Genomic DNA, 57,671 nt, shown 5'->3' with positions numbered 1-57,671 from the left:
TCCGAATAAAACTGGCTCATTTTTTCTATGTTTGCTACTTTTAAAACGACTTTGCCAATTGCGGCTGCTGCATCGATTTGATAGGTGGATTGAATCATTTTCATCGCTATTTCCTCTTTTCTAAACAGTTAAATTCACTTGTACCTTTAAGTATAGCACTAACTTTTAGTAAGTAAATAAATCTGCTTGTTGAGGAAAGGATTCCGTGATCTCCCGTGATTCCTTGAAATAAAGCATTTCCGCATCAGTCACAATCAAAGACATCTGCCTCACTTTTTCAATGCTTCAATCAGTGAAATGGCTGGCTGCATCGCTTCTTCGGTCGTCCCTTCTAACACAACATAACAATAAGGCTTGTATTCAGCGGTGATGGCCAATAGTTGTTGATAATCAATCATTCCTTCTCCCAATGGGACTACCTTGATTTTCCCATCGATTACTTGATAGTCTTTCAAGTGCAAGCAAACGATGGCATCGCCAAAGCGAGAAAAAGCTTCCCTTGTCAAAGCGACTTGCTCTTGATAGTTCTTCGCAGTAATCAGATTGGTTGGATCAAAGATGATCCCTAAATAGTCAGAGGGTACCCGTTCCAGCAATTCTTCGATTCGGTCGATCGATGATAGTGGATGATTCAAGCCCGCTTCAATTCCTAGCATCACTTGATGTCTCTTAGCCACTTGGACCAAACGCTTGATCACCTGAACCAAATCATCGAAAACGACGTCACTAAAATTTTCCTCGGTATACCCCATATTTGGCAAAACCGAACCAGTTTCACTTGCGACCATAGCTGCATCAAAATATTTGGCATGTGCGAGATAGGTCTCGAATCTGGATAAAATCGCTTCCCGTTTTTCCAGATCAGGATGGATCAGATTACAATAACAACTTAATAAAGCGACCTGAACGTGAGATTGACCAAAAACTCGTTTGAAAAAGCGGCCTAAACCAGGGCTTAATTGCTCTGGCTCTGCCCATTGTGGGAAGGATTTATTTAATGCAAATTGAATGTTATGAATGTTTTGGGCGGCAATTTTTTGCGCTAATTCTTCTGGGGACCCATAATTCTTTAAATCATGCCCCCGAACAGTTAGTTGAAACATAGCTTCTCCTTTCTTCACTGCTTTTGAAGCAAAAAGAAGACCAAGCAGCGAATCACTTCAACTGGTCTTGGTCTTCAAATCATTCAGCAGTAGCGGCTCCTCACTTCATCTATTTCTTCTCAATAGATGATCAGAACCTTTTGTGACCTTTATTGTTGTGAACGATAGTCTTCCGTGAACTCGTCAATGATTTGCTGTCCACCATTTCTTAAGAAGGTTTCAATCGCTGTATCAAACCCATCGATCTCGATTTCCCCAGTCATATATTGGTAGTAAGCGTCTGAGATTCCTTCAATCAAGCTTGACCATGAACGATCATAGGTTTCAGAGGTCAGCGATTGTGCAGGATTGATCACCGCAAACTCTTCATTTTCGCGAATCTTTTCATTGGCTAAGTTGACATATGGGTTGCTTGAAGGGAAAACTGTTACTAATTCTGATGGACGAGACGAAGAAAATGGTTGTACTTCTTGTTGCCACTTCGTATCATCTAAACGGACATAGACACCCTCATCATCAATTTCATAATGAACACCTTCGATCCCTTGCGTCATCAACGTAAACGGCTCTTCGTCCATCAAATCATTGATAAATTTCAAAACAACACGTAAGTCTTCTTCGGTTTCAACATTGTTTTTCGGAATGGCTAACCAGCCGCCCATTCCGCCATTGGTATCAGAAAGGATACGACGTTCCACATTTTCATGGACGATATCATTGATCAAGACCCATTCCATATGCTCTTCATCAGTACCAGCTGCATCATCAATGTAGTTACGTACTTCTTGCAAACCACTCAATACGATCCCACCACGACCTTGAACGATATAGTTCTTCTGATCATTTTTCGCCATTACCGCAAAATCAGAATTCATCCAGCCGTTATCATAGATATTACGGAACCATTCCATTGCTTCTTTGTATTCTGGTTGCATAAAGGATGGCATCACTTCATCATCATCCGTGATCGTAAACCAATTGTCTGCACCAAAGTAACCTGAAAGTGAACGGAACCCAACGTTAAAGGACTCATCACGCTCTACGAAACCAACCGTATCATCCGCATCGTTTCCATCTGGATCATCTTCCGTAAAGGCTTGGGCGACAGCTGCTAATTCTTCTAATGTCGACGGCACGTCCAAGCCTAAATTATCCAACCAATCTTTTCTGACAAGGACGCCATAACGCGCGATCGGTTTTAAAAACGGAACGCCGTAGATTCGACCATCAATTCGAGAAGACTCTAACCGATCTTCGGAAATTTCTGCCAAATTCGGGAACTCTTCTAAATAGGGTTCCACATCCCAGAACATTCCAGATGCGAGTGAGCTGCGGACGGTTGTGTTATTGAGTTCTGTCAGACTAACGATATCTGCTAAAGAATTCGACGCCAATGCTGCATTCAAGCGTTCTGTTTTTGAAGCATCTGGCACCAACGTAAAGTCGATCTCGACCCCTGTGTATTCTTCTAGCTTTTGCGTGACATCTCCAGATGGTGGGGAAGCAGTATGTAGCATCGCCATCCAAGAAATACTTGATTTCCCTTCGCTTTCTGGTCCTTCAGGTGAACCTCCACCATCACCGCAGCCTGCTAAAAACAGTCCAGCACATAATAATAAACTTGCAACTTTCAACTTTTTCATTTGTTAACCTTCTTTCTCTATTTTTAGGGAGCCATCATCGAGCGGATCTTTCCCTTGATACGTAAAATATTCAAAATCGGCATAGCTTTTGCCAAAGTGATCTAAATCATGGGCACTGATTCCAATGAAATTCCCCGTAAAACCACCAGACAAGAACTGGATGTTTTGCTTTTTAAAGGGATGCCACGTTTGTGATTGCCGATAGAACCATTGGGCTTCTAGATAAGAACCGACTACTTTCAATCCAATCGGCTCACTTGCAGCAGCGAGGGGCAATTTATCTGGGAACAAGTGAAATTCTCCTTCACAACACCGCAGCAACCGAAGGACCTTGTCTTCTTTTTCATCATAGGTTACGTAGAAAAACAAATAGTTTTCTTCATTTAAGAAAAGCGACAATCCAGCCATCTGATTGAACGATTGGGGGTGGTATTCCATCACTGTTTCAGCTTCAAAACAAAAGTCTTGTTGACGAATCGCCAATAAGTGCTTATGAAAGTTCGATTGCATCGATTCTCCGCCGATCAATCGCAAATACCCTGGTCGCTCACTCAGATTGCACCACTCTTCATTGGGCAGCAATCGTCTACCGTTCCATGCTTTTTGCAACGATCCTTTAAAGTCATCAATAAAAACAGCAGGTGATGCCCTTTGCTTCTGAGCGTCGCTAGCGAGCCTGATGGTTTGATCTGGGATCGTATCGTTATTGCTAAGACGCAGCCATCCTTCGTGATCCCAATAGACAGTTTGGAGTGCTGTCTCTCGTCCAAGGATCGCTGCCCCTTCTACTGGCCGAGTCATCAAATAGCTCATGACCCATTCTCCTGATGGCGCAATCGTCAAACTGCCATGACCTGTACATTGAAAAGGGGAATCTTCGCGCTGATAGGCACGCATCATGGGAAAATGCGGATCTACTTCATAAGGTCCAGTGATGGTTTTACTACGACAAACTGTTACCGCATGACCTGCACCCGTTCCTCCTTCTGCCGTCAGTAAGTAATAACACTCATTGTGGTAATAAAGATGCGGTGCTTCAGTCTTCGCCAGCTGGGTTCCAGAAAAAATTGGCACTCTGTCACCGATCAAGCACCCTTGTGCTTCAGAGTATTCTTGGAGCACGATCCCCACCGATTTATTTGGTGTATCCTTACGATAATCCCAAAGCGCATTCAATAACCAGATACGCCCCTCTTGATCATGAAACAAGGACGGATCAAAGCCACTACCATTTAAGTAAATGGGCTCACACCATGGCCCATGAATCGTAGGAGCCGTGATGAGATAGTTTCGACAGTCTTTGAAGGGGCGTGTCGTGTTGCGAACATTTGTATAGACACAATAGTATTGTCCGTTTGCGTAGCTGATTTGCGGTGCCCAAATGCTGCAATTTGCTGCGTTGCCTAATAAATCCACTTGATTGGTCAGAATATCTGTTTCATGGGACCAATTGACTAGATCTTGAGAACAGTAGACCCGAATTCCTGGCAACCACTCAAAGGAAGAAACCGCTAAATAATAAGTATCCTCGACTTTTAAAATACTCGGATCAGGATGAAACCCTCTTAAAATCGGATTATTGATTATTGCCTTCATGCAACCCCTCCTTGTTTGCTGACTGCGTCCGTTGTTTTTTTCTTGTGTCTGTCATCGCGATGGAGAAAACAAAAACCCGCCGCTAAAAAGAAACAAAAGGCAATCGGAAAAGCGATCATTTGACTACCAATCAATGTCACGACACCAGTCAAAAAATAAATAGCACAAGATTGCTTTCGATAATTACGATAGCGAACAAGCATCGTCGCCACTGAAACCAATATCAGGAGTGCCAACAGCGTGAAGCCAAACCAAGCACCGAGTGTTTGAAATTGCGCCAATGCTGCTTCTGCCGTCATTTGATTCAGTATAGTGGGAAACGCACGTTGAAAGATCTCTTCGAACTGCTGGACAGTCATTTGATTGATCGCCAAGGAAAAGCCGCCCATAAACACCAGAGCGAGAACCATCCCGATCCAGCCAGACCATTTTGCCTTGCTCATTTTTCTATCACTCCTTCAAGAGTCACCCATTCAGGACGTTGGGGACTTCTTTGGTAACAACACATTCGCTCCGTGAATGTGACCGTTTGGTGGCTTGCTGTTTTTCCCCAATCAGACCATCCGCAAGGGGCGAGCTGTTGATCAAAGCAGCAGGATAAAAAGGTGACTTTGGCGTCATTACGCCAAGGACGGCCTAAATAATAGGCTTTGTCCCCTGTCACTCGGCACCGATCGAAGGTTAACCCGCTTGCTTGTTTGCTGGTTGAGGCAGCAGTAACGTAGTTCGTTTGTGGTGTATTTTTACAATGCAAGCGACACTCTTCAAAGGTGGCGGAACCACCGCCAAAAATAAAATCGACTGTTCCACTGATCCTGCAATGCAAAAACAAACTCTGTTGTTGGTCAAAGATTGTCTTTCGCCAAGGACTGATCATTGGTTCGCCTTCTTTGGTATATTTTGGCAATGGACCCAGGCACAAGGTATCTTGAAAAGCATCGAGATGACAGCGTTCGAAGCGAATGTCATCCCCTTCGATATAGACGGCAACTGCTTGCCCGACTGCTCGCCCATACCCTGCGTCATTGATGATAGTCAGGTTTTTTACAAAGACTTCTCGGCTATTGATAAAGAGCGTCGCTGTTTGAAACGTTCCTCTTTTTTGCCCATTTTCATCGGTTTGCTCGGCAGCCAAGTGGTAGCATAAGAACGTGTTAGGTTCCGCAATCAACGTAAGCTGGTTCTTATAGATTTTCACCTGTTCTTGATACACGCCAGAGGCGATCGTGATTTCACAAGGTGCTTTTAAGGCTTCAGCAGCCAGCACGGCTGCTTGGATACTCGTAAAATCACCCTTTTGCGGCTCTTTACTAACCTTTAGCTTGATAGGAGGTGCTGTTTTAGAAATTCGATCCACTGCGCTCTCATCTCCTTGGTTTCTTCATGACCGCCTGGCAAGCAACACGCCTGCCAATGCTCCTTGTAGCCTATTGCTTCATAATGCAGCCCGATCTGCTGATCCAAACGAGCGACGCCGCTTGAGGGGCAGCCACGATCCTCTTTGCCAACCAAACTCAAACGCGGGCGTGGTGCGATCTGTTTTTGGATCGCCACAGTCGTAAAGTCTTTCAACACATTAGGAACATAATAGTAAAACCCATGTTTGCTTAGACAGTCCTCTTCGATCAATGCTTGATAGTCCACTTGTGCTGCCATGTCCACCACCACTGATATCCGTTCATCAAGCGCTGCCAACCACCAGCTCATCAAACCGCCCATAGAAAGTCCCAATGTGGCGATAGCGGAATGTTTCACTTCTTTGCGGGAAGCAAGATAGGTCAAAAACTGTTGATTGTCATAGATTCGTTGTCCCCATAATGTTTTGCCATGCAACAGAAACCGCTTGTAGCTATCATTCTCACCGTTTTTTCGTTCGCCAAAGCCCCACATGTCGATCACCCCAACGGCGACGCCCAACTTCATAAATGTCGCGAATAGGCTTTCTTTTTGCATATAACACGGACTTTGTCGTAGTTCTTCTTTCCCCCTCGTGAAGTCGCCGCCATGAGAATGATTGAACAAAACGAGTGGAACAGGTTGCTGAGAGCTAGGATAAGCAAAGTATGCAGGGACATCCTCTTCTTGATTTAATCGTAGAAGTAAATGTTCCAAAGTATAATTTTGCACTTGCTCTTTTGTTTGCTGAACCACTTGTGGTGCAACTTTCATATCAGGACCTAGCAGCTGTAGTAACTGAGGATCCCTCACAAAAAATCTCCTTGAAATGCCAGAGGCTGACGATTCTCAAATGATTGTGTGACGGTGATTTCCCGACTATTCTCGATATGGAACGCTTCAGTTACGCCTTCCAAATTGATACGATCAAACTGAATATTCCGTCCACAGCCAATATAAAAGCCTTGTTTTGTCATCTCTTCGATACCTGTCATCATTGCAGGCTTTCCTGGAATTGGGTGTTCAGCCATAGAGACAGCAATATCTTGGAAAGTGATATCTGAAATAAATTGTTCAGCCAAGCCATAAACAAACCCAGCGGCCGCATGAACATTCCGAGCCGAGATATTTGCAAAATGGATTCTCCGAAAATGAGGGGTTTCCTCGGTGATCGGGTACGGATTTTTATCCCAAACATACTTTTCTTTGCCTTTCGGTCCACAGAAATAGTAAAGATTTAAAGTGAATGGACAGATAACATTATCCATCACAATGTTATTCACTCGAATATCTTCGATCGTTCCGCCACGTCCCCGACGGGATTTCAACCGAATCCCACGATCGGTATCTTGAAAAATACAATTACTGATGGTGACATTACGAATATCGCCGCTCATCTCACTACCTAGAACGACTGCCCCATGCCCATGAAGCATATGGCAATTTACGATCGTGATATTCTCACAAGCGACCCGTTCTTTGGTGTCCTCCGTTCCTGATTTGATGGCGATACAATCATCACCAACATCGATATGACAGTTACTGATGCGGACATTTTTACAAGATTCAGGATCGATCCCATCCGTATTTGGCGAATCCGCTGGATTTTTGATGCGAAGATTATCGATCGTTAGATCTTGGCAAAGAATCGGATTGACGGTCCAACTTGGTGAATCGACAAGACGGATATCTTTCAACGTAATTTGCTGGCAAGAGTCAAAACTGATTAATTTAGGTCGTGGATAAGCAAGTTGTTCACGGTTTTCCCGAAAGGTCTTCCACCATCTTTGCCCTTGTCCATCAAGCATTCCTAATCCTGTGACAGCGATATTTTCCGCATTCTCGGCATATAAACAAGAGGCATAAACTTCCCGTTTGACCCCTTCCCAGCGAGACGCAACGACGGGATAGTCTTTGGGATCATCAGAAAATACTAGGGTCGCCCCCAATAGTAGGTGCAGTTCAATGTTACTTTTTAAAAAGAGCGCACCTGTCGGATAGCGTCCTGCGGAAAAAGTGATTCTGCCTCCTCCTTGTTGATGCAATTCATCAATTTTTTCTTGAATCGCTTCTGTCAACAGACCTTCTTTTTCTTGTAAATCAGCTGTAGTCAATTGGATATTCATTTCTTGCTTCCTTCCTCCGTTAGTGGTTGTAGCAGTAAACTCGCTTGTAAAAAGGCACCGTATCCTTTGAAATCATTCGTGATAACGGGTTCACTGATATAGTAAACAAACGTACCATCCCGATCATCTGGGCCACCAAGACCAGCAACTTCACAGTTTCTGATCAGATTCAACCAGCCTTCTTTTGTTAAAAAGACAAACTCATCAAGCAATCCTTGATAGGTCTCTTGGGCAAACACTTGCCATTTTTGATCGATGATCCCTGCTTTGACTGCTTTCGCTGTTGCGTAACAAATCATTGAAGAAGCGGATGCTTCTAAATAATTCCCACGCTCACTGCCTTTATCTAAGACTTGATACCACACTTTTTTCTGGGGATCTCTTACTTTAGCAAGAGCTTCTAGACAGGAGACAAACATTTTTTCTAATGGATTCTTCTGCTCTGATTCCCCTAATAGCACCATCGTATCTGCGAGAGCCATCATGAACCATCCCATTGATCGTCCCCAGAAATTTTTTGAACAACCGGTCTCAGGATCTGCCCACGGCTGGACTTTTTGTTCATCCCACGCGTGATACAAAAGACCCGTTTTTGGATCTAGGGTATGAGTAAAGCATAAGGTGAATTGCTTGATTACATCTTCCAATGCTTCTTCTTTCTCAAATGTCAGTGCGTATTCTGTTAGAAATGGGGCCCCCATATATAAGCCATCTAACCACATTTGATAAGGATAGATTTTTTTATGCCAGAACCCGCCTTCGCTTGTTCTTGGCATCTGCTGTAATTGTTGATACAGCGTGTCCAAGGCGATCTTGTTTTTTGAAGCACCTGTTTCTTTGTATAGTAAGAATAAACATTTGCCATTATTGATGTAATCGATATTCATCGCATCCATCTGATAGTTTTTGATACAACCGTCTTCGTCAATATAAAAATCCATCGTGTTTTGGATATAGTCGAAATAGCGTTTGTCACCAGTTTGCTCATAGGCTTCTTTCACGCCTTGTAAAACGACCCCGATGTCATAGGACCATTTTCCGTGATAAATTTTTTCTTTGCATAAGTAGTCATAGCGCTCAAATAATGTGTTCAAAGCAATTTCCGAATAGTTCTTCATGTACGATACTTCCTTTTATTGTAGTCTCCTCAATTCATAGAGCTATTTGAATGAATCCGTTTTACCGGCTGTATTTCATGAGGGTTCAGCTTGTCTTGCTATTTTCAGGTGTTCTCTAGTAACCGTTTTGTTTGCGGACCAGTAAAAGTCTTTGAGCCGTTTTCTTTAGATAATGACCTCCTCTCCTTTGCTGGAAACGGTTTGTTCCGTAGTCGATGCCGTTATTGAAACCACCTGATCTGTTTCAACTGGGTGGATATCTTGAAGAATTTTTTTACTAGCAAGGGCAAAAACACCACCAACTAAGCTGCTACCCATCAAAAAGAGGCCGATCAAGAAATAACTGCCCAGGACTAAATAGCCAACGATCAAAATCGTCCAACTTATGATCGAATAATGCAGATAGCCTAAACCTAACAACGCACTCCCCCGCAGGATCTCAAACACGGTCACAAAGTTGGTGGCTGCCATGACGGTATACACGTGCATGAATAAAAAGAGAAACGCAATCAAAAAGAGGACATTCGCTACTTGGATAAACCATGGAAATGGCGCAAATATGTTGGTGATCACGATCGCTGCAATGATCAGAAACAACCAACTGATCAGCACCGATTGTCGGAACCGTTCTTTACTATAGTAGAAAAAACTTTTGATCAAAGGTGGTCGTTCATGAAGACGAAGCCAGCGATCATAATATTTCATCATGGCATACGACGCAGGGCCAATGCCAAAGAGGACCCCTCCCAGGAGAGTCACACTGAGCCAAAGAAAGTGAAGTGCGATCAGCGTCAAAAATGCGAGTAATCCTTCGTTGATTTTCGTGATCTTTTCGATCGTCATGTGATCCCTTCTTTCTTAATAAATCCCGTCTTCGCCAATTTTTTTCGCCAAACGATTCGCAAAGATAACGAGGATCAAGCCAACAAGTCCTTTAAACAGCCCAACAGCTGTCGAGTAACTCAATTGACCATTTTGAATCCCGGCGGTATAGACAAAGGTATCAAAGATTTGGGCAACTTCACGGTTCATTGAGTTCATCAACAAGAACATATGCTCAAAGCCCATATCTAAGATCGAACCGATCTTTAAAATCAATAAGGTTACGATCGTTGGACGAATACAAGGCAATGTGATATGCCACATTTTTCGTAGCTTGCCAGCCCCATCCATATCCGCAGCTTCATAAAGCTGTTCATCAACATTGGTAATAGCGGCTAGATAGACGATCGTCCCCCAACCGGCACCTTTCCAAAGATCTTGGAAAATGTACATTGGACGCAACCACGTGCGGCTTGTTAGAAACGGGATACGTTCGCCACCAAGACTTTCGATCATGTTATTGATTACACCACCTTCTGTCGTTAATAAAACATAGAAGATGGAAACAACGATGACCCACGACATAAAATGAGGCAAATAAATGATGGTTTGAATCCCTTTTTTCAAACGGCGATTGTTTACTTCATTTAGCATAAGTGCCAATAATATAGGAAAAGGGAAAGAAATCGTGATATTTAAGAAAAACATGATCAGTGTATTGCGCATCAACATCACGAAGGTATCTTCAGTAAAGAGCCGAATAAAATGAGTGAAGCCAACAAAGGGGCTTCCTAGGATCCCCAAGAATGGTTGGTAGTCTTGAAAAGCGATGACCAAACCGCCCATTGGTATGTAACGGAAAATAAGAAAATATAAAATCCCCGGCAATACCATAATATAGAGGGCACGATTTTTTCTGATTTGCGCCCATTTTTTCTTTTTCAGCCGCAGCCGCTGTTCTTCTTCATTAAGTGGTGAGAAGTAATTATCAACTTTTGTTTCCATACTTGTTCCTCCGAATTTTTTTGATTTGATAGTCCCATGGTAGCGTGAAAAAAAGATAACGTATATAATCATTTTCTCAGCTTTGAAAAGGCATACATTTTTTAGGATTATTTCTCAATCGAATTGGAAAACCCTTGATTTATCAACGTTTATCACTATTGTGAATTTTTTAACATGTAAAAGTGATTATATACGTTGTCCCCGCCTCATGATACGTTGGAAGTACCTATTTAAGTAAAAAAAGATGGAGGTTTTTTCTATGCAACAAACCCTGAAAAAAACGAACCGCCCGAAAAGTGAACGGGTCGTTCAAGGATTTATTATTGGCTTTCTACTACTCTTCACCTTAACGTGTCTCTTACCTTTTCTAAACATTCTCGGAAGCTCCTTTGCTTCTTCTTCTGAGATCGCGACACGAACATTTATCATTATCCCACGTGAATTTAGCTTAAATGCTTACCGGTATATTCTCTCGACACCCACGATTTTTACGAGTATTGGTGTTTCCCTTTTCGTGACCATCGTCGGAACGGTTCTTTCAATGATCTTGACCTCTTTTATGGCCTATGCTCTTTCGAGAAAATATTTGCATGGACGCGGCATCTTCAACTTTATTGTCGTATTTACCATGTTGTTTAGCGGTGGGATGATCCCAAGTTTTATTTTGGTACAAAGCCTCGGCTTGATCGATTCTCTCTGGGCATTGATCTTACCGAGCGCCATCAGTGCATATAATATGATCATTATGAGAAACTTTTTCCAAGGGATTCCTGATAGTTTAGAGGAATCCGCAAAAATGGATGGTTGCTCTGATTGGGGCGTCTTTTTCCGTATCATCTTACCCCTTTCCTTACCATCGATTGCGACGATCTCTTTGTTCTACGCTGTTAGTTATTGGAATACTTATCAATCAGCGATCTTGTACATCAATGATTCAGCGAAATGGCCGATCCAAGTGCTCCTTCGACAAATCGTGATCGTCTCCAGCGGGATGAACGCTGATGCCGCTAGTGTCGATGTTGTCCCCCCAGCACAATCCGTAAAAATGGCCGTGATCGTCGTTGCGACTCTGCCAATGTTGATCGCCTATCCATTTGTCCAGAAGTATTTCGTGAAAGGTGCAATGGTTGGTTCCGTCAAAGGGTAACCAACAGGTAGCAAAGAAAAAAAGCGCTTTTGATCAACGATCAAAAAGCGCTTTTTTTCTTTTAGTCTTTGGATCGTTTGCGATACTCTCCAGGGGTCATCTGTTCTTTCTTTTTGAAAAAGCGGATGAAGTTTTGAGAGTTGGTATATTGAAGGTTGGCTGCGATTTCCTTGATCGTCATATCCGTTTCCCGCAACCATTTTTTGGCGATTTGCAACCGATAGTTTTGTAAGTAATCGGCAAAATTGATGGATAATTCCTTTTTAAACACATTACTTAAGTAATTGGCATTATAATGCAGCTGTTCAGCAATGCTATCTAAGGAGAGATCTTGATCGTATTGTTGGTGTACGATCAAGACCATCTTTTCAGACAAGGAGCGAATTTCTCGATCTGTTTTGGCTTGTGTCGTTTCAACGATAGGTAAAACTAACTCATGATAGATGATTTGCTCAACTTTGAACAAACTAGTTTGGTTGAGCACGGATTGATAAACTTTACGACTATTCTGCAAGCTGGTATGATCCGCTCCTAAGAGTTGCCCTAGCTGAACGATACTGTTGATCAACTTAAACAAGGCACTTTCAATCGTCAACGGATTTTTGTTTTCATGAATGATTTCCCGTACGACTTCCGTGTAACTCGCTTTGATGGTCGCTAGTTCCCCACTACGCATCGCATCCAAAAAGGTGCTTTCTGCTTCTCTAGGGTATTGAACGATCGCATTATTGTCTAATTGTGCTGCAATGTCGTCAAAAAAGATAATGACTTCTTCCCCTAAATTCATTCGATAGTGCAAGGCTTCTTTGGCGTTATCAACCGCTAATTTGGTTTCTACGAGGCGGTCGTAGGATTGTGAGACCCCACAACTTATTTTGATTTTCAAGTAATCTTTTGCCGCTTGATGGATCTTTTGACAATAGGTTAATACTTGTTTTTGGTCAACTGATTCAGGAAGCTTTAAAATCGTTCCTTGGGTTTCTTGACTGGAGATGATTGGTTGAAAACGCAAATTTGCTGGAATGATCTCAGAAACGAGATTCTCGATGGCAAGCAAGAAAATATCAATAGTCGCTGTTTCTCGTCCACACAAATCATCGATTTGAATCAGTAATACGGCAAAGTGTTCTGTTTTGGATACTTCATACCCAAATTGTGACAGTTTTAAGTGAATATCTTCTTCTGAGATACAGCCGCGAAACAAGTTTAATAGAAACAAGGATTCTAATTCGGGCTTTTGATGCTCGACTTTGACGGAGAGATCGTGGTTTTGATGTAAGACCTGGTCGATATCGGAAATCAACTGATTGACTTCTAATTTCTGACCTTGTTTTTTGGGCTTTAAAAGCTCACCGATCCGATTGATGGGTGAGGTAGCCACGATCGCAATGCGATAGGATACTAATAAAAAGAGGATGATCAAAAGACTGCCAATCACGATCAAACCGCTTCTTAATTCACGGATTGCTTGTGAAACGCTAGCAGGCGCCAGGCGGATCACATGATACCACTGATTGTAATCCGATTGTGTGACCACATACTTATTGTTTTCTTTGTCAGTGAAGATGCCATCGCCGTGGGCAGCTGCAATCATTGTTTCTTGTAAGGCAGAATCGATCACTTCACCATTATCGAAAAGCAGTTGTCCGTCTGCATGAAAAATATTCAAAAAGGAATCTTCATGATCTGCCACCAACTGCGCAATGGTATGGTCTTGGATTTCAGCGATCCCCAAAGCAGTGGTTTCCTGTCGAAACACAGGCAGCGTCATCACCATTTTTAAATAGCCATCTTCTGGTAACCAATACAAGTAGCGTTGGTTGTCGATCAACGCTTGAAAAGCAGCAAGTTCAGTATCATCGATCTGTTTTAAGGAGCCTTCTTCGATTTTCCAATGCTGGTTCAAATTCACCAATTGGTAACTGGCGTTTTCGATCCCCATCACACCAATGTAAGCCAGTTGTGAATTGATCTCTCGTACTTGTCGATAATTCGTCACAGAAAACGGCTGTTCCATCGTATCGGAAAAGCTTTGTGTGCTACTGTATGTAGAAAAGGCATACTCCACCATCTGAATTTTTTGATCCAGATTTTCTTTGACTTGGTTGACCAAATTATGTTGACTTTGCAAAAATGTTTCTTGAATGTTTTGATACGTTCGATGATAAATGACCCCACTAAACCCAATGATTAGAGCGCTACCAATTAGAAAAATCAAAATAAATATTTTATAAAACAAGTTGGACGTTTGATGATAGCTTAAAAAGAATTTCATAGACTCCCTCCCATTACCTGACTATCTTCTTTTATACTAGCACATCCCAGAAAAAGTTCCTATGTTATTTTGAAAAATGTTTCACGTGTGCATCCTTGGTGTATTGACATTCTCGTGGGAACAAGCTATGCTTAAATCAAGCAAAAAGGAAGAAGGTTTTCTATGGTCACGATCAAAGATATCGCCAAAGTCGCTGGTGTTTCACATACAACTGTTTCTCGTGCGCTAAACGATAGCCCATTAATTAAGCCAGAAACAAAAAAGAAGATCGCAGCCATCGCTGAATCTTTACACTATGTGCCCAATGTCAATGCCAAAAGTCTGGTGAATCAAAAATCCTATATCATTGGTCTTTATTTTTCTCATCTATCCATTGGTACTTCCGATAGCTTTTTAGTCGAAGTGATCAAAGGAATCAGTGATACCCTACCATCCGAATATACTTTGGCGGTTCATGAATTATTGCAATCCGATACATTTGATGAAGAGCCGAATCGCCTCGATGGAGCGATCGTGATGAGTCAAAGCGATCGTGATGACGGTTTTATCGCTGCTCTTTCAAAGAAAAACATTCCCATCGTCGTTTTGAATCGTCAATTGCAGGATGCAACCTTGATGAATGTCACTAGTAATGATGCCCAAGGGGTCTATCAAATGATCACCTATGTGCTTGAACAAGGCTTTCGAAAGATCGCCATGATCGAAGGGATCGCTTCCTTTGGCTCCGCTAGAGAGCGTCGCAAAGGATTTATGAAAGCGATTCAAGAAAAGCAGCTTGTCTGCCCGAAAGAATACTTTGTAGCTGGCGACTACTCGTTGGAAAGCGGTCAGCTGGGTGCCCAGCAACTACTCGCTTTACCTGAACCACCTGAAGTGATTTTTTGCGCCAATGATGACATGGCGATCGGTGCGATCAATGCCTGTCATCAAGCAGGACGAAAGATCCCTGAGGAGATCGGTATCATCGGTTTTGATGATAGTTCTTTTTCTCCCTATACGTATCCCCCATTAACAACGATCCGCAAACCAGTCTATGAAATGAGTCAATTGGCAGCAACCCTGCTGTTGCAAGCATTTGCCAATCAAGTAGTTGAGAAACAACATTTCTTTGATACCTCGTTAATCATTCGTCAATCGTTGTAAGCCTCTTGTTTTCAAGAGCGCTTACGCAAAAAATGTTAACGTGTGCATAACTATTTTTTAAGGAGGATTCTATGAAAAAAATTACCGAACAACCCCATCAAACCTATCCAGCCCGAGTGATTCAATTCGGGGAAGGCAATTTTATGCGGGGCTTTTTTAACTGGCAGCTGCAGCAAATGAACAAGAACGGTCTTTTTAACGGCAGTGCCGTTGTGGTACAGCCGATTGATCACGGCTTGAAAGAGCTGTTGGCACAACAAGAAAATCTCTACACCGTTATCTTAGAAGGACTTGTCGATGGCGCTTTATCTCAAACATTTGAAGTCGTCTCCACCATTGATCAAGTGCTGAATCCTTATCAGCAATGGGAAGACTATCTTGCTTTAGCCGAAGACGAGCAACTTGAGATTATCGTTTCTAATACGACGGAAGCAGGTATTGCGTTTCACCCAGAGGATACCTTACACGATACCCCTCCCCAAAGTTTTCCCGCAAAACTGACCGCTCTTTTGTATCGTCGTTTTCAACTACGAAAAAAGGGATTTTTGATCATTCCTTGTGAATTGATCGATCGGAATGGGGAAAAACTAAAAGAGATCGTCTTACAATATGCCGCATTATGGTCTTTGGAATCAGACTTCGTCAACTGGTTAGAAAAAGAAAACACCTTCTGCTGCAGCTTAGTCGATCGGATCGTTCCAGGATATCCTCGCGACAAAGTGGCTCAATACCAAGAGGTTCTTGGCTATGAGGATGCCGTAATGGTCACTGCGGAACCCTTTACGCTATGGGTGATCGAAGGAAACGGCGTAGCCGAAAAGCTCCCTTTGCAAGAAGCTGGGTTGAATGTGATCGTGACAGAAGATATAACTCCTTACCGTGAACAAAAAGTACATTTATTAAATGGTCCTCATACGGCGATGGTTCCCCTCGCTCTTTTAGCGGGTTTAGAAACCGTTGAAGAAGTAATGAACGACCGTGAATTTGCAGCCTTTTTGGATGGTCTTTTTCAGGAAGAGTTGATTCCAATGCTTGATTTGCCTAAAGCGCAGCTTGCAGCTTATGCGGACCAAATCAAAGAGCGCTTCAGAAATCCTTATGTGAAGCATCAGCTGCAATCGATCGCTTTAAACAGCGTCTCAAAATTCCGTGCGCGTCTTCAACCAGTCTTAAGTCGTTATGTCCAACAAAACCAGCAGGTACCAAAACGAATCACTGCCGCACTGGCAGGATTGCTGACTTTCTATCTCACACGACCCTTTCAAGATGATGAGCTAGTGACAACCATATTTCAACAAGTGAAACAATTACCAGCAGAAGAACAGATCGCAGCTCTATTAAAAAATGAGCAACTTTGGCATGCAGACCTGAGCTTTATGACAGAGACAATCAATGAAATGTGCGCATGCCTAAAACAAGACAGACCCCGCCAGTTACTTGCGTCGATTGACACCCCTGAGCCAAGTTTAAAATAAAGGAGAATCTTTATGTCCAGCACATTAACAGAAACACCCGCGCAACTATTGAAATTGCACCCTAAAGACAATGTCGCAGTCGCATTAAAACCACTAGCTGCTAAAACGACCCTTGCATTTGAAGGCAAAACGATCACCCTTTTTGAGGATATTCCACAAGGACACAAAATCGCCCTCAAAGACCTAGCACAATCACAAGACGTGATCAAATATGGCTATCCCATTGGACATCTCTTAGCTGACGTGAAAACTGGCCAATGGTTGCATACCCACAATGTCAAAACCAACCTTTCTGGTACCTTAACATACACCTATGCCCCCGATTTGCATCCCGTCCGTTATCCAAAAAGGGCTGCGACGTTCCAAGGGTACCGTAGGGCAAACGGCAAAGTTGGAATTCGTAATGATTTACTGATCGTGCCAACAGTTGGTTGTATCAATGGCATCGCAGAGATCATTGTTGAAAACTTCAAGAAGAATCATCCGGATCTTGGCACTTTTGATCATATTACGATCCTTAAACATCCCTACGGCTGCTCTCAGTTAGGCCAAGATCATCAAAACACCCGTCAAATTTTAATTGATGCGGTGCATCATCCAAATGCCGGTGGCGTCTTGGTCTTTGGCTTAGGTTGTGAGAACAACACCGTTCCCGAGTTTAAGAAAAACCTGGGTGACTACGATCCAAAGCGCGTCAAATTTATGGTGGCACAGGAAAGCGACGATGAAATTGCGGTCGGCGAAAGCTTATTAGAAGAATTACTGGAAGCAGCAAAAGAGGATCAACGTGAAGCCGTTCCCTTGAGTGAGCTAAAGATCGGGTTGAAATGTGGGGGTTCCGACGGGTTTTCTGGGATCACCGCCAACCCTTTGTTGGGGGCATTTTCTGACTTTTTAGTTTCTCAAGGTGGCAGTACGGTCTTGACGGAAGTACCCGAAATGTTTGGCGCTGAACAAGTCTTGATGGCGCGTGCACAAGATGAAGCAACCTTTGAAAAAATTCTCCATCTAATCAACGACTTTAAAGATTATTTCCTTGCCTACGGTGAACCGGTCTATGAAAATCCTTCTCCTGGCAATAAGGCAGGCGGCATCACTACGCTAGAAGATAAGTCATTAGGCTGTACTCAAAAATCTGGGACTTCCGCTGTCGTCGATGTCTTAAAATATGGGGAAAAACTCCGTAAGCCAGGCTTGAGCCTGCTGGAAGGTCCAGGAAACGACCTTGTTGCCGCTTCTGCACTGGCTTCTGCCGATTGCCAACTCGTCTTATTTACCACTGGTCGCGGCACGCCATTTGGTGCCTATGTGCCGACCATGAAAGTTGCCACGAATCAAGAGATTTATCATAAGAAACCCCACTGGATGGATTTCAACGCTGGCCGCTTGTTGGAAGAGCCGATGGAGGTCGTGCTGGAAGATTTTATTCAAGCGATCATCGATACTGCCAGTGGAAAACCGACGCGTAATGAAGCCAACAACGTTCGTGAGATCGCCATCTTTAAAAATGGCGTGACACTATAATCAAAGAAAAGAGGTCCGACATGTTTTTAAATGAAAACTATTTATTGCCAAATGAAATTGCTCAAACACTATACCATGACTATGCCAAAGAGCTGCCGATTATTGATTACCACTGCCACCTAGACCCGAAAGAAATCTATGAGGATCGGCCGTTTAAAACTATCACCGAGGCATGGCTAAGTGGTGATCATTACAAATGGCGATTGATGCGCGCTTGTGGCGTACCCGAAGAAGCGATTACGGGCAATGCCAGTGATTATGAAAAATTTTTGGCATGGTGTCAAACAGTGCCAAAATTGGTGGGAAATCCCCTTTACAGTTGGACCCATTTAGAATTAAAGCGATTTTTTGAGATCGATCTTCCCGTTACTGAAGAAAATGCCGAAACTTTGTGGAGGCTATGCAACGAAAAATTGCAGCAAAAAGACTTTACCCGAAGAGCTTTGATTGCTCGCAGTAACGTCGAGATAGTTTGCACCACAGATGATCCAGTCGATGATCTTCACTATCATCACCAATTAAGCCAAACCGAGCAACGTTTTCGGGTCTTGCCGACCTTTCGACCTGACAAAGCGTTACAAATCGACCATCCGAATTTTCTTACCTATGTTACCAAACTCGAAAAGAGTGTCGAAAACGCGGTCACTACCTACGATGCTTTCTTGACAGCCTTGCAGGACCGTGTAACCTACTTTCACCAGCATCACTGCCGCTTGTCTGACCATGCACTGGATACTTTAGTGTATGCTGCAGACGAACAGTTATCCCTGGAAGCAATTTTTGCCAAAGCATTAGCTGGAGAATCTTTGGAGGAAAACGAAGTCTCGTTCTTCAAAACCAATGTTCTAGTTGAACTGATGAAGCTGTATCACGAACATGGTTGGACGATGCAACTGCATGTCCATGCGTACCGTAACTGCAATCAACGAATGTTTGAGCGCTTGGGACCAGATACGGGCTACGATGGCATCAATGATCAACCACTGACTCAAAGCTTGCAGAAATTATTGAACGCTGCTGATGCGCAGGACCATTTGCCTCAAACGATTCTCTACTCCTTAAATCCCAATGACTATGATGCACTCGTCGCTTTGATGGGGTGCTTCCAGCAAGAAGGCAATAATAAATTGCAGTTAGGATCTGGCTGGTGGTATAACGACACCCGCGCAGGCATGCGTCACCAATTGACGAAATTCGCAGACGGCAGTGTGATCTTTAACTTTGTCGGCATGCTGACGGATTCAAGAAGCTTTTTGTCTTACACCCGTCATGAATATTTCCGACGCGTCTTTTGTGAATGGGTTGCTGAGATCGTTGTACGTGGTGAAGCACCTGCTGATCTTCGTCAGCTAAAACCATTAGTAGAAAATGTCTGTTATCAAAACGCCAACAACTACTTCAAATTTTAGGAGAAAGACAATGGAAAAAATCGTCATCGTCGGTGATTCCACCGCATCGATCAAAGAGCCTAGCGCTCATCCAGAAACGGGCTGGGGTGAAAAGATCTCACGCTATCTCCCCCAGCATCAAATCGTCAACTTGGCAAAAAATGGGCGTTCCTCCAAAAGCTTCATTGAAGAAGGACGCTTGTTGCAGGCAAAAAAAGAACTATATGCTGGTGATTATCTCTTGATTCAATTTGGACACAACGATCAAAAAACAGATAGTCGTGGTACGACACCTGTAGAATATCAGCATAATTTAGCAACCTTCGTGCAAACGGCACGCCAGCAGCAAGCGACACCGATCCTATTGACCTCGATCACTCGTTTGCATTACGTGGACCAACAGCAACTTGATCCTTTGGCAGTCGGTCCTTACCCAGAAGCAATGCGTGCTTTGGCTACCTCCTTGGATGTGGTCTGTCTGGATCTTTTTGTCGCAACACAACGGTTCTTTTCAGCACTGGAACCACAACAGGCGAAAACCTATTTTCTTCATTTAGAAAAAAACCAGCACCCCAATTATCCAGCCGGCATTACGGATAACACGCATTTGAATGACCAAGGTGCTACAGCCGTCGCCAAATTAGTTGCCAAATGTTTGACAAATGCTCCATTACCGCTTGCACAACAAGTTTTGTTAGATTGAAACTCATTGTTCGTGTTGAATCTTCCCCATTTAGATTAGAAGAAACCATGTATCCCCCAAACTGGTTCGTTTCAGAATTTGAAAGTGACCGCTTAAAGTTAGCATTTTTCGTCTAACTTTGAGCGGTCACTTCCTCTATTCTACTTAGTTTAAAAGGCTATTTAATGATTGAATTTTGATAGAAAGAAAATGCTAACGAAGCTTAATGAGCATCGCACACCCCATTAAGGGAGAAGGAAAAGAAAGGTACCACTTATTTTTCTTCTTTTGAAGCTGGATTCCCTGGCACTCAAATCCGCAGGTATGAAGAATCGTACGAAAATCCATAGGTAGTTCAACCATTGTTTGGTCAAAGTTATGAATGATGAGCAAGGCTTGATCACCAAGTTCCCGTTGAACGATTTGATAACCAGTTGGTTTTCGATAGGAAAGAATCTCACTTCGGACGACAGTTGTCGTTCCATCCTTGATCAAAGGACGACAGTGATCGTAAAAGACGAAACAATCATCAATCACTTTCCACTTCTTTTTGGAAAGCTCATTGATATCGCCGGATAGACATATTCTTCCTAAAAAGGTACTGATCAAAGAATAAAACAACCGTTGGGGTGAATCTTGCTTTCTAATGACCGCCCAAATCAGGCTTTGTCTCGGTAAAAGATGGTCATGCAAATTTGCTGCTATGATTGGGACACTGATTGCCTCATGAGCATCAGAAAAGCTCGACAGATCCGTCAGTTGGATCATTGAATACTCTAAGCGATGACCGCCTGACGAACAGTTTTCGATGATTAAATCAGGCAATTGCTGCTGAATGCGTTTAATAAATGCCTGTATTGCCAACAGCTGTAAGCGACTTTCTTCGCCAAAAGATTCCTTCCCATCAAAACCGATCCCAAAATTTTCATTATAATCGATTTTCAAATATCCGATATCATAGTACTTTAAAAAATTGATTACTCTCTCTTGTAAATAGTCAATGACCCAAGGATCTCGCATATTCCAAAAGCGTCGATTGCCGACGGTTAGAGGCTGTCCATCTTTATTCAATAGATGTTCAAAAAACGTACTGGCAACTGACTGATCTCCGACTGTTTCAATTTCAAACCAAATGCCCGGAATCAGATCATGCTGCTTGATAGCAGCGATCACCGTCTCTAATCCATTGGGAAACTGTGACGAACTTACTTGCCAATCACCATGACTACGTTCCCATCCATGTTGATTGGCATACCAGCCAGCATCAATGACATAATATTGAATCGCTTTCCCTTTTAAGGCAGCCAAATTTTTCAAAGTCATAGCTTCTGTTGGTCGTCCCCAAGATGTACAAAATTCGTTGAATTGGATTGCCAAATCCTCTTCCGTAGGATGCTGTTTTTGTGCCAAAGGTAACGTCAATATCTTTGTTAATCTTTGGGCGGCAATTGCTTCATTCCCGCAAGTGACGGTTAGGTATGCTTTTGGAGTGACAAAAACTTCACCCGGCATAACAGCTTTTAGCCAATGGCCATAATCTCGGTCTGCTAATCCACCCGACAAACAAAAATCCTCATCAAGACGATACGCTTCAAACTGCCATGATCCTGGTTGCGCAAGACTAACTGCCCATGTAATATCCTTTTGTTTGTCATAGATTGCCGCTTGCGGAAACCACCCTCTAACTGGCATCGAACCCACTTGCCCAAATTTTTCTAATCCTACACCAGAAGGCTTCCATGAGGGCTCAAGCTGTAAGTCTTCAAGCAATTGTATGGTTTTACGCCCTTCAAAACTCCACTTGCTTTGATAGCGGATCAAGCTCAAATTGCCTATTGGATTCTCATCATAAAATGGACTAAGATTACTCAATGAGAAGCTTGCCAACATTTCAAGCATCTGGGGAATCTTCGTCCGATTTTCAAAGGTCACATAAGTTTCTATTACTGGAAACCCTATCTGCCAGCTTACATAATGGGTATAGTGATTTCCTCTATCATCAGCTAAGATGGTAGCAATTTCTTTTTTATTCGATTCCTGTTTATCGATTTGTTTCACTAATCGAAGGCTTTTGACTGTTGCACTATTCCGCATCGTACTCCCTGTGCTGAACCCTTTTGGGTAATCATCACCTATCAGTTTTGCTTGAATCAAGGAATCAAATTTGGTCTTTTTAGGTAGCTGTACTTCATGATGCAAAGAAGTTGGGCTAAGGACCCATTCCACAGATTCGGCGGATTGATAGTAGTCGATCGTCATATCGCCAAACACGACCGTGCGTAACTTTTGCATATAACGGTCTCCTTTCATTTGTATACTGCCTACTGATCGATTCCTTTAAAAAAAGCTCTGCGTAATAAGTCCTTGCAATTCAATCACCTGGTTTTTCCCAATTTCAATCTTCGTCGGATTCAAAAATTCCACTTGTTGAAGTTCCAGTTGAACACTTTCGTCCACCCGAAGAAAACAAGCTTCCCCTGTATAATCAATCTTGAGATTCTTAAATTGTAATCGGACCTGTTCACCGTTCCCAAAAAAGTTTGATGTCTTGCGAATCCCAGAAATCGAGCAATTCTCTATCAATAACTGGCGCAAAGGTCGATTATTTTGCATTAGTTTCTTTTCGCCATACTCGTAAACAAGAAACTTATCTGCGTCAGCGATTTTACAATCAATTAAGCGAATGTTTTGGGCATCTTTTTGAATCGTATCTGCCTCAATCGCATAGTATTTAAAAATGGCATGGGTATAATACGTATTTTCTGAAAGGTGAGGATAACGACCTGGACCTTGATACCTACAGTTTTTAAAGGTAATCGTATCGCCACCGATCCTCATTGCGTTGCAAGCTGTATTTAAAAAACAATCTTCTACCATCAGCTGCTCAATGTCATACCCAGCAAAGCAGTCATCTCCACATGCTAGATGACAATCACGGACATAAATGTTGGTGGAATGATGTAGATTGAATCCGTCATGCCCCGCTTCGATGGTTACATTGTTTATTTGGACATTTTGACAGCCATCGATCGTATGACTCCAGTTAGCACTATTTTTAAAACAATAACCAGCTAAATGAACCCCCGTGATTTGGGAAAGAATGATCCCCATCGGTCCACGAAAGCCTTCTTCCCCATTTTCGTCGAAAGTATCTTGACCATCGATCAACGATCCAGGTTCCCCGATGATCTTCACATTTTCTTCTTTAAAAGCCGTGATCATGGCATAAAAATAATACTCAGGTAAATGCCAAATTTTTTTGTAGTATTCATCGTGCAAGTAGTTGATCGTACTTGGTACTTGAAAATCACAATAGTCCGCTAAGTTTTGGCTTCCCCTTAAGATTGCCCCAGATTTTAAACGTAAGGTGATATTTGAATAAAGACGTAAAGAGCCAATCAAATAGTCCCCCTCTGGTATGATTACTTCTCCTCCTCCAGCCTTTCGACAAGCATCGATGCATGATTGAATCGCCTTTGTTTGATTTTTTTCTGAATTTGTTGACACCCCGTAATCAGTGATAATAAACGTGTTCCTTTGGTCTTCCATTTCCATTTCCTCCTGTCCAATAATCATTTTTTTCCACCCAGTCATTTCTCAAAAATGAATACAAGTCAATTATAATGCGGATCTAATTGTTGAATAACTGAAAAAACGATATAATTGGTGTCAGAAAGTTACCTTTCTAATGTCTTTGCTATGAAGGAGTATCGAATGATCTATCAGATTCATTTAAATCTACCAATTTTCAATTTATGGAGTGGGTTGTTTTCGAACAATATAAATCAAACATGGCGCCACAAAGAAACCCATCATTCCGAAAATTTTGAACTTATCTTGCCAATAAAAAACGATGTTTCCTTGACCATCAACGAAAAAGAGGTATTGATCAAAGAAAACGAATGCTTTTTGATACCGCCATATGCGAAAATCAAAGCTGCTGCTACAATTGAACATGAAGTTCATTTTTACTGGCTACATTTCATTGCTTCTTACCAAACGATTTCTTTAAAAGAGCCTATGTTACAAAAAGGCCTACAGGATCTAGCAACACTAACGATGCCAACAGAGTTAAATAATTTTATCTTTCTCCCACAACGTTTCCAGTTAAAGTATCCCGAACGAATCGTTGTTTTGCTTAATCAATTGCTTACAAACGGAAAAAGACAACAATACACACAACGGGGGAATGATTTTTCTTTAACCTTATTACTGATCGCTCTTTGTGATGATTACCTAAATCAATTGGCACATACCGCGAAAAATCATGTCAAAAAAACTGCATTGATTGCCGAGTGGATTCGAGTCAACCTTACAAGTGAACTCCACTTATCTGATATTGCTAACCATTTTGGCTTGAATCCCAATTATCTTAGCCGACTGTTCAAAAAAGAACAGGGAATTGGTATCAAAGAGTATATGGTAAACATCAAAATTGATTATGCAAAAACACTTTTAGCAACAACCAATTTATCGGTCAACGAAGTAGCTGATCAAGCTTTCTTTTCCGATGCAAAACATTTTATGAGGACGTTTAAACAGAAAAATGGCTTAACCCCTTCTGACTATCGAGCAGAAAATGCGCAAACCAATCTAAATTCTAGTCAGATGAATCTTTCCGCCCCGTTACCACAGCAATTAGGTAATGAGGCACTAAAGAAGCTTATCTATCAGATTTTGAAAGAAAATCATCAATAAAAAACATTTGTCCACCTTTGGTCCGTTTTAACGGAACTTGTTCAAGGTGGCTGCAAATGTTTTTTGTTCTTTTATTTAGAAATCGTAATAAAAAAGCAATTTTTCTTCTTCTGCAAGTGCATTTGCATCAGTTGTTTGTTTTTGTCCTAAGACGAGTGTCAATTCAGGGTCTTGCTCTTTTGCAACTGCTGAAAGATCGATTTTTATGATTCGATCCTCATAAAACGGAGCGGTCAGAAAAACAAATCCTCGTCCCGTTCCCATGACAGAAAACATCTCGCTTTCAGCAATTTCTGTTTGATTTGCTGTGATCAACTGATCACCGGCAGCATTTTTTTCATCTGTAATTGACAAGTAACAGTTTGCTGATTGGTTCCACAGTGCAACCTTCCCTCCATCCAAAGGAATTAGTTGGAAAAGATCAGCTTCAACATATTTTTTACTGATTTGTAGAAGACTTGCATCGTTAGCGGATAAATAAGAATTTCGTGTTTCATAAACATACTCGTCGCCTACTTTGGCTAAGGTTCTTTCATACCAAGGTTCTAAGCGTGTTCTTATTCGCAAAGTTAAGCTTGGCGCAGTCTCATAAATCGGGCCATTGTAAAAAGTCAACGTTGAAAAATTCAAATGATCATTATGGATGTACCCTTGGGCGCGCATTGCTGCAGCAGCTTTGCTTGTCCAGGTCGTATCAACGGGACTATCGTGAAAGCGTGCTGCCACTTGTTCATATATTGGGCGCAACTCTCCGCGATTGATGCGTTCACTATCTAGCCGGGTCCAATACCCTCGATTCGGGTTTTGGAAAACGTTCATGAGGGGGGTGAATGGTACCTCTTCAAATAAATTGTACTTGGCAGCCCATTCAAAGGCTTTCACTAAGCGAAAATCATGTAATGAATAAAGATCGATCCCTTGATTCGCAGCGGCTTCAGCCACAGATGCCAAATAGCTGATCCCTAACTGTGCATGTGCTTGGTCACGTCCACTTTCAACCGATTGCCCCGTATCGCTGACATAGACAGCAATCGATCCATTGATATGAATCGACTGATACAGATTGATCGCCCGCTCAACGATCGGTTGACTATCTGTAAAAAGACCAATCGCCATCATCGCATTCATAGCCGCCGTATCCCAGTTGCCGTTTGCTAACATCGGAACCCCTAGATCTTCAATTACTGGATACACAGTATTAATAAGCATTTCTTGGGTTTGGCTGATATCTTCGGCAGTATATCCAGAATAACCACCTTGATAATGCGCAAGTATATCTGCTGCTTCTATTAATTTTGAACTGCTGATCGCAGCGCCCAAAATGCGATCACGGCCATCAATCACTTTTAAGGTTTGCGACCAGCCATTAATGATTTCTGTAGCTTTTTGTGCATAGTCCTCCTCTTCTGTGATGACCCATTGGAGGGCTAAAAAGTACGCTGCATTGCTAGCGCTTTCAAATTTGCCGATATTGCCATGACCTTCTGGAGCACCGCGTCCCACTCCTTCTAAAGGCGTATCTGTAAATGTCAATGCACTTTGATCATTGGAGACCCCTTGTTTAAGTTTTAAATAATCACTATACCAGGGTTCTTTTTTCTCAGCGATTCGTTGTTTCATCTGATCGAGATGTTCAGTGGTCAGTTGGATACCTGGATGGGTAAAGGATCTAGCTTCACTTACTCCTTTTACCGTATACGTTGCCTGCTGATAAGTAACTTCGATGCTTTCAGGCAAATCCGCTACTGGGAAAACAGCTTGAAAATAGTCGCTTGTTTTCTGAACTTTAGCTGAAACATTTAATTGATAGTCATCTGGCAGATCATCACTTGTGATCGGCAACCATCGAACAAACACTTGATTTGCACGTATTTCATGGTCAACAATCAGCGCTCCTGAGAACTCAGTTTCTTCAAAAACAAAGTACGCTGGTCGATTTTGTTGTCGACTAGCAGTTAAGCTTCCTTCCTGCCAATGTAAAAACCAATGAGTAACGGAGGGTTCGTCTCGTAAAGTATCTAGATCTGAAGCGATCGTATAACGGTTTGACTCAGGGTAATAATGAATGGATAATCGTTCATTATCATTGACGGATGCGGCGGTAAAGTTGAATAAAAAGCGTTCGTCTTTCTTTTGATAATAGTTTTTTTGTTCATCTGATTCTGAAAAATAGTTTTGAAAGGTCAGAAATTTACCAGTGGTGGTTGATTGAATTTGAGCTGTCGGTTTTAAAGAACCAGTTATTTTGTGGATCGGTTCCGCCACATACAAAGCAAACGTCTCTGCTTCTTGTTCATTCTCTACTGTGTAAATTGCCCCATTTTCCCTAACGGCAAAGTAACTCCCCGAATCAGTTTTGATTTTCATGTACTTCACTGGTAATGAAGCGTTGGTGAAATAATTACCAATCTTATGTCCCTCTATGGTTTGGGGTACTTCATCAGTTGTCCGTATAATCTTGACATAGGGCGCTCTTGTCGAACGAATTGAAAAAAGTTCGGATGCAGCAATCGATTCATCAAGACTTTTTTCTGTATAAAAGTGGATGGTCACTTCTTGACGATTCGCAGCTTTGGCTTCTTTGATCAAATCAGTGATATCTAACGTAACTACTGCCTCTCCATTTGGCAGCGTGACTTCATACGTTTTCGTATCCTTCAATACGCTAGGCTTATTGTCGTAAGTGATCGTATCAGAATCCCACTGACTCCCGGCTTGTCCTCCACTAGTCAATTCATTGGAAGCCTCTTGGAAAAACAACTGGTTTCCGCCATGAGTAGTCACCATTTCCAATTGGATCTGTTTGATCGTTTCTATGTCTGTCAAATCACTGATAGCTAATTTCATATAAGCTTCTCTTAATTTTCCTACAATTAATTTTTCTCTGTTTCGTTCTTTCATCACTTCTCCATGTTGACCATTAAAGTTTGAGACAAACGCATCATCAACAATGATGATTTCCTCTCTTTCGCTAGCAAATCCTACTTGAACACTTAAAATACTAAGCAACAGGCTACCAAGCAACAAAAACCAAACTTTTGCGATCCCCATTTTCTGCCTCCTTTTTTTAAAAAAAATAGTCAAAATAATCGACCAACGTTATCAGCTATGTCTTGCCTCTTTCCACAAAAAAGCTATTTATGTTTTTCCAGATCTAAAACGCAATTGTGCTTGTTCTAAATGCCAATCGGCTACATTCAATTCATCTTCACGTCCATCTTTTAGCCTTACAGTCAAGGTCTTTTCTGAAATCGTTGCCGACTCAACTTTGCTTTCTTGATCGTACTGCTCGAGAATCGTTGCAAACTGGGCAGTTCGTCCCTCTTTGCGAATACCAACTACTCGCCGATGATCGGATTCATCTCCTAACGGATAATCGCCACCTATCACAATCTCTAATGATGCTGCATCAACGCCGCTGAGATCGATCGTTATCGTTCCAGAAATAGCTTCTGCAATTGGCGTGGCTGGCAAAGCGGATTGGATCACTTGGGTTTCAAATTTGATAGGACCGCCAAAGTAATCTCGGTTCTCATATGGGGATTGTTTGATACCTTCTGTCACTCGTGGTAGTTGATTAATAGGAATTCTCTCCCCTGCGTGGGTCTTGATGACTCCTTCACCCCAAAACACTGCAGGCAAAGGCACGTCTTTTCCACTTCCGTATTCATTCGCAACATAGGTTATCTTAGTTTCTAAAACGATCGTTTGGCTCTTTGCAGGAATAGCTACTTGAATTTCTTCTTTTCCAAAAATCCATGTACCCATCTTGTTTTCATGGAGAACACTCTTTTCCGTTCGAATCTGATAAACCAGTTGCTGTTGTGTTTGACTATATGCTGGCTCCATCCCCACAAAAACGGGCGCATTTTGCGGGTGGATCATGTGAATAGCCAAGTTTAGTAATCCCGGTTGATTTTGACTGGTTCGCAACGGTGTGAGCCAGCCCTTATCATTGTATTTATGCATATCGACCGAAAAAGAAAACCTTAATGGTTCTTGTGCACGGAACCAATGCACATCTGTCATAAACTGAGCGCTTGATAACGGATCATCTGAAAGTTTTTCTGTTGTCTTTTGGTACTCGATATCTTTGCCAACTAAAAAGTACCGAGCATCTTGAAGGTCATTACTAAGTAAATAATCTGCTTCTAGCTCTTTAGCAAAAATTCCCTTTAATCCACTTGCATGGTATAGACAATCAAAAGCATGGGTATCTTCTCCTTCCAGATAATCAAGTACAATGACATAGTCATCGGTCACTACAACTGCTCGTCGTTGGAGGATCTCTTCAGTAAAAGCGGATCTTTGGCTATATTCAGGTGTCTCATCAGGAATAAACACGCTTCGACCTTCTTGCCAGCATCTTTCGCGAAATGTCTCAGCGTTGCCGACTCTCCAACCACCATAAGGCGGTTGACACCATTTCGTACGAATTTCCTGAACAATGTATTGGTACTCTGTCTCGCTTACACACGCCAACGTTTTCGTTGGTGCCGGATCTTGCTGCTTGAGATCAACAACTGTCATATTATGGGTGAGCGAATTTTGAACATAAAACTTATACATAAACGTATGATAGGCATACCAAACATTTTCCGGGTTATAGAAACTTTTCCCAAAACGTCGCATCGAGTTTAACGCTAATCGATCATAGTGTCCATGAGCTCCCCCTAAAATTCCGCTCTTCAAAGTTACTTGATATTGTTGTTCGGCAGAACGCTTCGGAGCATTCGAATGCAACAAAGCAATGCCAGCAACCTCAGCGATGACAGCCTCACGATAGGGAACCTTTTTCTCATGAGGAGTATCTGACAACTGAGCGACACCAAAACAAAGATCACGGTCCTCGGGTCGAATCGTCCTAAGCAAAGAGAGATACGCGGGTTTTTGATACAAGCGGTAAGCTAAATCGTATCTTGGGTCCATTAGATGGACACCAACTGCTCGCGATTCACAGGAATCATTCATGCCAAATATCACGCCAGTTTCATCATAATAATCGATCATGCTATCGGTCAGCATTTCAATGGAACGATAATTTTTGTCAGTAGGACCCCAGACTTCTGTGGAAAGCCCGTCAATGCGATCACTTTCATCTAAACCTTTCTGATGAAGATCATAGTATGGGGCATAATTTGCTGGGACTCTTTGCAAATGCAACTGGTAACCCCATTTGTTTACAATCTGACTGATTTCTAAAAAAAGACCCATTGCTAGCAAGTTGTAACCAATGGACGCTTCATACCACCAGCCATCATTTAGGATTCCTTTACTGATATGCTCGATCACCCCACCAGGACAGTGTAAAAAGTAATCAATCTTCTCCAGATCCTGTAAAGCAGCAGCACAAGCAATGACCCCAGCTAATTCCGCTAAATTCCAATTCGATATTTTCCCCCGATGGCATTCATCCCGAATAATGGACATAAATAGTCGAAAGGCTTCCTCAATCTTTTGTTTGTCATCTTTTGTAAGCAAACCGCTATGCTTCAATCGATCATAAGTTAGCGCAGCGTGTTTAAAAAACTCACCTTCATGGACTAATTCTTGATTTCCTGCATGTGGTAAAACAAGGTATCCTTTTTCATCGTCAACCAATTCTTTCAAGAATTCAGCCGCTTTTTTTCCAAATACTTCTTCCTCACTCAGCAAATAAATCAACGCAGCATTTCCTGCTTCGTCTGATTGCCTACTCATAAAAAGATAGGGCAATTCAGGATCGATTTTCGGTACCTGCCAAAGCTTAGCCCTTTGATAAAGCTGTTGGTACTTTGCCTGCGCCCATGGTGTGCTGCCTATTTTCTCTTGGATCTCATGGATATCAGCGCTTGAAAGGGTGGTCGTGAACGTTTCTTCGTAACGACCCGTTATAAAGGTTAAGGTTTGCGTAAAACCTCTACGATCAATGAGTTGGATTTTATGCTTTTCTGAAGCCAATGGACCAAAACGGAGATCATCAAATACACTGAGGAGAACCACTTTTTCTTCAAAAGGCTTCAGTTCTAGCCCTTTGATTGGTTGATCCGATCCGCTCTCATGAAGCAGTGTCGTCAAAATCTCCCAGCCCATTTTCTGCTGCGCGATCTGAACAAATTGTGGTTTTGAGGTGGTATTCGTCAAAGTTATCTCATAATCGACTTGTTTTTTCTGCAATGCTTTTCCTTTAATTGTAGCATCCATATATACGCAGGGTGCCGCAATAATCTCTAGTTGTTTGATCGTCTCTTTTTTTACCCCCCAACACTCAATGCCGACAATAGCTTTTAAATAAATCAGCATTCCTTGATCAAATCCAAACTGGCTGAAAGGCACATATTGGGTTTGCCCCGAAAGCAGCACTACTTCAGTTTCAAAAAAACGGATCGCCTCTTCTTGTGGATTGCGATTTACACTGCATGCCAAACGAATCTTCATCCGCTTGTTTTTTTGCGCCCCCACTTCTAAGCGAAGGCCCCACCAACCTAGCGCATTGGCTGCACACGGGTGGTACTGGATAAATCCATGTTCGACCCAGTGCATTTCTCTTTTAGAATTTGAAAATAGCCAGATACACTTGTTTTCCTCTGATTGTTCATTCCACGATAAAATATCATAAGTAGTTGCTTTCTTTTTCATCTTCGACTCCTTGTTTCGACCAGTGCAATTGTTTAAATCTTTTCGGTGTGACTCCGAAAAATCGTTTGAAATTTTTGGTGAAATACGATTGAGAAGAAAAACCTACTTGTTTGGCGATTTTTACGATCGGCAAATTGGTTGTCAAAAGTAGTTCCTTTGCTTTTTCCAAACGTTTTTCCGTGATATATTCACTTAACAAACGACCAGTCAACTCTTTGAACGTTGCTGCCATATAATTTGGACTCAAAAAAACTTGTTCAGCAATCGTCTGATTGGTCAGATCCCCTGCCATTTGTTGCTCAATTATGCGATCGATTTTTTCAATGATCGACAAATGCGCCTGCTGGTCAAGGTTTTGATAATTGATCAGTAATTGCTCAAATAGTTGGTGCATTTTTTCTTCAATTTGGTCAAAGGTTGTTAATGCCATGATTTCTTCTGGAAAGCGACGTTGTTCTTCTTCAGCAAGAAAGTTACTATACTCGTTAACTTTACGAAGGAGATTCATACAGGTCGTTTTCATCTCCTCAGCATCTAATCCGACAAACTGTTTTAATAACCGAAAAAAACTGGTCAATGTCTCTTGAATTTCACTTTGGCAAGACTGATGCAATGCCTCAACTAGCTTTCTTGAGGATTTATTGACTTCGTTGTTTCGCTCAAAACGAAATTGTCGCCATTTTTTTCTTTGTTGTTCAACACGCCAATACGTTAGATTCGTTCGTGACCAAAACAAGGCAATTGCCATCACCATTCGAGCTTCTTGATAGCTTTTTACTACATTACCGTCACTACGATAACTACTGTAAAACCCCTTTTGTCCAGATAAGATGATTCGCTCATACGTAAAATGAGTAAGTGTTAAAATAGAGATTCTATTGCCTTCTATTTCACCCTCGATCCCTTCACCTTCTGTAGGCATAAATCCTTCAGCATCCAAAACAGTAACGATCCCGGTATTTTTAACCAAGGGTATGATCTCCCGTTTGAAGAGAAGATCAATTGTTTGCCTTTGATGCTTGCGTTTGGTTTCTATTTGGATTTCTTGCAAGAGCTTGATCAAAGCTTCTTCTAATTCCTTCTCATCAATTGGCTTTAACAAATAGTTTTGAACGCCATGTTGAATCGCCTCTTGTGCATAAGAAAATTCGCCAAAAGCGGATAATATAATGATTTTTGTTTCTGGAGCCTGTGTTCTGATTTTCTTTGCCAATGCAAGTCCGTCCATGATGGGCATCTGAATATCTGAAAGAACGATTTCAGGAGTGGTTTCTCTAAACATTGCTAATCCTTCTGCGCCATTTTTGGCTAATCCGACGATTTCAATCCCTAGATTTTGCCAATCAATCGATTGAGCGATGCCATCACGACTGATTTTTTCATCATCAACAATCAAACAGCGATACATCCGTTACGCCTCCTTCGAAACCTGTTTTTTCCAACGGTTGAGCAAAATCGTCGTTGTAAGATATAAAGGGAGTGAAAAACTCAGAATCGGAATGATCCCTGGTATAAGTAAACTTAATACCAAGACAGCACTGTAACTAACGATGATTTTGATTGAAGAAAACTGCCAGAATAAAGGTAGTAAAAAAGCATTTTTAAGTAGCGCTTTTGTGGATAACGAAAAATGTACTTCATTCAATGAAAAATAAGGTACGACCAGAACGAGTAAATAGAGTAAACTAAGGTACGCCGCTCTTTCTAACAGCAAAGAATTTTGAATAAATAAAACCCTACTGAACAGTAAACCTGTACAAATCAGAGACAATAGGAGCGAAAGCCAGAAGAATTTTTTGATATTCTTTAGGTAGCAATACCACGCTTCTTTTAGCCATGAAAACTCATTTTCTGAAACGAGTGCCTTACGAAAAACTGCTACAAGTGAGATCGTTGCTGGTAAAGCGCCAAAAACCCCTCCACCTAATAGGACAAAAAATAACCAACAGAGATTCATCGCTACCAAACGACTAAATAAAAGCGTCGTTTCATAGAGCCAAGCAGCCCAATTCTCTTTCACCTCTTCATCACCTCCATAATGAGGAGGATCACCCAAAGAAATAGACCTTTCTAAGAGTGATCCTCAAAATGATTTAACGTGCTGCGAACCATGCTTGAGCGATCGTTTGCTCAGATTCTACACAACGGTCGTATCCTAGATTTTTCGCTTTCTCAATCATTTCATTCTTTAAGCTATCAAATGTTTCATCATCTCGGGCATAGATCATTTGCCATGAGTATTCTTTAATGACTGCACCTACTTGATTGTAGCTCAAGTCTAGTTCATCCCCTCGCTCAACTAATGGAACATCTGCGATATCGTAAGATGCTAGCAAGCCATTTTCAAGCAAGTATTCTTTTGAATTTAGCGCACCATCGTGATCTTCTGTCCACTGTTTATCTAACTCTGTCGCACTTTCTAAAAGCGTCGTTTCCCAAACGGAGCGATTTGCTGGTTCGTTCAAAATTGGACTTACGGATTGTTGATCCACACTTGGTCCATTGACTAATTTTTTGAACGTCTCTGATAAAGCACCGCCACCTGCTTCTTCTGGTGCCTGTGCTTCCCAGCTGCCGCTGCCTAATTCTGTGAGATAGGGTTTGCCATCATCATTGATATCCCACATGATTCCTTGAGGACCGTTTTCCCAGAACAAATGTCCTTCATCAGAATATAGGAATTCCAAAAGTTCTAATGCTTTGTCTTTGTTCTTTGCATTCTTACTAACCGCCCAGAACCAGTTGTTCCCGTAGGTCGTCGTTTTTTGATCCGCTACTAGAAGTTCATTGTTTGGTACTAGCTTGTACCCTTTGCCTTGACTGGTTAATTCGGGATTGACGGGATTAAAATTCAGCTCGCCAGTGTAGCCCCATGGCATGATCGCCGATTGTCCTTTTTCCGCCTTCTTTAAATAGTCCTCCCATGTCTGTGAAGCAGAATCGGGATCTAGCAATCCTTTTTTATGCAGATCATTCGCCCATTTCAACGCTTGCAGATACAGACTATCTTCACTCAAAATATCTTCATAACTATCATCAAGGACAGACACGTTGATGAACTCATAGCGATTTACACCATCAGTATCAGTATAACCTTGAGATTTTGCTATACTACGCAATTGGTTGACACTATTTCCATCCCATTCGCTGAACAAGGAAAGAGCATAAAATTTATCTCCATTTTCAGTTTCAGGATGTGCCTCGACCATTTGCTCTGCCAAAACCCCGTAATCCCAATACGTTTCAATTTCTGGACTGCCTAATTCTTTATAATAATCATAACGCATTGACGGCAACCAGGTCGGATTCGTTTTGGTTACTTCTGCTTCTTGGGAAACGGTGGTTGGTATGCCGTACAATCCCTCAAAAATAGTCTCAGCTCGAGCTACGGCGTCCTCAAAACGGGTAACATTCGGCAGTTTCTCCTTATACTCAGTCAAATCCTCGATAATACCAGCCGTTTTTGCTCGATTCAAATCCTTTTGAGTTGTAAAAACGATCAAATCCCCCAATTCCCCAGTAGTCAATCGCGTCTCTAATCGACTTGTCCCTCCGACACTGTTAGGAATCACATTTACATTGACGCCTAATTCATCTTGAAGATATTTCCCTACGTACCCTCTGATCTCTCCCTCATAGGTACTTGACATTGAATAAATCGATACATCCTGAGCACCTTGAGGCTCATCAGTGCTTTCGTTGTTGCTACCGCACGCTGCTGTCCCCACTAACAGTCCGCCTAACATTAATGCTTTCCCAGTCTTTTTTAAATCCATTCTCTTTCCTCCTAATTTTTTTATCCTTTGACCGCTCCAATCGTTATTCCTTTAACAAAGAAACGTTGAAAGAACGGGTAAATGGCAAATATTGGTAAAACGACCATCATTGTCACCGTTAATTTGACGGACTGAGCTGTCTGCGCCGTAGCAGCAACTTGATCAATAGAGATGTTTCCCGAATTGATTTCATTCGCTAACGCTGTGGACTGTGTCAAATAACGGTAAAGCACATACTGCAAGGTATGTAAATCCTCACGCGTTACATAAATCACTGTATCCATAAAACTATTCCATTGTCCAACTGCGCTGAAGATGGCCAAAGTGGCTAAAATCGGCACCATTAGTGGCAAAGCGATTTTGAAAAACATCGTGATGATCCCAGCACCGTCCATCTCTGCCGATTCCTGCAAAGAACTTGGAATACTAGACTCGATATACGTTTTAACTAAAACAATGTTGTAAGCTGAAACCATACCCGGAATGACGTAAACGAGAAAGTTATCCAATAAGCCTAGGTAATTGAATAACATATAGACGGGAATCGTCCCCGCGCTGACATACATCGTTGAAATAATAAAACGGTAAACAAATTTGCGCCCCGTCATTTTTTGTTGGGTCATCATAAAGCCAAGAAATCCTGAACATAAGACAGTCAACGTCGTCCCAATAACGGTCCGAGCGACGCTGATGATAAATGCATTTGTGATATTTGGGATCTCCAAAATTTGTTTATAATTTTGAAAATGAATGTCTTTAGGTATAAACAAGACTTCCCCCATTGCACTCAACTGATTGTCACTGATCGTATTGATAAAAATATAGTAAAATGGGTAAGCACACAAAAACATGAAAAGAAAAAAGAATAAGATATTGAAGAAATTAAATACTCGTTCACCTATCGACAACGTATCTTTTACTGAATAGGCTTTATTTTTTTTACTAATAGCTGCCATACTGTACTCCCCCTAGAAGATCGATTCACCGCGAACGGTTTTTGACAAACGGTTAACTGAATAGAATAAAATCAAGCTGACGACCGTTTTCAAAATACTGACAACCGTTGCTAAAGAGAAGTTCCCTTGACCGATCCCGATGTTGTAGGTATAAAGATCTAGTACTTCTAGCGAACTTTTCGTCATCGCATTAGAGAAAACGAAATACTGTTCCATTCCAGTATTGATCATGTTGGCAACACTCATCATGAGTAAAACGAAAAAGGTTGGCAACAAACCCGGAATCGTGATATGAAGAACTTTTTTCAAACGATTCGCACCATCTATACTGGCAGCTTCATACAATTCTTGATCGATCCCATTGATCGCCGCTAAGTACATAATGGCGCTCCAACCGATGCCCTTCCATACCCCTAAAGCCGTCATTTTCAGCCACATATGACTGTTATCTAGCAAAAAATTGATTGGTGTATCAATAAATCCCCAGTCAACCAATAGATTATTGATGACCCCATTATCAACTGATAAAAAGGCAAAAACTAAAGAATAAACTAAAACCCAACTGACAAAATGTGGCGCAGTCGTCATGGTTTGAATGAGCCGTCTTAGTTTACTGCTTCTAATTTCGTATAATAAAATGGCAAAAAACATTGGTAACACACTAGTTGCTAACCCTAAAAAGCTCATACCTAGTGTGTTTTTCATCACGCGTATGATGATATTCACTTGTTCTCTGGAAGAGATCAACATTCGAAACCATTTGAATCCTACAAATGGCATATCTGCCAAAGAAGCACCGGGTGAATAATCAATAAAAGCTAAATACCAGCCCAACATCGGCAAATACCCAAAAACTAGAACAACTAGCAAAAAGGGCAACACCCAGTACAATAGCTTATTTCCAGTGGAAAATAAGCTCTTCTTTCTTTTAATGGTTGCTGTACTCATTTAAAAACCTCCTTCTAAAGCTCCTTAGTAAACGCTTTCTTATATAGAATTATACGATTTGAGAAGGATTGAAAACTGGTAATATTCACCGAAAATGGTAATATCTACCACAATAAAACAGTTTGATCCTAAAGCACGCTTTTATTCAACTCAATTTGAAACACACTTCCTTCCCCTTGTTTTGAAAAGAATTCTACCCTCACCTGATCCCCATAAGAAGATTTCAAGATATTGATGATGGATTGCAAGGAAAAGCCTCCCTTTTTTAGCTCTAATTGTTCCCCGCTGCGAATTTTCTCTACTATCTCTGGTGAGGCACCCGCGCCATTATCTGCGACTAGAAGGATTAATGCTTCCTCATTTTCAGCAACAGTAACTTTGATTTTCCCTTGACCTTTTACATAGATACCATGCTGAAAAGCATTCTCTGCTAAGGGTTGTAAAATTCGATGAAGAATTTGAATCGACTCTACATCGATTTCAGGATCAACAGCAATCTCATAGTCAAGTTGATCTGCAAAGCGTAATCGTTGAATGGATAAGTAATGTTTCACTAAATCTAATTCCTCTTTTAAAGAAACGAAGTTTTTTCCTTTCGCTAAAATGAGTCGATAATACTGAGCGAGATCGTTCGTTATTTGAACGACTTGCTCTGTCTCACCTGCTTTTGCACACCAAGAAATGATTGCTAACGTATTGTATAAAAAATGGGGTTGAATCTGTGCTTGAAATTTACTCAACTGCGCCTTTCTTTTCAAGGCTTCATCTGATTTGATCTTAAGCAGAAGGTTTTCTAAATCTTCAATCATTTTATTAAAGGTTGCTTCTAGTTGACCAACTTCATCATTACTCGAAATGGCGATTTTGTGCGGTAATTGCTGACCATTCGTCAATTTCATTTTTTCGCATAACCTTCGAATCGGAGAAACGAGCCATTTATAGAAGATATTCGTAAAAACGATCATCATACTGAGCAAAAAAATAATCAAAATGAAATTGCTATTCAGAAAATCCTTTAACGACACACGAAAATTTTCTTTCGCATAAAAAGTCAGCAACTGCCACTGATTTTTTAATGGAACTTCCTGAATCAAGTAATTTTCCTTATCTTGGTGATCAGCAAACAGCAATGGATCATAGATCACTGCTCCGGTAGCATCTAAAATAGAGAACCCACTTTGATTGTCGAGATTTTCATTCACCGATTGGAAAAGAAAAAGAGGATTGACATACAGATTGATCCAGCCCTTTTTCCGCTGATTCGATTCAAAAGGATTGATTGGAAAATGATAATATAATTGCTGATCTTGATCCAAATACCAACCGAAGGTCAAGGGATCTTCCTGATACAGCTGATGATCAGTGACCATGCTTTTAGATGAAACAGTATATTGAAGGTCGTACAGCTGTATCTGTATACTTGCCAGTGTCGGGGTGGTAGAAAGAAGTTTGCGTATAAGAGGAATGACGGTCGTCTGAAAATCAAAGGAAGGCTGATCGTTGATCGTCCTTTCGGAAACATATCTTTGTAAAAAATTGATAAACTCATTGTCTGAGACCAGCTCGATGCCTAACTCTTCGATCGATTCAATTCCTACATTAAAATTCGTCTGATTTTTTTCACTGGCATTCTTTAATAAAAGTTCTCCTTGGTCCAACAGTACTCGCTGCGATTGAAGATAAAGATAAGTAGATAATATGAGAAAAAAGGTGAGAAACAAGCTACTTAAACTAACGATCATTTTTTTGAGCAAAGACTGCTGTCGGATTAATTCAAAAAGTTTATTCATTTGTAATCTCCTCTCCGACAAAAAGTAGACGCTTACATAATTGTTATCGCCATTTGACTACTCTGTTCCTGCGTGATTCTGAGTTCATGATACTCGATCATTATTCATACGATCTTCTTTTGCTCCTCAAGGCTCTTCATTCTTTGAAAAAGGCACAGACTATGGGCAATCTGGCGCTGCTCATTCATTCTGTGCCCGTCTTTCTTTTATTTTGTCTTTCATGCTATCTCGTTCTATCCTTGAACAAAACGAGCGAACAATGAATGAATCGCTTAAGCAAAACCCGCTGATTCACTTTACGCCCTCTCACGAATGGCTTTCCGTGTAAGTAAAGAAATCAAAATCTGCGTAGGATCGATGATTATCCATGTCTTGTGCACAGATACCTACCATTGCGCCGGTAAAAGCTAGTTTCCCGTTTTCTTTGATAAAATCACTACTTAATTGGGCAGCTGAGACCGGATCACCAATCATTTGCCATGGTTCATCCCCGACAGCATATGAAAACTGTGCCCATTCATGATCCACTTCCACTGCTAAATGAATGGCAAGATTCGGTTGGATAACTAATCGTTCTGAAGCATATTGAAACTGATTGATCGCATCTGTTTCTAATTGGATATATTTTTCTTTGGTTTCCTCATCGTAGGAAACATGCAGGTAATGCCAATTATCTGTATCAAAAAATAAGGTCAAACCTGCTAATTGTTGAAACGACTGTGGTTCAAATTCCATTTTGGTTTCTACGCGAAAGGCAAAATGCTGCCAACGTCTGGCAATCAACGTCTGACGATGCAAACTCGTTATACTTTGTTGACCGTAAAGACGTAAATATCCTTTTCTTTCTAAAAGTGAGCACTGGCTGCCAATTGGCTGTCGAAGACTTTTAAAGTAACTTGGCAAAGTCGGCTCATCAAAATCTGTCCGAGAACTATGGTCTTTTTTTTGAATGACTTCTTTTGCAATACTTGGTTCATCAATCAAACGTTCTGGCGCAGAGGTACCAGTAGCTAAACGAGGCCAGCCATCGATCCACTCTATTTTTTGAAGGGCGGTTTCCCGACCTAATGGACAATAGCCACGCTCCGTCAATGGGCGTGCACAAATGTGAACGATATACCATTCATCAGCCGATACTTGAACAAAAGAAGCATGACCACTTTTTTGTAACGGATTTTTCGGATCATTTTTAGTTGTTAAAAAAGGATGATACGGTGAAAGCTCATATGGACCCATCACCTGTTTTGCTCGACATACTGTCGCAGCGTGACTATAATCGGTTCCACCAGCAGCTGCTAGTAAGTAATACCAACCATCTTTTTTTAGGATCTGTGGCCCCTCACAGACCCCCAGATCTGTTCCTTCAAAGAATTTTTTTCTTTCCCCCACCAAAGATTTTGTAGCTAAATCGAATTCCTGCATCACAAGACCAGCAAACCGTTTCTTTTCCAAACGATGGTCAAAAAGCATACTCATTAGATAATGTTTTCCATCATCATCATGAAAAAATGCCGGATCAAATCCACTGGCAGTGACAAAGACAGGTTCACTCCAAGGTCCAGTAATTTCTTTTGCCGACAGTACATAATTCAGTGTGTCTTTGAATGCCGTTCCTGTTTTCACATCAGTGATCAACAACCAAAATTGCCCTTCGGAGTAGCTTAAGTGTGGCGCCCAAATACTACCGGAATTTAGATTGCCCACTAAGCTAACAGTGGTCTCGCCTTGTAACGGCTGAGCAACTAGCGTCCAATTTACTAAATCAGATGAATGATAGATTTCAACACCGGGCATCCATTCAAACGTTGAGGTTGCTAGATAATAATCAGATCCGACTTTGACTACACTGGCGTCAGGATTAAATCCTCTAAGAATTGGATTTTCTATCATTTGCTTTCCTCCTGGTGACATTCAGTGCCATAAATTTCAATTTGTGTTAGCGCTGGAAAGGGTGATTCATCATGATGCTTAATCAATTCCTTTAATAAAATTGAGGAAGTACGGATTTTGGTAAAGCTGAAATATTGACGATCGAGTTGATTCGTTGGTTTCAGGATTTCTTGTTGTCCGTTGGAAAATTCGAGTGTCACTTGCGTCCAGTAACTATCATGAGGATAGTCTCCTCTAAGAACCAAAGCGATTTTGTCGATCTCAACGTTGCGACCAAAATCGATCGTCAATTGCGCATCCGCTTGTTGATTGATGCCCCATGATTGATATGGAAAAGACCCGTGGTTCTCGTTGGCGATCATGCCATCGATCGCATTTCTTGCAAAAAATGTCGAATCATTTCTAGTTTCCACATTGGCATAAGCATGAGGATAGGCGCCACTATGATTCTTTTGATCATGGGCATTCACTGCCAAATTTCGATAGGCGTTGATTTCGTATTCTTTTGCTAACCAGGCGTGTAGATAATGGCGTTTTCCTGAAAATAATTTAGGTGAATACGCTCGCCGTAGCGTGTCTTCTGTAATAATTGGAAAAATCCATTCACTTTCTTTCAAATAAACCAGACTTGGTGCAAGTGCCTCATCCACTTGCAGCCAGACGAATAGTGGCGCTTTCGTCGTTGTAAGCATAATTTTCTCACCGGCTTGATAAGTCCGATCTTTAAATGCAAGATAAACTTCTTCTGAGTGGGTATGTTCCTCGATCGTGTGCCCCTCATGATCAATTAGTTTTAGTGTCAGCATATTATGTCTCCTTTATCGGCATAATTTTCCATCTTGTTGCAAAAAAATCTTCCGACGGTTTGGGAATCATTAGTCCGATTTCCATCAACTCAGCGCCGGATCGTACCGTTTCATTGACTTGATACAGTTGGTCATTCTTTAAGGATTTCAGCTTTAAGCGCTTTGGAACTGTGTTTGGTTTATTTAAAATATTGATATGAGTAACGATCACTTCACTCGTCACTAAGTTCTGTTTTTGCCATGCGTATTCATTTTGTGAATCATAGACAGCGAGTCTCGTCTGTTGACCAAATTGGAGTGTTTGCCTTTCTAGCTTGTACTGCTTGATCTGCTGTGCCAAACAATCTTTTTCTGCTTCAGATAATGCTAAAAGATTCAATTCATATCCAAAATTGCCTTGTTGAGCCACAAGTGCTCGTGTGTGAAGGGAGGTCACTCTGCCTACTTGGTGATTCGGCGATGCTGTGACATGGCAGCCCATCGTGCTGGGCGGATAAAGCAGTGAGGTCCCTTTTTGGATTTCTAATCTTGCGATGGCATCAGAGTCATCACTTGTCCAGATTTGAGGCGTGTAATATAGCATGCCCGGATCAAAACGACCGCCACCTCCAGCACAGCTTTCTATCAAAACATTAGGAAATCGCTTAGTGATCGTTTCTAAGACATGATATAAGCCTAAAATATAGCGATGAGAAAATTCTTGCTGATGTTCTTTTTTCAATCCACTAGAAAAGCTGTCAGTGATATTGCGATTCATATCCCATTTCAAATAATTGATCTCATAGGTATCTAACAACCAGGTTATCTGTTCAATCAAATATTTTTGGACTTCATTTAAAGACAAGTCTAAAACATACTGATATCGGACTTGCTGTGGTCGACGATTTGGTACACGTACGATCCATTCGGGATGCTGCTGGTAGAGAAGGCTTTTTTTCGATACCATCTCTGGTTCGATCCATAAACCGAAATCGAGTCCTAGCTCTTTGATTGCCGTAATCAGTTGTTGCAAACTGCCCCCCAATTTTTCTTGATTTGGTGTCCAGTCACCTAACGACGTTCGTTCATTTTCTCGCTTGCCAAACCAACCATCATCTAAAACAAAGCATTCGATTCCGATTTTAGCGCCCTCATTAGCTAATCGCAAAATGCGTTCTTGATCAAAGTCAAAATAGGTTGCCTCCCAATTATTCAATAAAATCGGACGCTCTTTGTTTTTAAAAGCACGAGGTACGACACAGTCCTCATAAAAAGCATGAAATTTCTGACTCATTTGATTCAAACCATCTGCATACAAGAAAATCGCTTCTGGCGTATCAAATGATTCACTCGGAGCTAATGTCCAACTAAAGTCGAAAGGATTGATCCCGATTTGCATCCGGGTGTTTTGATGCATGTCGACCTCGGCGCTTGCAACAAAATTCCCACTGTACATTAATTGACAAGCGATGACCGCACCAGCTGCTTCTGTGGTATCTGGGGAAACTAACGCTATAAAAGGATTTTGTCCATGACCACTCGCCCCACGTTTACTATCGATTCCCTGCAGCCCCTGAACAAGTTTGCGTCTTGAAAGATGCATTTCTCTACCCCAAGCCCCTGATAAAAGTAATAACTCAAAATCATCCGTTAAAAAGTCAAGATTGAGAGACATCGCTTTGGTCAATACGACCTCCTGATCTGAAGGATTACTAAAGGTGACCGATTGTGTAAAGACATCTTGCTCCTGAAACGCAGTGATCTTTAGGTGGAGACTCACTCCTGTATAACGATCGCTTAATTCAATAATTAGATAATCAAGCCTTTCAGTATTTGCGTAAGGCAATCCATTAAGTGGCTGTTTGATTTTACTAAATGAATGATCAACGTATCTAAAATCCGAAAGACGGCTGCCGTCAGCGTAAATTTCTTGATGAGCTGGACTTCTTAGATCAGAATTGCCAAATGCAGGATAGCCTACAGGTAGCTGTTCCAGCTTAAAGTTTTCAATACTGTCGGTATCAGCCAGATAGCTTGCCCTTGGAATCTCCGTGATCACATAGGATAGATCACTTTTGGGTAGTTTTTTTCCAAAATAAGCCAAAGTTAGATAGCCATTCTCTGTGACTATAAAGCTAAGTTGGCTGTGCTTTGTTGTAAGCGTGATCGTTTCTTTGCCTGAACAGTTCATTGATCGCTCCTTTTACCAAATCAAAAAATCTTTATCTAGCAAGCGTAAAATCGCTTCGACAAAATAATAATCACTGTAAATGATCGGCACTTCTGTCCACGGTTCATCGTGATAGCTGCCTGTTGCGCAATCAATCAAACCGTCTTTTTCCTCATCCCAAATCGCATAGTTGGCCTCTGTCGCTTTTAAAATATTGATCGCCGCATCTGTGTAAAGATCTTTTTCTAAATCGTCTACGTGTTTTGCGATTTCCAATAGGCCACAGGCAGCACACAATCCAGCAGAAGTATCGATCATCACGGGATTTTTAGGTGAACGAAAATCAACAACTGGTACCCAGTCTGTTTTCGAGACTTCCGCAATAAAATAGTGAGCAACTTTTTTGGCTGTTTCTAAATATTCCTTTTTCCCCGTATGCAGATAACTTAATGCAAATCCATAGATTGCCCACGATTGGCCACGAGACCAAGCAGAACCTGAGGCATAGCCTTGTCCGGCTGGTGTTTCAACTAGTTCACCGTTTGTTGGATCAAATACACCGATATGATTGACTGAACCATCTGGTCGAACGATGTGATTCATTACTTTGTCGGCATGGTCTTCTGCTATATAACGAAAACGTGGATCACCGATTGCTTCTTCTGCCCAATACAACAAGGGAATATTTAGCATCGAATCAATAATGACCCAACCGGAACGATCGCGATTCCAAGAGCGAATAAAACCTCCTCTTGGATTGTAGCGACCCGCTAATAGATGTGCAGCATGTAGTCCTCTTGCTTTTGAACGCTCATTTTCCGTCAAACGGTAATTAGCGACCGCTGTATGCAGCCACATAAACCCAACATCATGATGCAGTCCGGTGTATTGATCGAAAGCTTTATCCAACCGAACTTCATTTATTTCTGCTGTTTCTTTATAGGCTGGTTTCCCAGTTGCGTGATACATCTGCCACAACATCCCAGCCCAGAACCCATTGGTCCACCACACGGGATCTGTTACACCTTTATCTTCTTCATATAAACCTGTCATCTCATTAGGAATGTACGGAATTTTTTCCCCCACCCGTGCTACTTGTACTTCTAATTTGTGGTCGATTTTTTCAAAAATTTTTAGCGCCCATTGTTTGATTTCATCATTCATTTCGCAAATCGCTCCTTTTTAATTGTTAAATCAACGTTTCCCCTAAGTTGAAACGCATTATTCGTTTCATGAAAAGTCACTTTTGGAAGCAGCTGCTTGTTTTTTTGACCAATGATATGCGCAGCCAAAACAGTCCGCCCAGCTTCGATCATAGTCGTTAACGTCGGAACTGCATTTTTTTCACTAGAATAAATATTGGTATTAGGTCCTTGAGGAATCACTCTGGCAGTTCGCACATCACCAAGATTACGAATGATCGATTCCCCTTGTTCGTTTTCAATAGCGCAAGAATTCTCCTGAATGATCGCCTGATTGTATTTGCGGTTCCAATTTGCCAAAGGAAAACCACCTTCAACCACTTCCAACGGTTGGTTTGTAAGAATCTCATGAATGCGGATATGATTGGCAGCGTCGATTGGAACCAAATACGTCGTGATCGAAACCTCTTGCCAGACATGCCAAAAACTAACCCCATAGGAATCATACATCTTTGTTTTTTCAATTTTCCCACGGGTCATATACTGCTCATGACCGGGTATTGAAACTGCTAACGTCGAATCGATTGCAAATTGCTCGATTCCTTGGATATCCCGCGTGACATTAAAGCCAAAATAGCTTGAATAAGCAAACTTGCTATACTTTTCAAAATGATGATACAAAAGTGGATTATTGCTACATTGCAAACTACTTAACGCGGTTGTCTGATGTAAGTCGTGATTGATATGAAATCCAGCATGTGCTTGAACAGTTTTATCTCTTCGTTGGATGTCCATGGCGCTGATCGCCTGCCAAAACTCATGCTTTTCAGGGAGTGCGAGCACAACAAACGTTTTAAATGCCCACATAGGTGACCCGGGGGCATTGTAATCTTCCGATAATAATTGCTGATTGTATCCATATCCGATCGAGAGGTTTTGTTCCTTAGGTAAAACGATAGGTCTTTTTTGCCAATCAGAAATATTTTTTTCCATTAGTCCTTTTATTTCGGACACAGACAAACTCGTTTCTCGATAGGCCTCTGTAAGCAAAAGCGCACTCCAAAACGAACAATGTGCAAAACGATAGGTCAAACTACGACCAAAAGGAATCGATCGACCCTCTGCGTCAAACCAGTGTTTAAACGATTCTGCAAAAATGATGGCTCGCTTTTTGTAGCGCGTTTTGATCTCTTCAGGAAAGCAATAATCGATCAGTAACCCATAAAAGTGAAAAGCAAAAGCAACATAATAATCTCTTTGGCGATTGACCCCATCTGAGTACCATCCTTCACCTAAATAACATTCTTCAATTATTGCCACTGCTTCGTCTATTTTTTCTTGAGAATAAGGACTATTATTTTTCTTCAAACCAAGATTGACCAATAGCAAAAAGAAAAACCAATTGCCCTTGGGCAGATCAATCTCGTTGATTTGATATAACCATGCGAGGAGTTCTTTTTTACCTTTGTTCGAAAATAGTTGAAAGAAGGAGGATGGATAACGACCCAATATAAAACCTAATACACCTAATTCCACTGCAATCTGGCGATTTTCTGTTGAGAGTTTAGGTAAATTTCCTTCTTCGACACAATCAATAAAATCTTGGACAGTGTCGAATGTCTTGAGCTTCTGGGGTTGGTCACCATACGCTGGGAAAATCCCCCAAAAACTCCTCATTATTGCTTCAAACGATCGAATTTCTTTGGTATAGCTGCTACCGCTTTGTGCCAGATATGAGCGATCGTTGGGCAACATCCTTTCCATCCACATCTGCAAGTCTTTTTTAGAAATCATCATTAAAAGAAATCCTCGAATGATTCTTTGATAGAAGGACGTAAATTTTGAACAGTCATCCCCTTGCGCACCTCTTCCATAATTGCTGCGATCTGCTGTTCTGATGTGCTTTGACTAACTATAATTTCCATAGCAAGAGGGAGATTCATACCGGTAACTAATACGACATTCGGTTGCTGGGTCAAACGCATGGCCGAGTTACAAACACTGCCACCAGCAATATCACCTAGAATAACAACTTGTGTTTCCTCATCGATCAGCGCTTCGATTTGATTGGTGATCAAATCTGGATGGCCTCCTGGCATCAGTCCAAAGGCATATAAATTTTCCTGAGTGCCGATAATCATTTCTAATGCTTTTTTCAAGCCATTGGCTAATTCGTTATGTGAGATCAAAAAATATTTTTTCTTCACTTTGTTCACTCCTTGTTCGATTTTGCTATTCGCTTAGTTATAAGCAATATGTATGCCAACTTTCTGTCGAAAGTGGCGAACTGTTTGTTTTTCCTTTTCGAAAATGATGCCTGCAACTGTCTCGAACGAGGACCAAACGTATTTATGTCGATCAAAAGCTAAGAGAACTTCTCTGAATCAACCAGAAAAGTTCTCTATCAACTTATCCTGCAATACCTAGAATCGTCAAAACGACTGATGCTAAAAACATCACGACTAATGCTAAAACAGGACGATTGTGTTTACGCAAGTAGGCAAAGCAACCCATAGTGATCGCTAACGGTAATAAACCTGGCATGATCGAGTCAAACACATTTTGTAGGTTGAAGGTCGTTCCTGACAATTCTGCAACAAAAGTTGTTCTAAACGTTACAAATTGAGCCGTCATTGCTCCCGTCATGATCAATCCTAACACTGCGGAACCTTTTGTAATTGCCGCAAAGGTACCTGATTTGAGTGCCTCTGAGATGAACTGACCGCCTGCTTTATAGCCTAACACCGTTGTAAACCAACGAATCAGCATGTTTGGTACATTTACGACTAATAAGAACAAGATCGGTCCTAAAATGTTTCCTTGTTCACTGAGCCCTAATGCGATCCCGGTTGCAATGACTCGCAAAACAGAAAGATAAATCGCATCACCGATTCCAGCTAATGGACCCATCAAAGAAGTTTTTAATGCAGAGATCGAAGTAGCATCAAAAAACTCTCCTTTGTCTTTCATTGCCTTATTCTCTTCTTCCATCGATAACCCTAAAGCAGAGATAAAGCCATTCATTGCAGGTGCGGTGTTATAGAAATCCAAATTACGATTCATTGCTTCATAAAACTCATCGGTATCTTTTCCATATACTTTTTGTAAAAAAGGTGCCATTAACCACCCATAGGTAATTCCTTGTTGCTTTGTATAACTTGTACAAAACATTAAATATTGGTTTCTCCAGAACATTTTCGAAACGATTTTTCGTTCTTCTTTGTTTAATTTAAGCATATCATTTTTAGTCATTGAAAAAGTCATCTCCTTCGTCTTCACTTGCGGTCGATACAGTTGGACCACTGCTGACAGCTGGATTCTTCGCTGCTCTCAACTCTGCCATCACAACTAATGCTGCAACGATAAATCCGATAAATGCAATCTGTACTAAAGACAAGATACTACTTGATTGGGTTGTGATCACACCATCTTTGACTTCGGTCGCACGTTGATAGAAAAAGAATGCACCTAAAGCAAATCCTAAAAAGTAATAGGGAGCCAAAGATTTTTGCCATAGCATTTTTAGTAGTAGAGCAAGTCCAATTGCTGGTAGCATGGTTGAAGCGACGGTCATAGAACTTTGAACCCACTCGGGTAACCAGTCAACAAACGTTTTTACTGCATCGGCACCTAAAAGGATAACGACAAAACCTAATAAGAAATAGCACAGTTCAAATCCCCAAAACTGAATATGCCATAACCGGCTGAATGCTCGATAATTGTGATCCTTGATATGTTTTTCAAATCGAGGAACTAATGAAGTGACAACCATCTTCATAACGGAATATAGCAAGGTACCTAACATGGAGATCGGTACAGCTAGTGCGATCGCTACATTTAAATCCGAACCAACGATCATGGCAAATGCAGCACCAAAAATGGATCCTAAAGTAATATCCGAAGGCATAACGCCTCCTAAACTAACATTTCCTAAGAAAATCAATTCCAGCTGAGCACCCATAATAATTCCTTCAGTCGGATGACCGAGAAGCATTCCTAATAAGGCAACGATAAAAATAGGTCTAGCTAGCTGAGTGGACCCCCACCAATCCAAAAATTTTGCTAAAGCGACGACAAATCCAACGATTAACGCATTGACTAACATAAGTTTAACCTCCTATTAATGATTTCAAAGATTGTGGGGTATCATCTGGTAACGGTTGATAGCTAAAATCATACCCAGCATCAAAGATCTCTTTCAGTGTTTCTTTGTCTTCTTCTGATAAATAGACAGTCTCTGTGATTTTTTCTTTGTCTGACAGACTACCGCCGATCCGTCCATAATTTGCCATATTCAACATTGGTTTCTCTTTAAGTTTTGGCACAAGACCAGCGACATATTTCGGTTCATTTGTAACAACTAAGATTTTTAATTGTTCCGAGCGTGGATCATTCAAAATAGCAATCGCTTTTTCTAATGAGAGCACTGCAACTTTCACCCCTGAAGGCCCTGCCATTTTTAACGCACTTACTTGAATTTCGTTTTGTGCGATACTATCACTAACGACGACGATGCGACTAATCCCCAACTCCTTCGACCATTTCACAGCTACTTGACCATGCACAAGACGGTCATCGATTCTTATCATTGAGATCATATTGTTTCCTCCATTTTTTGTTTTGTCGTATTACTAATAAGCAATTTCTGTGCCAAGTTTCTGGCGATAACAAATATTTCGCTCATCTTCTCACAAGAAGAAATAAAAACGCTATCATAAAAGGCTTTCTATTTACTGATATAAAAAAATGTTCCTAGTTTAAAAACAAAAAAAATCCATTCTTTCCAGCAAAAAAAGTGAAAACGAAACACTTGATCATCTGTCGGAATGGATTGTTTTAGTGTCGAAGAAGAATTTTTATCAGTCGAAAATAATCTCACAGAGATAATTTAGCTCGTATTCGCTGATTTTGATATTGTAAGCCACCTCTAAGCCCTCTAATGCTTTGGCGATAGTTGCTTTTTCTTCCATAAACTTGCTCGGATCTCCTTGGTAAATTGGGACTTCTTGATTTCGGATCAGACGTTCTACTAAGCTTGCGATATGTACATATAATATCGCTTTTTTACTGTTGGATAATTGAAGCTGTAAGTGCCGCTCCAAACTAACAAATCCTTGGTCAATATAGGAAATGACTTTATTGACATCTAAGATCGTCACCGCCGAAAGCAGCCGTTCGATCGATAGATTTCGCACAAGATTGTCATTGATCGCTTTACGAATGGCCGGATCTTTGACAAGAACAAAAATATCATCAATGATTTCTTGTCCTTTACCAGAAATCAAGTCTTCTAAAGCGATGTATGGGACACCATCAATTTCTGGATCAGCTGTTCCCACGATTCCTTGCACATCATATTGTTGAAATAGACCATTCTTCTTTCCATACTTTTTCAAGTAATGGTAATCTACCGCTTCGATCTCAAACTTCGTTTCTTCAGGGATACTCGCTTTCAAAAATGATTGCAGCTGCTGTGCTGTTCCAAGACCAGTCTGACAAACAGTGATCAGCAGTGGCTGCTTTTGCTTTCTCGGATAAGTAACTTTGTATTCGATCGAGAGACCTTCCTTGATTTTATCGCCAATAATCTTAAGGTCGTAATTATTTTGCATCATTTCACCCACAAATAATGCTTGCTGTGTCGTGACGTTATTGATAATCAATAATGGCCCATCTAACAATGGTTCTAACGTATCTGCTAAGAACATAAGTGAACCCATGTCCGCTAAAACGATCAATCCTTTTGAGCAATCATTGGCTTTTATATAATGCGTCATAAATTCTTTGACTTTATCCACGCTGACATTAAAAGGCATATCAAAGGCATCAAAAATGTGTTCCTTCATAAAACGATTCACGACATCAGCGATACTGCTAGCAGTGGAAAATCCGTGGGCCAAAATGACGCCTCGGATCGCGTCTTGTTGACTTTCTAAACCTAATCCTTTGAAGTAAAAAGCCAGTAAGATTTTCTCCATTCTCATCAAAGTAACATCAAGCTTTGTCTCTACTAATTCCAATAAAGAATTGAGGAGCTTTGATTCCATCAATAAATGCACATTCATAAACGATTCGATCGAATCAATGGTCTTTTCGTCAATTTTGGGAATATTGAAAATAAAATTATTCCGTTTATACAAATAACTTGTCAGGGCGATAATCGAGTTGCCACGAATTTTGATAAAAAAACTAGCTTCTAAGAAATTTACTAGTTCCTTGACTGTATTACGCAATAACTTCAAGGTTGGTTTTTCTTCTGCATCCTCGTAAACCAACATCTCCACGACTGTGCTGGCTTCTCTAGAAAGCTGTTTGACTAAATAATCTTCAGTGATTCCACCGCTTTCATATTGCTGAAACAATTTCTCAAAAACTTTAAAGATTGCATGAATGATCGTACTATCCGCTGTTTCTAGGTGCATGAAATCACCGGCTTGGCTTTGGGGTGTGATGCGGATATCTTTGTTTTCTAGATTATCGATTTCTTTCAAAGAAAGAAATCGAGACAACAAACTATTTTCGATTGACTCGGAATTGATCAAAACATAGGGGTGATTTTTTTGACGACTATACGCATTTGCACAGATAATCTTGATCAAGTTTTTCAATTCACCGACATTGTCGCGATAATTTAAATACAACAACCGATTCAAGACCCATGACGTAATGACGATCTCTTTTGCAAATTTTTGACTTTCATGAATCAAAAACGTATAGATATATTCAGAAATTTCTTTTTTTGTCCGTTGTTGCAACGACGGGATCTGAACCGTGATGGGCACACGGCGGATGAATGTTCTTAAAAAATGTTGTTGAATATCTTCCGTAGTTGCAAAAATCAAACGGACCTGCGCTTTTCTGGTTTTATTACCTTCACCTATTCTCGAAAAGGTTTGATTATCCATAAAGGTAAATAATTTCTCTTGGCTTTCTGCTGGTAAACGATGGCATTCATCTAAAAATAAGATTCCCCCGTCAGCAGCTTCCAAAAGGCCTACTTGTTCTTCGTTTGCTCCAGTGAATGCACCTTTTTTATAGCCAAATAAGATACTACTCAATAACTCTTGATTATGATAGTACTGCGCACAATTTAATTCTAAAAAGGGGGCAGTTTCTCCAATGAGCTTTTTTTCAACGCAAAATTCATGCATCTTTTTTGCGAGTAAACTCTTACCAACACCGGTTTCTCCATGAAGCATGATTGGCAGTCCTGTGTCGGGATAAAATGAGGCAGCTTTGATTTGATCGATCACTCGCTGCAAACTTGAACGATTTCCGATCAATGTCGAAAAAACATCATTTCCCTGCTCTTGATTTTTTGTTTCATTTAGAAGCTCTTCATAGGTATCGTAGACGGTCTGTTTTGGCGTAAAAAAGCGTTCAGAAAAAACTGTTTTGTCATAAAAGATTGCCGGTCTACTACGAATCTTAAGGACCCGTTCTTCTTTTACTAATTCGTTCAAGTATTGGCTCGTGGTATTTCTTTGAATACCGACTTTTTCGGAAATCCCTTCTGTCGTTAAGGTCTCACTTGGTGCAATTTTTTCAACTTGATTCGTATGCTCCTTCAAAACAGTCAAAACTCTTTCTTTTGACATCTTTTCCCCTCTATTCAAAACTTTTTACAAAAGTCTTTATTCTTCTTTGCTACGTGTTCTATTATCTTCTTGTAGCCCTTACAGTCTACAACAAAGGAGACAGCAATTCAAAAAGAATTCTGCCTCCTTACGATTGTTTTATTCAGGTTGTTTCCCGATATACGCCAAGATACCGCCGTCTACATATAAGACATGGCCATTGACAAAGTTTGATGCCTCAGAAGCTAAGAAAACCGTTGGTCCTGCTAAATCTTCTGGCTCACCCCAACGGGCAGCAGGTGTTTTCGCTACGATAAATTGATCAAATGGGTGACGAGAACCGTCTGGTTGGATTTCTCGTAATGGTGCGGTTTGCGGTGTTGCAATATAACCAGGTCCGATCCCATTACATTGAATGTTAGCTGAACCAAATTCAGCACAAATGTTTTTCGTCAACATTTTCAAGCCGCCTTTAGCCGCTGCGTAACCAGCCACCGTTTCTCTTCCCAATTCACTCATCATTGAGCAAATGTTGATGATTTTTCCATGTCCTTTTTTGATCATTGACGGTAAGACTGCTTTTGAAACGATAAATGGAGCGTTCAAGTCCACGTCAACGACTTGGCGGAAGTCTTCAGCAGACATCTCCAACATCGGAATTCGTTTGATGATCCCAGCATTATTGACTAAGATATCGATCACGCCAACTTCTTCTTCGATCTGCTTGACCATTTCGTTGACTGCTTTTTCATCCGTTACATCACAGACATAGCCGTGGGCTTCGATCCCTGCTTCACGATAGTTTGCTAATCCTTTATCCACTGATTCTTGATCCAAGTTGTTAAAAACGATCGTTGCTCCCGCTGCTGCTAATGAACGAGCGATCGTAAAACCGATCCCATAGACAGCTCCAGTCACTAATGCGATCTTACCATCTAAACGAAATTGATCCATTGAAAAATCCATAATTGATAAACCCTCTTTCTTTTTATTTTAAGTCGTCCATTGCCACCATATCCATGTCGGTATAGGTGATATTTTCGCCACACATTGCCCAGATAAAGGAGTAATTACTGGTTCCAACACCCGAATGGATCGACCAGCTTGGAGAAATAACTGCCTGTTCTTCACTAACGACTAAATGCTTCGTTTCATCTGGTTTGCCCATCATATGGAACACTTTTGTGTCTTCGTTGGCAAAATCAAAATACACATATGCTTCCATCCGACGTTCATGGGTATGACTCGGCATCGTATTCCAAGCACTGCCTGGTTCTAAGATCGTGTACCCCATTTGTAATTGACAGCTTTCACAAACATTTGGGTGAATGTATTGATAAATTTTCCGTTCATTTAATGTCAAGCCCTCGCCTGTCTCCATTGGTGTGACTTGATCGATACTGATTTTTACATTTGGGTATTTCTTATGTGCTGGCACGCAAGATAGATAGAATTTCGCTGGATTTGCTGGATCATCTGAGTGGAACAAGACTTGTTTGGTTTCCTTGCCGATATAGTAACCGTCTTGTTTTTTCATTGGTTCTTTTTGGCCATCGATTGTGATCGCACCAGGTCCTCCAATATTGATGACGCCCAATTCGCGACGTTCTAAGAAGTATTCCACCCCTAATTCGCTGCTTAATTGCACTTCTAACGCTTCTTCCGTCGGTGTCACTCCGCCAAAGATCATGCGATCATTGTGGGTATAGGTCAGCATGATTTGTCCTGGTGTGAAAATTTTCTCTACCAAAAATTCTCTGCGTAATTCCTCGGTACTATAGTGACGAATATCAAGTGGACTATGGGTATAGCGTGTTTCCATATGTTGCATGTTTTATTCCTCCTATCGGATAATTTTTCCTGAACCTGTTGCAATAAATTCTTGTATCTCATTGGCGCTAAACTGATTACAGTCGCCATGGATCGTATGTTTCAAAGCAGATGCTGCAGTGGCAAAATCAATGATTTCTTGGTCTTGTTTCTTCGTGACAAGACCATGTAGGACACCAGCTGAAAAGGCATCGCCGCCGCCGACGCGATCAACGATTGGATTGATCTCATGGGTAGCAGAAACGACATAATTGCCGTTGTGCCATAGGCTTCCTGTCAATTGATTGTGACTTGCTGAGAGCACCTGACGACTAGTTGAATAAAAGAGCTGGATATTTGGGTATTTCCGATGCATTTCTTGATAATAGTAGTCATCTTCGACTTCCTCTGTTGGAGCTGATACATCCATAAAGACTTGGGCATCTAACTGTCCTGCCGAGCAATAATCGACATAAGGAAGCACTTCTTGCAAAAAGACGCGCGCTTCAGCGGTCGTCCACAGCTTTCCACGATAATTGATATCGAAACTGATTTTACAACCAGCTGCTTTCGCTTCTTTGATCAACGTCAGTAAAAGTGTCTGCCAAGTCGTTGAAAGAGCGGGCGTGATCCCTGAAAGGTGAACAATGTCAACCCCATCAAAAAGGTCAGATTGCCACTCATTTTCTTTCATTTGAGCAAAGCTAGAGCCTGCGCGATCATAAACCACTCGCGCTGCTCGTTCCCCGATACCGGTTTCAATATAGTAAGTACCTAGTCGGGAACCGCCACGAAGCAAGTGGCGACAATCGACGCCATAGCTTCGTAAATGATGAAAAACGGCGTCTCCTAAAGCATTCTCAGGCACTTTACTAGCAAAAGAAACGCGATGACCAAAATTCGCTAAGGAAATCGCAACATTGGCTTCTCCACCGCCATAATGGGCAGCAAACATCGAACTATGGGCGATTCGGTCGCCTAACGTTGTCGATAGACGCAACATGATTTCTCCTAGTGTCAGAATGTTTGCCATCTTACTTTCCTCGAATCTCTTTTAATTTTGCCGCATATTGTTTCGCTACTTCTGTTACTTTGTCAAAATCCCCACTTGCTGCTGGCGCTAACAAATTGCCCCCTACACCAACGGCTACGACACCCGCCGCAAACCATTCTTGCATGTTGTCTAAGCTGACACCACCGGTCGGCATAATGTTTAATTGTGGCAATGGCGCTTTGAAGGCCGAGATGATACTTGGTCCATACGCACTACCCGGGAATAGTTTAATGATATCTGCGCCTGCTTTTAAGGCGTCCTTCATTTCTGAAATGGTCATGCAACCAGGCAGATACGGGATTTGATATAAATTACATAATTCAGCTGTTTCTTGATCAAAGGTTGGGCTTACCACATATTGTGCTCCTGCCATGATCGCTAAGCGAGCGGTCACTGCATCAAGAACGGTCCCCGCACCAACGACTACCTCTGGATTATCTTTGAAGGTTGCTACTAATTCAGCGATTACATCTGCCGCTTGAGGCACTGTAAAAGTCAACTCAATGCCAGTGATCCCCCCTGCAACGATCGCTTTACTTGCTTGTAACGCTTCTTCTTTTGAAGCGCCACGCACAACAGCGATCACGCCGCTTTCTTTTAGTTTCATTAAATTCGCTACTTTTTTCATTGAGACCCTCCATTTATTTCCTATTTGGAAAATGGTATTTATTATAAAGAAACTTACACGTTTATTATACCGTTCTCGTTTTTATTTGCAAGGGCTTTCCACTAAAAAGTTTATAATGCTTGTTCAATTTGTTGTTTTGTCGCAATAATCGCATCGATCAATGTCGTTTTGTATTCTGGGGTCAAGCGGTATTTCGGTAGGCTGATAGAAAACGCCCCAACGATCTCCTGATCTTTTATCAGTGAGGCACCGATGCAATAGATTTCTTGTTCCATTTCTTCATCATCAAACGCTACTTGGTTTTCTTTTGCCTGTTCCAATTCTTTCTTCAACTTCAACTGGTTCGTAATGGTGTTTTCCGTATAAGCGGTTAAAGGCGTTGCTGCCAAATATTCTTCCACTTGAGGGGCATCAAACTCCGCTAAAACGGCTTTCCCCATGGCAGAGCTATACAACGGTCTTGTGATCCCTACTTTTGAAGACATGCGGATCGTTTGATTGTGGGGCTCCAATTTATTGACATAAAGAATCTCATTGGCAGTCAAGACCCCTAAGTGGATCGTTTCATCCGCCGTTTTCTGCAATGCTTCCAAGTAAGGCAAGCTGATTTCCACTAAATCAAGCTCTTGAATGTTTTGATTGGCATACTTGATCAGCTTAGACCCTAAGCGATAATTCTTCTCTTTGTCGCGTTTGACATAGCCGATCATTTGCAGCGTTTCTAATATTTTCAAAGCTGTGGATGGGGTTAGTTTCGTTGCTTCGGAAATTTCTTGCAATGGTTTACTTGGCGCTTCTGCGAGATAATCTAAAATGGTTGCTGCTTTTAGTAGTACGGTTCCATATGGTTTTTGCGTCATCATTTCTCCACCTTTATTTTCTATATAAGAAATTATAATATCTTTTTAGGAAATGCACAATCTTTTTTCCTATATATCAGCATGACGCGATTCCCATTTTACTTTCTGTCGTTATTCATTGTATGATGAAGACAAGACAAAGGAGTGCCGAACAATGGACTTAAATGTATTGATCAAAGGAAAAAAATTGACTGACAATGAGCTGCAAATTCTTGATTATTTGCTTGCAAATACCGCTGCGATCGATGGACTGCCCTTAAGAGAAATCGCTAAAGCGATCTACACTTCCCCCGCAACCATCGTGCGGCTTGCGCAAAAATTGGGTTTTTCTGGCTATCTAGAGCTACTTTACTTCTTAAAGAATCGCTTGAAAAATCAGACGATCACTGAAGCCGCCATCGATTACCAAATTGACGCTGCCAGTATTGCAGATACGATGGATGCGATCAAAGAAATCTATGGACGAAACAAGAACAAGTTTATTACGATTTATGCAACAGGTTTTTCTGGGATCGTGGCAGAATACCT

At 41.3% G+C, this 57,671-nt stretch carries 45 protein-coding genes (2 of these 45 running past the window's edge); 8 read left to right on the top strand and 37 right to left on the bottom strand.

The window, feature by feature from the left end; genetic code table 11:
* The 11 genes from IGJ05_RS01860 to IGJ05_RS01810 all read right to left on the bottom strand — a co-directional run.
* Nucleotides 1-104, bottom strand: the 5' end (the start) of a protein-coding gene (locus tag IGJ05_RS01860; RefSeq protein WP_266167140.1) for a VOC family protein. The gene continues 769 nt to the left of window position 1, outside the view; 104 of the gene's 873 nt are visible here — the first part of the coding sequence; its start codon is at nt 102-104; the stop codon falls past the left edge of the window.
* Between the two features lie 165 nt (nt 105-269).
* Nucleotides 270-1,103 carry a sugar phosphate isomerase/epimerase family protein gene (locus tag IGJ05_RS01855; RefSeq protein ID WP_266167139.1) on the bottom strand — a complete coding sequence of 278 codons (834 nt, stop codon included), beginning with the start codon at nt 1,101-1,103 and terminating at the stop codon, nt 270-272.
* A 149-nt stretch (nt 1,104-1,252) separates the two neighbouring features.
* Entirely contained in the window at nt 1,253-2,746 is a 1,494-nt protein-coding gene (locus IGJ05_RS01850; RefSeq protein WP_266167138.1) for an extracellular solute-binding protein, read from the bottom strand.
* 3 nt (nt 2,747-2,749) lie between these two features.
* Nucleotides 2,750-4,342 (bottom strand): glycoside hydrolase family 43 protein, encoded by a 1,593-nt coding sequence (locus IGJ05_RS01845; protein ID WP_142973245.1) that lies wholly within the window; start codon nt 4,340-4,342, stop codon nt 2,750-2,752.
* On the bottom strand, nt 4,339-4,785 hold the full coding sequence (locus IGJ05_RS01840) for a DUF4064 domain-containing protein (protein ID WP_266167137.1): 447 nt from the start codon (nt 4,783-4,785) through the stop codon (nt 4,339-4,341). The genes IGJ05_RS01845 and IGJ05_RS01840 overlap by 4 nt, the downstream gene beginning before the upstream one ends.
* Nucleotides 4,782-5,699: a pectinesterase family protein gene (locus tag IGJ05_RS01835; protein WP_266167135.1), complete on the bottom strand. Its 918-nt coding sequence runs from the start codon at nt 5,697-5,699 to the stop codon at nt 4,782-4,784. Before IGJ05_RS01835 ends, IGJ05_RS01840 begins: the two co-directional genes overlap by 4 nt.
* Entirely contained in the window at nt 5,660-6,550 is an 891-nt protein-coding gene (locus IGJ05_RS01830) for a dienelactone hydrolase family protein (RefSeq protein ID WP_266167134.1), read from the bottom strand. Before IGJ05_RS01830 ends, IGJ05_RS01835 begins: the two co-directional genes overlap by 40 nt.
* Nucleotides 6,547-7,863, bottom strand: a complete 1,317-nt coding sequence (locus tag IGJ05_RS01825; protein WP_317725834.1) for a glycoside hydrolase family 28 protein — start codon at nt 7,861-7,863, stop codon at nt 6,547-6,549. Before IGJ05_RS01825 ends, IGJ05_RS01830 begins: the two co-directional genes overlap by 4 nt.
* Nucleotides 7,860-8,981 (bottom strand): glycoside hydrolase family 88/105 protein, encoded by a 1,122-nt coding sequence (locus tag IGJ05_RS01820; protein WP_266167131.1) that lies wholly within the window; start codon nt 8,979-8,981, stop codon nt 7,860-7,862. Before IGJ05_RS01820 ends, IGJ05_RS01825 begins: the two co-directional genes overlap by 4 nt.
* A gap of 165 nt (nt 8,982-9,146) precedes the next feature.
* A complete protein-coding gene (locus IGJ05_RS01815; RefSeq protein WP_266167130.1) occupies nt 9,147-9,824 on the bottom strand; it encodes a YesL family protein in 678 nt (225 codons plus the stop codon).
* Nucleotides 9,825-9,839: 15 nt separating this feature from the next.
* On the bottom strand, nt 9,840-10,808 hold the full coding sequence (locus tag IGJ05_RS01810; protein WP_005229934.1) for an ABC transporter permease: 969 nt from the start codon (nt 10,806-10,808) through the stop codon (nt 9,840-9,842).
* Nucleotides 10,809-11,067: 259 nt separating this feature from the next.
* On the opposite strand from IGJ05_RS01810, the gene IGJ05_RS01805 reads away from it, so the two are divergent.
* Nucleotides 11,068-11,955 carry a carbohydrate ABC transporter permease gene (locus tag IGJ05_RS01805; protein ID WP_015509917.1) on the top strand — a complete coding sequence of 296 codons (888 nt, stop codon included), beginning with the start codon at nt 11,068-11,070 and terminating at the stop codon, nt 11,953-11,955.
* A 61-nt stretch (nt 11,956-12,016) separates the two neighbouring features.
* On the opposite strand, the gene IGJ05_RS01800 is transcribed toward IGJ05_RS01805, so the two are convergent.
* The gene (locus IGJ05_RS01800; RefSeq protein WP_317756182.1) at nt 12,017-14,230 is read right to left on the bottom strand and encodes an AraC family transcriptional regulator; all 2,214 of its coding nucleotides are present in this window, start codon (nt 14,228-14,230) and stop codon (nt 12,017-12,019) included.
* A gap of 162 nt (nt 14,231-14,392) precedes the next feature.
* On the opposite strand from IGJ05_RS01800, the gene IGJ05_RS01795 reads away from it, so the two are divergent.
* From IGJ05_RS01795 to IGJ05_RS01775, 5 genes are all read left to right on the top strand, one after another.
* On the top strand, nt 14,393-15,373 hold the full coding sequence (locus IGJ05_RS01795; protein ID WP_005229927.1) for a LacI family DNA-binding transcriptional regulator: 981 nt from the start codon (nt 14,393-14,395) through the stop codon (nt 15,371-15,373).
* A 71-nt stretch (nt 15,374-15,444) separates the two neighbouring features.
* Nucleotides 15,445-16,848, top strand: a complete 1,404-nt coding sequence (locus IGJ05_RS01790) for a tagaturonate reductase (RefSeq protein ID WP_266167124.1) — start codon at nt 15,445-15,447, stop codon at nt 16,846-16,848.
* 12 nt (nt 16,849-16,860) lie between these two features.
* Nucleotides 16,861-18,372 carry a UxaA family hydrolase gene (locus tag IGJ05_RS01785; protein ID WP_016610984.1) on the top strand — a complete coding sequence of 504 codons (1,512 nt, stop codon included), beginning with the start codon at nt 16,861-16,863 and terminating at the stop codon, nt 18,370-18,372.
* Nucleotides 18,373-18,392: 20 nt separating this feature from the next.
* Nucleotides 18,393-19,781 carry a glucuronate isomerase gene (gene uxaC / locus IGJ05_RS01780; RefSeq protein ID WP_266167121.1) on the top strand — a complete coding sequence of 463 codons (1,389 nt, stop codon included), beginning with the start codon at nt 18,393-18,395 and terminating at the stop codon, nt 19,779-19,781.
* Nucleotides 19,782-19,791: 10 nt separating this feature from the next.
* Nucleotides 19,792-20,463, top strand: coding sequence for a rhamnogalacturonan acetylesterase (locus tag IGJ05_RS01775; protein WP_266167119.1), 672 nt, complete (start codon nt 19,792-19,794; stop codon nt 20,461-20,463).
* Between the two features lie 192 nt (nt 20,464-20,655).
* Here IGJ05_RS01775 and IGJ05_RS01770 read toward each other — a convergent pair whose 3' ends face one another.
* The gene (locus IGJ05_RS01770; protein ID WP_266167118.1) at nt 20,656-22,734 is read right to left on the bottom strand and encodes a glycoside hydrolase family 36 protein; all 2,079 of its coding nucleotides are present in this window, start codon (nt 22,732-22,734) and stop codon (nt 20,656-20,658) included.
* Nucleotides 22,735-22,779: 45 nt separating this feature from the next.
* Nucleotides 22,780-23,991 carry a glycoside hydrolase family 28 protein gene (locus IGJ05_RS01765; RefSeq protein WP_266167117.1) on the bottom strand — a complete coding sequence of 404 codons (1,212 nt, stop codon included), beginning with the start codon at nt 23,989-23,991 and terminating at the stop codon, nt 22,780-22,782.
* A 165-nt stretch (nt 23,992-24,156) separates the two neighbouring features.
* Between IGJ05_RS01765 and IGJ05_RS01760 the strand changes: the two genes are divergently transcribed.
* A complete protein-coding gene (locus tag IGJ05_RS01760) occupies nt 24,157-25,140 on the top strand; it encodes an AraC family transcriptional regulator (RefSeq protein WP_266167115.1) in 984 nt (327 codons plus the stop codon).
* A 75-nt stretch (nt 25,141-25,215) separates the two neighbouring features.
* On the opposite strand, the gene IGJ05_RS01755 is transcribed toward IGJ05_RS01760, so the two are convergent.
* The 23 genes from IGJ05_RS01755 to IGJ05_RS01645 form a co-directional block, all read right to left on the bottom strand.
* Complete coding sequence (locus IGJ05_RS01755) at nt 25,216-28,191, bottom strand: alginate lyase family protein (protein WP_266167114.1); 2,976 nt, start codon at nt 28,189-28,191, stop codon at nt 25,216-25,218.
* Between the two features lie 87 nt (nt 28,192-28,278).
* Entirely contained in the window at nt 28,279-31,758 is a 3,480-nt protein-coding gene (locus IGJ05_RS01750; protein ID WP_266167112.1) for a hypothetical protein, read from the bottom strand.
* Nucleotides 31,733-33,166, bottom strand: a complete 1,434-nt coding sequence (locus IGJ05_RS01745) for a response regulator transcription factor (RefSeq protein ID WP_317725839.1) — start codon at nt 33,164-33,166, stop codon at nt 31,733-31,735. Before IGJ05_RS01745 ends, IGJ05_RS01750 begins: the two co-directional genes overlap by 26 nt.
* A 3-nt stretch (nt 33,167-33,169) precedes the next feature.
* Nucleotides 33,170-33,778: a DUF624 domain-containing protein gene (locus tag IGJ05_RS01740; protein ID WP_266167110.1), complete on the bottom strand. Its 609-nt coding sequence runs from the start codon at nt 33,776-33,778 to the stop codon at nt 33,170-33,172.
* A gap of 73 nt (nt 33,779-33,851) precedes the next feature.
* Nucleotides 33,852-35,534, bottom strand: a complete 1,683-nt coding sequence (locus IGJ05_RS01735; protein ID WP_266167108.1) for an extracellular solute-binding protein — start codon at nt 35,532-35,534, stop codon at nt 33,852-33,854.
* Nucleotides 35,535-35,554: 20 nt separating this feature from the next.
* A complete protein-coding gene (locus IGJ05_RS01730) occupies nt 35,555-36,490 on the bottom strand; it encodes a carbohydrate ABC transporter permease (protein WP_195961227.1) in 936 nt (311 codons plus the stop codon).
* A gap of 12 nt (nt 36,491-36,502) precedes the next feature.
* Nucleotides 36,503-37,438, bottom strand: a complete 936-nt coding sequence (locus IGJ05_RS01725; RefSeq protein WP_151195036.1) for an ABC transporter permease — start codon at nt 37,436-37,438, stop codon at nt 36,503-36,505.
* A 128-nt stretch (nt 37,439-37,566) separates the two neighbouring features.
* Nucleotides 37,567-39,228, bottom strand: coding sequence for a sensor histidine kinase (locus IGJ05_RS01720; protein ID WP_317725842.1), 1,662 nt, complete (start codon nt 39,226-39,228; stop codon nt 37,567-37,569).
* Nucleotides 39,229-39,534: 306 nt separating this feature from the next.
* Nucleotides 39,535-41,118, bottom strand: coding sequence for a glycoside hydrolase family 43 protein (locus IGJ05_RS01715; RefSeq protein ID WP_266167106.1), 1,584 nt, complete (start codon nt 41,116-41,118; stop codon nt 39,535-39,537).
* Complete coding sequence (locus IGJ05_RS01710) at nt 41,115-41,924, bottom strand: hypothetical protein (RefSeq protein WP_016621192.1); 810 nt, start codon at nt 41,922-41,924, stop codon at nt 41,115-41,117. Before IGJ05_RS01710 ends, IGJ05_RS01715 begins: the two co-directional genes overlap by 4 nt.
* A gap of 1 nt (nt 41,925) precedes the next feature.
* Nucleotides 41,926-44,094: an alpha-galactosidase gene (locus tag IGJ05_RS01705; RefSeq protein WP_266167105.1), complete on the bottom strand. Its 2,169-nt coding sequence runs from the start codon at nt 44,092-44,094 to the stop codon at nt 41,926-41,928.
* Between the two features lie 12 nt (nt 44,095-44,106).
* Nucleotides 44,107-45,237 (bottom strand): glycoside hydrolase family 88 protein, encoded by a 1,131-nt coding sequence (locus IGJ05_RS01700; protein ID WP_266167104.1) that lies wholly within the window; start codon nt 45,235-45,237, stop codon nt 44,107-44,109.
* Nucleotides 45,234-47,012 (bottom strand): DUF2264 domain-containing protein, encoded by a 1,779-nt coding sequence (locus IGJ05_RS01695; protein ID WP_317725845.1) that lies wholly within the window; start codon nt 47,010-47,012, stop codon nt 45,234-45,236. The genes IGJ05_RS01700 and IGJ05_RS01695 overlap by 4 nt, the downstream gene beginning before the upstream one ends.
* Nucleotides 47,012-47,422 (bottom strand): PTS sugar transporter subunit IIA, encoded by a 411-nt coding sequence (locus IGJ05_RS01690; RefSeq protein ID WP_266167102.1) that lies wholly within the window; start codon nt 47,420-47,422, stop codon nt 47,012-47,014. The genes IGJ05_RS01695 and IGJ05_RS01690 overlap by 1 nt, the downstream gene beginning before the upstream one ends.
* A 202-nt stretch (nt 47,423-47,624) precedes the next feature.
* The gene (locus IGJ05_RS01685) at nt 47,625-48,467 is read right to left on the bottom strand and encodes a PTS system mannose/fructose/sorbose family transporter subunit IID (protein ID WP_016621197.1); all 843 of its coding nucleotides are present in this window, start codon (nt 48,465-48,467) and stop codon (nt 47,625-47,627) included.
* Nucleotides 48,460-49,320 carry a PTS mannose/fructose/sorbose/N-acetylgalactosamine transporter subunit IIC gene (locus IGJ05_RS01680; protein WP_016621198.1) on the bottom strand — a complete coding sequence of 287 codons (861 nt, stop codon included), beginning with the start codon at nt 49,318-49,320 and terminating at the stop codon, nt 48,460-48,462. The genes IGJ05_RS01685 and IGJ05_RS01680 overlap by 8 nt, the downstream gene beginning before the upstream one ends.
* Before the next feature lie 4 nt (nt 49,321-49,324).
* On the bottom strand, nt 49,325-49,813 hold the full coding sequence (locus IGJ05_RS01675; protein ID WP_016621199.1) for a PTS system mannose/fructose/N-acetylgalactosamine-transporter subunit IIB: 489 nt from the start codon (nt 49,811-49,813) through the stop codon (nt 49,325-49,327).
* Between the two features lie 261 nt (nt 49,814-50,074).
* On the bottom strand, nt 50,075-52,813 hold the full coding sequence (locus IGJ05_RS01670; protein WP_266167100.1) for a sigma 54-interacting transcriptional regulator: 2,739 nt from the start codon (nt 52,811-52,813) through the stop codon (nt 50,075-50,077).
* A gap of 138 nt (nt 52,814-52,951) precedes the next feature.
* Nucleotides 52,952-53,758, bottom strand: a complete 807-nt coding sequence (locus IGJ05_RS01665; protein ID WP_005229917.1) for a gluconate 5-dehydrogenase — start codon at nt 53,756-53,758, stop codon at nt 52,952-52,954.
* Between the two features lie 22 nt (nt 53,759-53,780).
* Nucleotides 53,781-54,623 (bottom strand): 5-dehydro-4-deoxy-D-glucuronate isomerase, encoded by an 843-nt coding sequence (kduI, locus tag IGJ05_RS01660; RefSeq protein ID WP_005229915.1) that lies wholly within the window; start codon nt 54,621-54,623, stop codon nt 53,781-53,783.
* Between the two features lie 12 nt (nt 54,624-54,635).
* Entirely contained in the window at nt 54,636-55,634 is a 999-nt protein-coding gene (locus IGJ05_RS01655) for a sugar kinase (protein ID WP_167822030.1), read from the bottom strand.
* A 1-nt stretch (nt 55,635) separates the two neighbouring features.
* The gene (locus IGJ05_RS01650; protein ID WP_005229908.1) at nt 55,636-56,283 is read right to left on the bottom strand and encodes a bifunctional 4-hydroxy-2-oxoglutarate aldolase/2-dehydro-3-deoxy-phosphogluconate aldolase; all 648 of its coding nucleotides are present in this window, start codon (nt 56,281-56,283) and stop codon (nt 55,636-55,638) included.
* Between the two features lie 110 nt (nt 56,284-56,393).
* Nucleotides 56,394-57,146, bottom strand: a complete 753-nt coding sequence (locus IGJ05_RS01645; protein ID WP_016610978.1) for an IclR family transcriptional regulator — start codon at nt 57,144-57,146, stop codon at nt 56,394-56,396.
* Nucleotides 57,147-57,297: 151 nt separating this feature from the next.
* On the opposite strand from IGJ05_RS01645, the gene IGJ05_RS01640 reads away from it, so the two are divergent.
* Nucleotides 57,298-57,671, top strand: the 5' portion of a protein-coding gene (locus IGJ05_RS01640; RefSeq protein WP_266167098.1) for a MurR/RpiR family transcriptional regulator. Its footprint extends 367 nt past the window's final position; the window shows 374 of its 741 coding nt (coding positions 1-374); it begins with the start codon at nt 57,298-57,300; its stop codon lies beyond the right edge, outside the window.

It is taken from the genome of Enterococcus sp. AZ167 (assembly GCF_051714025.1).
In the GTDB taxonomy this organism is placed as follows: domain Bacteria; phylum Bacillota; class Bacilli; order Lactobacillales; family Enterococcaceae; genus Enterococcus_D; species Enterococcus_D casseliflavus.
This window is presented reverse-complemented; position numbering and strand designations above follow the sequence as displayed.

Bases quoted from the DNA above. Each gene is read 5' to 3' on its own strand.
- IGJ05_RS01855 (WP_266167139.1), bottom strand. From the start codon at position 1,103: ATGTTTCAACTAACTGTTCGGGGGCATGATTTAAAGAATTATGGGTCC.
- IGJ05_RS01850 (WP_266167138.1), bottom strand. From the start codon at position 2,746: ATGAAAAAGTTGAAAGTTGCAAGTTTATTATTATGTGCTGGACTGTTT.
- IGJ05_RS01845 (WP_142973245.1), bottom strand. From the start codon at position 4,342: ATGAAGGCAATAATCAATAATCCGATTTTAAGAGGGTTTCATCCTGAT.
- IGJ05_RS01840 (WP_266167137.1), bottom strand. From the start codon at position 4,785: ATGAGCAAGGCAAAATGGTCTGGCTGGATCGGGATGGTTCTCGCTCTG.
- IGJ05_RS01825 (WP_317725834.1), bottom strand. From the start codon at position 7,863: ATGAATATCCAATTGACTACAGCTGATTTACAAGAAAAAGAAGGTCTG.
- IGJ05_RS01820 (WP_266167131.1), bottom strand. From the start codon at position 8,981: ATGAAGAACTATTCGGAAATTGCTTTGAACACATTATTTGAGCGCTAT.
- IGJ05_RS01815 (WP_266167130.1), bottom strand. From the start codon at position 9,824: ATGACGATCGAAAAGATCACGAAAATCAACGAAGGATTACTCGCATTT.
- IGJ05_RS01810 (WP_005229934.1), bottom strand. From the start codon at position 10,808: ATGGAAACAAAAGTTGATAATTACTTCTCACCACTTAATGAAGAAGAA.
- IGJ05_RS01805 (WP_015509917.1), top strand. From the start codon at position 11,068: ATGCAACAAACCCTGAAAAAAACGAACCGCCCGAAAAGTGAACGGGTC.
- IGJ05_RS01800 (WP_317756182.1), bottom strand. From the start codon at position 14,230: ATGAAATTCTTTTTAAGCTATCATCAAACGTCCAACTTGTTTTATAAA.
- IGJ05_RS01795 (WP_005229927.1), top strand. From the start codon at position 14,393: ATGGTCACGATCAAAGATATCGCCAAAGTCGCTGGTGTTTCACATACA.
- IGJ05_RS01790 (WP_266167124.1), top strand. From the start codon at position 15,445: ATGAAAAAAATTACCGAACAACCCCATCAAACCTATCCAGCCCGAGTG.
- IGJ05_RS01785 (WP_016610984.1), top strand. From the start codon at position 16,861: ATGTCCAGCACATTAACAGAAACACCCGCGCAACTATTGAAATTGCAC.
- uxaC (WP_266167121.1), top strand. From the start codon at position 18,393: ATGTTTTTAAATGAAAACTATTTATTGCCAAATGAAATTGCTCAAACA.
- IGJ05_RS01775 (WP_266167119.1), top strand. From the start codon at position 19,792: ATGGAAAAAATCGTCATCGTCGGTGATTCCACCGCATCGATCAAAGAG.
- IGJ05_RS01770 (WP_266167118.1), bottom strand. From the start codon at position 22,734: ATGCAAAAGTTACGCACGGTCGTGTTTGGCGATATGACGATCGACTAC.
- IGJ05_RS01765 (WP_266167117.1), bottom strand. From the start codon at position 23,991: ATGGAAGACCAAAGGAACACGTTTATTATCACTGATTACGGGGTGTCA.
- IGJ05_RS01760 (WP_266167115.1), top strand. From the start codon at position 24,157: ATGATCTATCAGATTCATTTAAATCTACCAATTTTCAATTTATGGAGT.
- IGJ05_RS01755 (WP_266167114.1), bottom strand. From the start codon at position 28,191: ATGGGGATCGCAAAAGTTTGGTTTTTGTTGCTTGGTAGCCTGTTGCTT.
- IGJ05_RS01750 (WP_266167112.1), bottom strand. From the start codon at position 31,758: ATGAAAAAGAAAGCAACTACTTATGATATTTTATCGTGGAATGAACAA.
- IGJ05_RS01745 (WP_317725839.1), bottom strand. From the start codon at position 33,166: ATGTATCGCTGTTTGATTGTTGATGATGAAAAAATCAGTCGTGATGGC.
- IGJ05_RS01735 (WP_266167108.1), bottom strand. From the start codon at position 35,534: ATGGATTTAAAAAAGACTGGGAAAGCATTAATGTTAGGCGGACTGTTA.
- IGJ05_RS01730 (WP_195961227.1), bottom strand. From the start codon at position 36,490: ATGGCAGCTATTAGTAAAAAAAATAAAGCCTATTCAGTAAAAGATACG.
- IGJ05_RS01725 (WP_151195036.1), bottom strand. From the start codon at position 37,438: ATGAGTACAGCAACCATTAAAAGAAAGAAGAGCTTATTTTCCACTGGA.
- IGJ05_RS01720 (WP_317725842.1), bottom strand. From the start codon at position 39,228: ATGAATAAACTTTTTGAATTAATCCGACAGCAGTCTTTGCTCAAAAAA.
- IGJ05_RS01715 (WP_266167106.1), bottom strand. From the start codon at position 41,118: ATGATAGAAAATCCAATTCTTAGAGGATTTAATCCTGACGCCAGTGTA.
- IGJ05_RS01710 (WP_016621192.1), bottom strand. From the start codon at position 41,924: ATGCTGACACTAAAACTAATTGATCATGAGGGGCACACGATCGAGGAA.
- IGJ05_RS01705 (WP_266167105.1), bottom strand. From the start codon at position 44,094: ATGAACTGTTCAGGCAAAGAAACGATCACGCTTACAACAAAGCACAGC.
- IGJ05_RS01700 (WP_266167104.1), bottom strand. From the start codon at position 45,237: ATGAATGATGAAATCAAACAATGGGCGCTAAAAATTTTTGAAAAAATC.
- IGJ05_RS01695 (WP_317725845.1), bottom strand. From the start codon at position 47,012: ATGATGATTTCTAAAAAAGACTTGCAGATGTGGATGGAAAGGATGTTG.
- IGJ05_RS01685 (WP_016621197.1), bottom strand. From the start codon at position 48,467: ATGACTAAAAATGATATGCTTAAATTAAACAAAGAAGAACGAAAAATC.
- IGJ05_RS01680 (WP_016621198.1), bottom strand. From the start codon at position 49,320: ATGTTAGTCAATGCGTTAATCGTTGGATTTGTCGTCGCTTTAGCAAAA.
- IGJ05_RS01675 (WP_016621199.1), bottom strand. From the start codon at position 49,813: ATGATCTCAATGATAAGAATCGATGACCGTCTTGTGCATGGTCAAGTA.
- IGJ05_RS01670 (WP_266167100.1), bottom strand. From the start codon at position 52,813: ATGTCAAAAGAAAGAGTTTTGACTGTTTTGAAGGAGCATACGAATCAA.
- IGJ05_RS01665 (WP_005229917.1), bottom strand. From the start codon at position 53,758: ATGGATTTTTCAATGGATCAATTTCGTTTAGATGGTAAGATCGCATTA.
- kduI (WP_005229915.1), bottom strand. From the start codon at position 54,623: ATGCAACATATGGAAACACGCTATACCCATAGTCCACTTGATATTCGT.
- IGJ05_RS01655 (WP_167822030.1), bottom strand. From the start codon at position 55,634: ATGGCAAACATTCTGACACTAGGAGAAATCATGTTGCGTCTATCGACA.
- IGJ05_RS01650 (WP_005229908.1), bottom strand. From the start codon at position 56,283: ATGAAAAAAGTAGCGAATTTAATGAAACTAAAAGAAAGCGGCGTGATC.
- IGJ05_RS01645 (WP_016610978.1), bottom strand. From the start codon at position 57,146: ATGATGACGCAAAAACCATATGGAACCGTACTACTAAAAGCAGCAACC.